This window comes from Roseateles sp. GW821-FHT09G03, assembly GCF_059416045.1.
Genome location: NZ_JBWKOK010000006.1, coordinates 397,781 through 451,262 on the forward strand (window position 1 = coordinate 397,781; position 53,482 = coordinate 451,262).

Here is a 53,482-nt window from a genome sequence, read left to right on the forward strand (position 1 = left end):
GCAGCTCATCGCCAACGCACTGCGCGCGCTGCCGCCATCGCAGCCGGGCCTGGTGAATGTCTACGCCGCGACCTACGCGCCGTACGCCTCCGAAGACGTCTTCATGCGTGAGAGCGCGGTCGTCGCCAAGACGATGGCCGAGCGCTTCGGGACCGCCGGACGCACGGTGCAGCTCGTGACGAACGCCAAGTCGCAGAACGCGATCCCGTGGGCCACGCGGCCGAACCTCCACAAGACCATCGCGCGCATCGGCGCCGTGATGGATCGCGAGAAGGACGTGCTGTTCCTGCACCTCACTTCGCACGGCGGCCGCGACGGTCTGCTCGCCACTGACTCGTATCCGCTGGAGACCGAGCCGATGACGCCCGCGCTGCTCAAGCAGTGGCTCGACGAGGCGGGCATCCGCTGGCGGGTGATCTCGATCTCGGCGTGTTTCTCCGGCAGCTGGGTCGAGCCACTGGCCGACGAAGGCACGCTGGTGATGACGGCGGCCGATGCGACGCACACGTCCTACGGTTGCGGCTCGCGCTCACCGCTGACCTTCTTCGGGCAGGCGATGTACGTCGACGCGCTGAAGGAGACCTGGTCCTTCCAGCAGGCGCATGCGCAGGCGCGCCAGCTGATCGATGTCCGTGAGAAGGAGGCGGGGAAGACCGATGGCTACTCGAACCCGCAGATCCGCGAAGGCGCGGCGATCGGAGCTGTGCTGAAGCGGTTGGAGGCGCAGCAGCGGGATCGTTGATGCGATTCACTTCCGCGCGAAGGGCTGAGCACAATCATCAGGATCGTCAGCATGCTGCAGCAAAAGACCATCGCAATCGCGACGTTGATTTCGAACTGAGCGCACAGCCAATGAAAATCGCTCTTGAAGAGTATGAGATCGGCCTTGCGGAGCATGCGCTCGGCCTCGATACCGTCTTCCATTCATCACCTCGCTTTCAACAAGTCATTGCGGAGACAGCAATCTACGCTTGCAGGCAACGCCTGGCACTGACTGGTTCAGAGGTTTCTCGCCGTGATTCGACGCGAATGAGTAGTCGGCATTCACAGCAATGAGTGATTGCGACTCGCGATGTCGAGCGACAGCAACACCTGACCCTGAATCGGGTGCGGTCGTCGCGACAGCCCATTGCGCGGCCGCACGGCTTCGATGAAAATCATGTCCATCATGAAGACCTCCCAAGTGATCAAGGCGACTTTCGCCACCTGACGCGCGCTCCGATCGCATTCGGAAGGCGTGCGCGCCTTCCGGTCTTCCACAGAACCCCGGCAGGCCCAGCGCCCTCCGGGGTTTTCTGTTTTCCGAGTCCACACATGCGCCACCGCACCTACGACAAGCTGATCGCGACGATTCCCGCCCGCCGGACCTGCGTCCGCGCGCGCCCGCGCTCCGGCTCTCGATCCGGCATCCAGCCGCATTGCCCTCGACGCTAGCCCGCATCAGGTGAATCCGCCTGAGGGCAGCGTCTTGCCCTCAGATCTCGAAAGAAGGATTCACCATGAACCCCGTCCATACGGTCCGCCATCCCCTGCGCAACCTCGGCGTCATCGCCCACGTCGACGCCGGCAAGACCACCACCACCGAACGCATCCTGTTCTACACGGGCGAAAGCCATCGCATCGGCGACGTCAACGACGGCACCACGCGCATGGACTTCGATCCGCAGGAGCGCCGCCGCGGCATCACGATCAACAGCGCCGCCGTGTCCGTCCAATGGAAGGGCACGCAGCTCAACCTGATCGACACGCCCGGGCACATCGACTTCAACATCGAGGTCAACCGCTCGCTGCGCGTGCTCGACGGCGCGGTCGTGGTGTTCGACGGTGTCGCCGGCGTGGAGCCGCAGACCGAGACCAACTGGCGCCTCGCCGACAAGTACGGCGTGCCGCGCATCGCCTTCATCAACAAGCTCGACCGCGTCGGCGCTGATTTCCTGCGCGTCGTGGCCATGATGGAGGAGCGCCTCGGCGCGACCGTGCTGCCGCTGCAGCTGCCGATCGGTGCGGAAGGTGACTTCCGCGGTGTCGTCGATCTGATCGCGATGAAGGCGCTGGTCTGGGAGCGCGACGATGCGGCAGCACCGTTCGTGGAATCGGACGTGCCCGCCGCGATGCTCGACGCCGCGCGCGCCCATCGCGCCCGTCTGGTCGAGACCGTGGTCGAGCTGGACGATGCCGCGCTCGCCGCGTATCTCGACGGTCATCCGATCGACGTCGACACGTTGCGCCGTTGCGTGCGACGCGGCGTGCTGTCGGGCGCGTTCGTGCCGGCGCTCGCTGGCTCGGCCTTCCGCAACCGCGGCGTGGAGCCGCTGCTGGACGCGGTCGTCGACTACCTGCCGGCACCGGAGGACATCCGTCGCGCCGACATCGACGTCGCGGAGAAGTCGCCGTCCGACCCGGACGGTCCCTTCGCCGCACTCGCGTTCAAGGTGGCGGCGGACGGTCACGGGACGATGGTCTTCGTGCGTGTCTATCGGGGACGTCTGCGTCGTGGCGATTCAGTGCTCGACGTCAACACCGGGCGGATGGAACGCGTCGGGCGGCTCTACGAGATCCACGCGGATGACCGCGTGGAACGCGAGGAGCTGCGCGCCGGCGACATCGCCGCCGTGATCGGCCTGAAGGAGACGCTGACCGGTCACACGCTGTGCGACCCGGCGAGTCCGCTGCATCTCGAGGAGATCAGCGTGCCCGAGCCGGTGATCGACGTCGCGATCGAGCCGAAGACGCGCGACGACGTGGCCCAGCTGTCGAAGGCGCTGCAATCGATGCTGCGCGAGGACCCAAGCCTGCGGATGCGGTATGACGCCGAGACCGGGCAGACGATCCTCTCCGGCATGGGCGAGCTGCAGCTGGAGGTCTCGATCGAGAAGCTGCGCGCGCGTCACGGCGTGGAAGTGCAGGTCGGCCGGCCGCAGGTGGCATATCGCGAGACGCTCGGTCGGGCGGTGGACGTGCATCACGTCCACAAGAAGCAGAGCGGCGGCCCCGGGCAGTTCGCCGAGGTCGTGCTGCGTTTCGAGCCGCTGCCGCGCGGCGAAGGCGTGCGCTTCGAGAGCCGCATCGTCGGCGGCGCGATTCCCCGCGAGTTCATTCCCGCGGTGGAGGCGGGCATCCGGCGCGCGGCGCTGAGCGGCGTGATCGCGGGCTTCCCGTGCGTGGACTTCCAGGCCACGCTGCTGGATGGCGGCTTCCACGAGCGCGACTCGTCGGCGATGGCGTTCGAACTCGCGGCGGCGAATGCGGCGCGCGAGGCTTTCGCGAAGGCGGATGCGCAGCTGCTGGAACCGGTGATGGCTGTTGAGGTCGTCACGCCGGCCGAGTCGCTGGGCGACTGCATCGGCGATCTGAATCGCCGGCGTGGTCTGGTGCGCGGTCAGGCGCTGCGCGGCACGGCCATCGTCGTCGACGCCCAGGTGCCGCTGAGCGAGATGTTCGGCTACATCGGCAATCTGCGCGCGCTCTCGTCGGGACGCGCATCGTTCTCGATGCAGTTCGAGCATCACGAACTGGCCCCGCGGAAGGTCCGCGAGGCCGTGGTCCAGTGACCGGCTGACGGCCTGATGGTCGACCCAGGGTCGAGCAGAGGCCGTCGGGCCGCTGTCCGATCGCTACCCGATGCCGCCCGACGTGGCGGCCCCCAGGGAGCCCGTGAATGCGGGCTCCCTTTTTTTTACGTCAGTGCGACGCCTTGCGACACCTTGCGACGGCGCGTCGTGAACCCGAGCGCGCCCAAGCCCAGCGCAGCCAGCAGCGCGGAGCTCGGCTCCGGCACGGCCGACACCGCCAGGTTCAGCGAGGCGTTGAGCGGCTGCACGTCGCTCCACAGGTAGCTGAGGCCGTGGTTCAGGTTGCCGGCATCGGTGATCAGGCCGATCTGCGCCAGGCCGCCCTGCAGCGCGTCGAAGTGCAGCGTGCCCAGGAGCAGCGAGCCCTGGCCATTGTTGGCGACGCCGGGGAAGCTCGATCCGCCGAAGGTGCCGGCGCCCAGCCACGGGCTGTCGTCGTCCCAGCCGGCGGCGGCGGTGAAGCTGCTGAACGAGAGCTTCGTCGTGTCGTAGCTCAGGCGGAAGCCGAAGGACAGCAGCTCTTCATCGGAGGGCAGACCGCCGAAGGGATCGACCAGGCTGATGAGCAGGTCCACGCCTTCGCCCACCTTGGCCGGACCGGCGGCGGTGAGCGAGACCGTCGCGGCATGGGCGGTCGTGGCGGCCAGCGAGGCGAGCGCCAGCGCAGTGGCGGCGAGCAGGGGCTTGAAGTTCATGAGGGTTCTCACAGGGTGCTGAAGAGCTGGTACCAGACGCGGTAGTCCGCTTGCGTGATGCACTTGTCGCCGTCCATGTCGGCCAGCGGCTCGAAGCGCGCGTCGCCGGCGCAGCTGCCGATGGCGTTGCGCAGCGTGTCGCGGTCCGCGGCGGTGACCGCGCCGTCGGCGTTCACGTCGCCGTTCTTGCGGATGCGGACCGACAGGCGCGGCGCGGCTTCGCCGTAGCCGTCGTTGAGGAACAGGCCGAGGAAGTAGTCGCCTTCCGGCTGACCCGCGAGCGCGAACACCTGCGATCCCGAGGGGCTCGCCACGTAGTTCCACTTCAGCGAGCCGGGGCCGCCGGGCGTCATGCCGACGCGGTACAGACCGATCCAGTTCGTCGTGCTCGACGGCAGGCCGGTCCAGGTCAGCGACACGTTGCCGCCGATGCGCACGCGGTCGACGTCGGCCTTGAACGTGGCCGTCGGCGTGCTGGGCGGCAGCACCGGCGGCGCGTTCCACGTCACCTGCGCCAGGCCGTTCAGGACCGGGTCGGTGAAGTCGAGGCCCGCGCCTTCGACGTGGCCGGCCAGGCGGCGCTGGAAGGCGTTGTCGCCGTCGACGGTGACGATCAGGTCGTACCAGCCGTAGCTCGAAGTGACCGCGCGGACGTGGTCGCGGCTAGAGCCCGCCGGCACGTCGATCGTCACGACGGTCTTGTCGCCGTAGGCGTTGTCGACGATGCGGAAGCGCATCGCCTGCGTGCTCGCGTTGCGCAGCGTCAGCGTGACGCTCGCGGTCGCGGGCTGCTCCTTCAGGCTGGTCGCGGCCAGGCGGCCGATGCCGTCGAAGCTCATGCGGAACTCGCGCAGGAAGCCGTTGTCGCCGTGAACGGCGAGCTGCATGGGCGCGCTGCTCCAGTTCCAGACTTCCTGGTCGATGCGCTTGCCCGGCTCGACGGTGTAGTGCCACGGGCCGTCCGTGCGCAGCGTCGAGTAGACGATGAACGCGGCCGTGACGCTGCCCTCGTTGGCGAAGCTCAGCGCGAACTGGCGCGCATTCGTCGCGGCGATGCCGTCGACGGTCGACCGGTACGGCAGCGGCGCGGCGCGGCGCGGGATGCCGCTGGCGGCCTTCTCCTGGCGCGGCAGGCTCTGGTTGGCCGGAGGCAGTGCGTCCTTCGTGCCCCAACCCTTGAAGTAGACGGCGTTGGCCGGCACCGACGACGGGAACTCGGCGCCGCCGGACTTGAAGTCGAAGGCGCTGGTCATGTCGCCGCAGACCGCGCGGCGCCACGGCGAGATGCCATTGCACTGCACGCTGTTGCGCGGGTAGCCGAGGGCGACGAGCCATTCCTCGGTGAAGCGGATCAGCGAGGTGTGGTCGAACAGCTGCGAGCACACGCGGCCGCCCTTGGTCCATGGCGAGATCACCAGGGTCGGCACGCGCGGACCGAGGCCGATCGGCTGGCTGCCGGCGATCTCGCCCTGCGTGGCGTTGGCCATCGTCGTGCGGCCGCGGTCGGTGTTCAGGGGCGCCATCACCGACGGCATGTGGTCGAAGAAGCCGTCGTTCTCGTCGTAGGTCAGGATCAGCGCGGTCTTGGACCAGACCTCGGGCGTCTGCACCAGCGCCTGCAGCAGGCGCGCGGTGAAGTTCTCACCGGCGTTGGGCGTGTCGTCGGGATGCTCGCAGTACTCGGTCGGCGCGCAGATGTAGGACACGCGCGGCAGATTGCCGCTGCGGACGTCGGCGGCGAACTGGTCGATCAGCCACTGGCCGGTCGTGCCGGGCGCGTTCGCCTGCGTCGAGCCCGCGGCCAGCGCGCGGCCCTTTCGGTACAGCGGCGACGCGCTGGTCAGTTTCTGCCCGTAGGCGTCGGTGCGGAAGTTCTTGAAGTACTGGAGGTAGTTGTCGCCGTAGTTGTCCCACTCCTGGTAGACCTTCCAGCTCACGCCGGCGGTCTCCAGGGTCTCGGCGTAGGTCAGCCACTCGTTGCCCTTGGCGGCGGCGTTGTCGTTGGCGATGTCGCCGTTGTAGGTGCCGTTGGTGACGTTGTAGAGGCGGGAATCGGAGATGCCGGTCACGACCGCGTTGCTGTGGCCGGTGAGGGCGTAGAAGCGGTTGGGGTCGGTCGGTCCGAAGATCGAGCAGTGGTACGCGTCACAGACGGTGAACGCGTCGGCGAGGGCGTAATAGAAGGGCAGGTCGCTGCGGTCGAAGTAGCCCATGGTGCGCGGCGACTTCTTCGATACCCAGACGTTCCAGTCCTTCCAGGTGGCCTCGGTGCCTTTCCAGCTGTGGTCCAGCCCGACGCGCAGCGCATTGGTGTTGCGGATGTCGAAGTGGTAGGGGAGGACCTGCGAGCCGAGGGCGGTGCCGGGCTGCATCCAGACTGGCTGGCCGGAGGGCAGCGCGATGGGGCGCGGGTCGCTGTAGCCGCGCACGCCGGCGAGCGTGCCGAAGTAGTGGTCGAACGAGCGGTTCTCCTGCATCAGGATGACCACGTGCTCGATGTCGGCAAGGGTGCCGGTGGCGTTGTTGGCGGGTGTGGCGAGCGCCTGTCGGATGGTCTGCGCGAACGAATGGCTGCTGGCCATGCCGGCGACCGCAGCGGTCAGGAAGGACCGGCGGGATGTCGTGCTCATGAAGCTTCACCTGGGAGGTCGTGAAGCGCGTGATTTTTTTCTCGGAGGAAGTCAGCAGCGTGAAGGGCGGACGTAGCGCGGGCGATGGCCGTCCGCGCTCCGATGCCAGGTCAGAAGCTGTGCCGCAGGCCCGCCTCGCACCCCTTCGAGTCGCCGCCCGCGGGAAGACCCGCGGGGCCGCCGGGAATCGCCGCGGCCGCCCGGCCCTTGTTGGTCATCCAGGACGCCGTCGTATAGAGGGCCGTCCGTTTGGAGAGGCTGTGCACATAACCCAGGCCGAGCTGGGTCGATGCATTGCCGTCGAGGCTCGTCGTGCCGACCCGTCCGTCGAACGTCGCCCGGTTGATCGAGAACTTGAGTTCGCCGGACACGCCCATCGGGACGACGGCGCCCAGCAGCACGATCGACTCCTTGGCGTCGGCGTACTTGAACACGCGCAGGGCGCCGGAGAACTTGGCCCCGGCGACACTGACGGTGCCACCGATGCCGGCGTCCGTCAGCTTGCCTGCCGTCGTCAGATCGTTGTCGATCCGCGCGTACGCCACGGAGATGTCGAAGGTCGGTGCCGTGTAGCCCAGGCGGCCACCGGTCAGTCGGTGCTGGGCATTGGCCGCCAGACCGCCTTCGCCCGCCGCCACCATGAGGCCTCCCTCCACGCCGCCCAGACCGCCGGGCAGCAGGTATTGCACCGAGTTGCTGGATCGCACGGTGGCCGCGAGTCCGGTGCCGAACGCCGATCGCAAGGGCCCCACCGGCGTGGCGCTGACGAAGTTGCCGGCGCTGGCCACGCCCACATAGCCGAACGGGTCGTACCGGGCCCAGTTGGCGAAGTTGGGCGTGTAGTCGCGGCCGAGGCGGACCTCACCGAGCTTCTGGTCGGCAAGGGCCACGATCGCACGGCGGTCCCAGAACTGCGAGGCGGAGGCCTGCGTCCCCGAATCGACGAGCACGCCGTGTTCCAGGTTGAACAGGGCCGTCATGCCCCCGCCGAGGTCTTCGACACCGCGCACACCCAGGCGGCTGGTCTGACTGCTGCCGCTCACGAGCGATCTGATCGAGCCGACGGCGTCGTTGTCGACGTAGCGCAAGGCGGAGTCCAGGATGCCATACACCGTGACGGTGCCCTGCGCGTGCGCCGGTCCGGCGATCAGGGGCAGCGCCGCGGCGAGGGCACCCAGGAAAGGGGTCAGGGAGGACTGGGTTTTATGCATGCTGCTCTTCTCCAATGCGCCGTGCGGCGCCGGGTCGTTGGCGGGTTGAGGACGGGGACAACTCCGACCAGGCATGGCTCCGCCTTGGGCGGGGTGATCCGCCCTGGGCCGAGTCAGTCGAGGAAGGCTTAGCGCAGCGTCATTCGGGCACGAGGCCCAGGCGCTTGCTGAAGAGGGTTGCCGTGGCCAGCGCTCTGCCGACCCAGCGTTCGACGTGGGGTTGCTGCATGTTTGTCTCCGGTGTTTTTTGTCGCCTTCGCGACTCTAGGAATCGGGTAGCTACTTGGGAATTCGAAAGATAAGATCGACCTATCCAAGATGCCGATCAATCACTTCCGCAGCCACGACGGGCCTTGCCGGGGGGATGTCGACCGATCACTCCGCTGATGCCATGTCCGCAGCCTCCGACCTGCTCGCCGCCTACGACGCTCAACTCCGCTCGGACGCCGAGACACCGAGCGCCATCGCGGTCACGCGGCTGGGGCCGCTGCGCCTGGTGACCTTCGCGCGCGGACGCGGCTTCGTGACCTACCGGGATCTCGGCGGCGCCGATGCGACGGAGATCCGTCGACTCGTCGGCAATGCGCTGCGGCACTACGAGGCTGATCCCGCCATCACCCATGTCGAATGGAAGACGCGGGGGCATGACCTGGCCCCAGGTCTGCATGAGGCGCTCATCGAACACCGCTTCCAGCCCGATCCGCCGGAGTCGATCATGGTCGGCGAGACGCGCCTGCTGCTCGCCGATGTTCCGTTGCCTGAAGGCGTGACGCTGCGCACCATCCGCGAGCCTCATGAGGTGACGCGCATGTGCGCGATGCAGGCCGAGGTCTTCGGCGATCACGACCCGGAACCCATGACCCTGGCGCTGCTGGAGCGGCTTGCGCGCGACGATGGCATGTCGTTGTGGATCGCGGAATGCGATGGCGAGGTGATCACCGCCGGCCGGCTGGAGCCTGTCGCGGGCACGGACTTCGCGGGCATCTGGGGTGGCGCCACGCGCACGGCGTGGCGTGGACGCGGCGTCTACCGCGCGCTGACGGCGGCGCGAGCGCGCGCCGCGCTGGAACTCGGGAAGACGCTGATCCACAGCGACTCCACCGATTTCTCGCGACCTATCCTCGAGGCCTCAGGGCTGGTGAAGGTGTCGACGACGACGCCGTACAACTGGACGCGGTAGTCGTTCGGCTTCTGAGGGGCTAACGGGTCGCTCCGTCATCGCCAGGTTCTTGAGATGCGTCCCCGGCGTGGCTGCCTGCCACGCCCAGTCCCAATCCGGCGCCAAGTCCTCCGGCGCCCGCACCACCACCACCACCACCACCGCGTGACCCGCCGTCGCGCCCTCCGCCTCCGCCTGCCTTGCCACCGCCGCTTGCGGGCCTCAGCGGTCCCTGCTTCGGAATCACGACGGAGGCCGGAATCGCGTCGAGCTCGAGCACCTCGCGGATGAAATCGCGCAGCGAGGTGACGAGCGCCGCGGTCTCCACCGGCTTGCCCGTGACCATGTCCTGCGCCGCCTGCGCGGCGAGCCGTACCTGCTCGTCGGTGCCGAGCAGGATGATGTCGGACAGCGCGGCCTCGACGGCATCGCGCATGCGGCGCGCGCGGTCGGACGCACCCATGACCGTCGTGCCGGGTTCGGCGAACTGGCGCAGTTCCCGCAGATGACGCGGGTCGACGGCGAGCGTGCCGGTGAACGATCCGCCCAGTGTCTTGTAGGCGGCGATCAGCGTCTTCAGCCGCTCATTGATCTGCCGGTTCGCCCGCTCGCGCCGCTGCTGCACCGACTGCATCACCAGCAGCCGTACGCCGACGGCGATCAGCGACACGATGACGAGCCCGATCAGCGTAGAGAGCATCGTCTGCCAGGAAGTGAAGTCGAGGGCACCGCGCATGGATGGATCTCCGGGATGCCGGGCAAGGGCAAGCCGAGGGCCTGAGGCGCGCAGTACGCCATCCGGCTTATTCCCTCGGAGTAACGGTCCCTTCACCATGCGGGTCACGGCGTCGCCTCGTCGCGCATGCGCCGTGCGTCGTTCTCACTCGCGGGAGTTCCCTTCATGCTCATCGGTCACCTGTCCGATCCCCACGTCCGTCCACGCGGCCAGCTGTACCAGGGCGTCGTCGATTCGAACCAGGCGCTGCGTGACGCGATCGACCACCTGCTGCGCATGGACAGACGGCCGGACCTGTGCCTGGTCACGGGAGATCTGGTCGACGAAGGCCGTCCCGACGAATACGAGGTCGCGCGTGAGCTGCTCGACACGCTCGGCCTGCCGTACCTGGTGATTCCCGGAAATCACGACCATCGCGAGCACTTCCGCGACGCGTTCGCCGACCTGGGCTATCTGCCCAAGGAGGGCGCGCTGCACTATGGCGTCGACGACTACGCCGTCCGCATCGTCGGTCTTGATTCCTGCGTGCCAGGCGCGCATCACGGCCAGATCGAGGAGGCGGGCCTGCTGTGGTTGTCGGAGACCCTGGCGAACGATCCGTCCAAGCCCACCATCGTCATGCTGCACCACCCGCCCTTCGTCTGCGGGATCCCTTACATGGACGAGTACCGCTATCTCGACCCGGCGCCGTTGGCGGCCGTGCTGGATCGATGCACGAATGTCGAGCTCGTGCTCTGCGGCCACGTCCACCGCCCGATGCTGCGGCGCTGGGCCGGCACGGTGGTGTGTGCCTGCCCTAGCACCGTCACGGAGATCGACCTGCAGCTGAATCCTGCGGCGGCGCCCAGCAGCCATGCGGGCCCTCGCGGCGTGATGCTCCATCTGTGGGAACCGGGCCTCGGGATGGTCAGCCACCTGTCCCAGATCGGGGACTTCGCCGGGCCTCATCCCTTCGCGTGAGGGGCCGCCACATCCGGTCAGACGCCCGGAATGCCCCGCCGTCGCAGGATGACGTGCGACAGCGCCAGGGCGGCGCCGATGGAGGCCAGGAAGCCGGGCATCGTCCAATCGACCGGGTCGCCGTCGCCGAGCCGGCAGGCGCTGAGGAGAGCACCGGCTCCGAAGAAGGAGGTCACGGAGAACAGCAGCAGCGGCCTGAGCCGCGCGACGAAGGCGACGGTGCCACCGGCTCCCAGGCGCTGGTCGAGGAGGCTGGCAAGCCACGGCGACATGAACGGGGACCGCTTCGTCCAGAAGGACCCGACGCCGATGACCAGCAGGGGCATCACCAGCATGAACAGCCGCATCTCCGGCGGTATCGGCACCGGCAGCGCACAGAACGCGCGATGCGGTCCGCTCGTGAGGCTCAGCACATTGAGCCCGATGAAGGCGACCCAGAGGCCGATGATCAGCGCGGTCGACTTCCACTCGCCGCCGGTGACGGCGCCGGGGGCGGTCGTCGATGCGCGCGGCGTCGTCGCCGCAGCGGGGGGCGGATCGCCCTGCAGCAGATCCCTGCGCCGGAGCGCGATGAACCGCCAGGTCATCAGGCCGCCGAAGGAGAGGATCGCCCACACGTGCGCGAAGAAGCCGAAGCTCTGTTGGGTCAGCCGGTCGAAATCCGCTTCGGTGATCGGGCGCGCAGGTCCGTGGTTGATGCGTTCGAAGTAGCGTCCGCCGTCCGAATGCCATTGATGACTGGTCACCGCGCTGCCGTCCGCTGCCAACCCCAGACCCCACCAGGGCGATGGCCCCCAGTTCGGGATGGCGACGGCAGCGGTCACGAGCGCCAAGACCAGCACCCAGGGCGCGAGGAGCTCCCCCAGACGTGGCGAGACGCGCCCCGCGGGCGCGGCTGCCAGGCGGCGCACTGTCCATCCGCCCGTGCCGCACACGACGATGACCGCGATGTGATTCCACATCAGGAACACGACCAGATGCGCCCACTCGGGCACTGCGCTGGCAATGATGGCGATGAGGCTGACGGCGAGTACGACTCCTGACGCGGCCATCATCCGACGGGCGCGGCGAAGCTGCTTTTCGGCGGTCCGCTTCTGTTCCTGAAGGTCGCTCATACGCTCACCTCAGCGCATGCAACGCGGCGCCGACGGCCAATGCCGCGATCGCCGCGCCAACCGCCGGAATGAGGAGCCGCTTCTTCGGATAGTGGCTGCCATACGCCTTGATCAGGGCGCGGCTCTGTTTCTGTCCTGCGATGACGTACCAGATGATGTTGACCGCGCAGAGCAGCAGGCTGGCCTGGAAGACCACGAACGGTCCGTCCGCGTTCTCATGCAGCGCGTAGATGCCGACCAGCGACATGGCGCTCAACATGACGAAGCTGAGCCAGGCGTCGGCGCTCTGGCCACGATCCCCGATGGCGCGGGCATTCGCGAGCTGGATGCCGGCGCCGAAGGCCGGCGTCAGCAGGAAGCCGAGCAGCGCGGCGCGATCCGGACTGAACAGCGGCACCGTCAACGCGGTCGTCGCGGGCGCGTCGCTCTCTTCGCCCTCGAGCTGGAACGCACCGGCGTCGAACTCGGCAATGGCTTCGCGCGCCGCGCCGGCCTGCGATCCAGGGACCAGCACCCGGACGCCGCCGATCGCGCTCGCGATCAGCGAATAGTTCTGGACCATCTGGTCGTCCGCCACATGCGGCGTGAGGCCGGCGGCCTCGAGGACGCCCCTCAGCAGGTGCGCTTCGGTCGGCGTGGTCCGCGTCGCGACGCAGACGAAATCATCGGAAGTCGAGTCGTTGTGTTCTGGCATGGGCCCTCCCAGCCGCGAAGCTTAATTGGCTTTGCGGGGGATCCGGCATCGGGGAGATCGACACGATGCGGGGTTACATTCCACGCCTTCTCACGGAGGAGAACCACCATGACTGTCCGTCAAGCGCTCGTGGCGCTGATGTCCCTGGCCAGCCTGTCCACCGCGTCGATCGCCGCAACGGTCGAGACAAGCAGGACGCTCACCGGCGTCGCCGTTGAAGAGCCCAATCAGGCCTACTTCCGCGTGGCAGAAGCACTGACCGGGTCCTGCGCCTACAACGTGGTCTACGTCGACCTGACGAAGACCACGGGCAAGCCACATCTCGCGCTGCTGCTGTCTGCCCGCGCGATGGGCAAGAAGCTGGCGGTCGTGGCGTACAACCAAGATACGACGGGACGTTGCTGGGTCAGCTCGCTTGAGATGGAGTGAGGACTTCCCACAACTCACGCTGCCACGGACGCTGGCCGCGCTCGATCGGCTGAAGCTCACCGACGACGAGAAGGCGAAGATCCGCTACGGCAACGCGCGCAGGCTGTTCGGCCTGCCATGAGCGATGCGAGGCCCGGCGCGCCAGCCGGGCGCGCGGCCGCCATCGTTCAGGCCGGCACCGGCGCCTTCACGACCGCCGCCGGCGCATACCGCGTCACGTACTGCTGATGCCCCGGCATCTGCGCCACGGTCTTGTCGATGCGCGCTGAGATGCCGCCGAGGAAGCCCGCGAGCTCCTTGTCCCCCATCAGGTCCGCCGACGGGTGATGCTGCTCCGGCATCAGCCCCTGGCCGAGCAGCACCTGCACCCACGAGTTCTCGGTGAACAGCTCATTGGGCACGCGGAACACGCGGCCCGTCTCGCGGAACAGGTCCAGCCGGTGCTGCAGCGACGCCGGCACCGGCATCTGGCGCATGTCGCGCCACATCGGCGAATCCGTCCTCTGCTGCAGGTGGTAGTGCAGCACGATGAAGTCGCGGATGTGCTCCAGCTCGTAGCGCATCTGCGCGTTGTACTCGTCGATGTCGGACTGCCGGATCCCGTCCTTCGGGAACATCTGCAGCAGCCGGATCGCCGTGCGCTGGATCAGGTGGATGCTGGTCGACTCCAGCGGTTCCAGGAAGCCGCTGGACAGCCCGGCGCCGACGCAGTTGCGCTTCCACACCACCTCGCGCTGGCCGGGCTTGAAGCGGATCACGCGATGCGGCGTCAGGACGTAGCCTTCGATGTTGCCGAGCAGCGCGGCCCGCGCGGTCTCGTCGTCGGTGTAGCGGCTGCTGAAGACCACGCCGTTGCCGATTCGCTGCTGCAGCGGAATCTGCCATTGCCAGCCCCACGGATGCGCGATCGAGCGCGTGTAAGGCACCGCGTCCCGCACCGATGCCGTCTGCAGCGCGATCGCGCTGTCGCACGGCAGCCAGTGCGACCAGTCCTCGTAGCCGACGCCCAGCGCCTGCCCCAGCAGCACCGAGCGCATGCCCGTGCAGTCGACGAAGAGGTCGCCTTCGATCTCCGTCCCGTCCTGCAGCTTCAGCGCACGGATGTCGCCGTCGGCGTGCATCAGCACCTCGGCGATCTTGCCTTCGAGGCGCTTCACGCCGTAGCCCTCGCTGAAGCGGCGCAGGAACTGCCCGTACAAGGTCGCGTCCAGGTGATACGCGTAGTTGATGCCGTCGTCGGGCAGGTGCGCGAACTTGTTCTCCTTCGCCGCGCGCAACTCCAGGCAGTAGTCGCCGTAGTCCGACGCCAGGCCGCGTTCGCGGCCCTTCATCCAGAAGTGCTGGAAGCCCGCCGTCCAGTGATCGATGCCGGTGGTGCCGAACGCGTGGATGTAGCTCGTGCCCAGGTCACGCCAGCCCTCGAACTGGATGCCCAGCTTGATCGTCGCCTGCGTCGCCGCCATGAACTCGCGCTCGTCGAGTCCCAACAGCTGGTGGAAGGTCAGCATCGTCGGGATCGTCGCCTCGCCGACACCGACGGTGCCGATCTCGTCGGACTCCACCAGCCGGATGTCCAGCTGCTTGCCGAGGTGCTTGGAGATGCAGGCCGCCATCATCCAGCCCGCCGTGCCGCCGCCGGCGATGACGACGCGCTTGACCGGACGGCGCGGGGTGGTCGGATCTTGCGAGGTGAAGGTCATGGCGTCTCCTCCATGGGGTCGGGGGCGTTCAGCGTTGCTTGAGCCGCTGAATCAGATGTCCGCGCAGGTGGCCTGCGCCTTCCGCCGTCAGCGGGGCGAGCGCATGCCGCGCATGCGCGGGGATGTGGGCCGCGGTGTCGGCGTCCGCGTTGAACACGTAGTGATCGAAAATCCCGCGCCACGCCGCGCGTTGCGGCGCCGGCAGGTCCCGCATCGAGAGCAACGCCTGCATCAGCGCGAACAGCGGCGGATCCATGTGCGCCGGCGACTGTCGCCACCAGTAGTTGATCAGCACGTTGAACGCGTCCAGCGCCTCGACCTGATGCCACCACATGCTCGGGATGTAGAGCGCGTCGCCCGGACCGAGATCGGCGACCTGCGCATGCTCCAGCGCCTGCGCGAAGCGTGGGAAACGCTCGAAGTCGGGATGCTTCAGGTCGACCAGGCTCACCGGCTGTCCCGCCGGCGTGAAGTCGATCGGACCGACGTAGAGGTTGGCGAGCTGTTCCGGCGGGAACAGCGTGAAGCGCCGGTGACCGGCCGCCACGCAGGCGATGTTGTCCGGCAGGTCGTAGTGCGGCGCGATGCGGCTGCGGTTGCCCAACCACACGCTGGCCAGCGCCTCCTGCGCCGTGCCTTCACCGGTGGCCAGCGGCGTCAGGTCCAGGTCGTTGGCGGCGCGGAAACCCGGCAGGCAGGTGTCGACCGTCGTCGAGCCGACGTAGAAGCAGGGCGGGCGCGCGACGTCGGCGAGCTTGAGCAGCTCTTCCATCAGCGCCGGCAGCGGCGCGTCGGCACGACCGAAGTTCATGCCGGTGAAGTCGTCGTTGTAGAAGATGCGGCCGTCGATCTCCGGCGGCCCCGTCATGATGGCCACCGGCGCGCCGCGCCAGCAAGCATGCAGGTAGTCGACCGCCGCGCGGTCGGAGCGCTGCGCCTCGCGCACCATCGGCCAATGCGACACGAGGCCGCGCAACACCACCGGTTGCGCGGCCTCGAGCAGGTCGGGAGGAAGCCGACCCGGGGCCAGGTCGTGGATGTCCAGGATCGGCTTCATGCGGGCAGGGGCCCTCGCGGGCTCAGAACTTGTAGCGGAGTCCCAGCATATAGCGGCGACCCGTCTGCGTGACCGAGTACACCTCCTCCGACGTCCGGCCGTGCTGGCGCAGGATCGAATCGCCGACGTTGATGACTTCGGCCTGCAGGCTCAGCTTCTCGCTGAAGTTGTAGCCCAGGCTGATGTCCACCTGCGAGTAGGGCTCCGTGAAGATCGGCGCCGAGCGACCCAGCTGGTTGCCGTCGTTGACCGCGGCCAGGAACTTGTCGCGCCAGTTGTAGGCCACGCGCACGCTGAACCGCGCGTCCTCGTAGAAGCCCACCAGGTTGGCGGAGTCGCTCAGGCCCACCAGCGCGTACTGCTGCGCGAAGCTCGCGTTGTCGTACTTCAGACCCGACTTCACCTTCGTGTAGTTCGCCGCGACGCCGAAGCCAGAGTTCCCGAACGCGTGCTGCACGTTCAGCTCGAAGCCCTTCAGGCTGTTGGACTGCGTGTTGGCCGGCACCGTGATCTGGAAGTTGGCCACCGGATCGCCCGGCTGTCCCACGATCGTCCCCAGCGCATGCCCGTTGCTGTCGCCGGTCTTGGTCACGCCCGGCTGGCCGTTGTAGCGGTTGAGGATGTAGTCGCGGATGCAGGTGATGTCGCTGCCGCAGCCGCCGGTCGTCGAGGCCTCGTTGTAGTACGCGCCGCCGATCGGCGTGTGCAGGTTGAACGGCGTCGCGTTCTCCAGCGTCGAGCCGATGTAGTTGCTGATGTTCTTGCGGAACACGCCCGCCGCCACGTAGCTCGACCGGGCGTAGTAGTACTCCAGCGAGAAGTCGATGTTCTTCGACTTCAGCGGCTTCAGTCCCGGATTGCCCTGCGAGCCGGTGCCGCCGCTCAGGCGGGCCAGGTCGTTCAGCGTCTGTCCGCCCTGGATCGCGTCCCAGCCCGGACGGCCGATGGTCGTGCCGTAGCTGGCGCGCAGCTTCAGCTTGTCGGTCAGATCGGCCTGGTAGTCGATGTTGGGCAGCCAGTAGCTGTACTTGCCGTCCAGCGTCGTGAAGCCCGGATCGCCCTTCAGCACCGTCAGCTCGTTGTTGGAACCCCAGGTGATCCCCGTGGCGATCGGCACCAGCGCGCTGGAGGTGACCTTGGTCTTCTCGTAGCGCATGCCGACCGTGGCGCTCATCGGCACGCCCAGTTCCCACTCGCGGGTGTACTCGGCGTAGGCGCTGGTGGACTTCTCCGTCGTGCGGCGGTCCGTCGAGAAGACGTCGGATGCCAGGTACTTGGACGGATCGCTCCAGGACTTGGCTGCGAGGTCGCGGATGGTGCCGAAGTCGAAGGTGTAGAACTGCGTGAACAGGCGCGGGTCGCCGACGCCGCCGATCTTGCCGAAGAAGTCGCGCAGGTCCTGCGGGATCCAGACGTTGTCCGGGTAGTTGGCCGGACCGTTGGCCACGCCGCCCCAGTTGTCCAGCTGGACGTTGGAGTAGGCCGAGCGGTTCTTCGCCTTCGTCAGGCCGACGCCGAAGTCCAGCTTCGATTCGTCGGAGATGTCCCAGCTGCCGCGGATCTGCTGCTGGTCCACCTCGGCTTTCATGTAGCTGTTGCGGAAGGACGAGCCCGTCACCTGCTGCAGCGCCGCGTTGCGCGTCGTCGTCGGCATGATCAGGATCGGCAGGTCCTGGCTGAAGTCGACGCCGGTCTGGCCGCGGTTGAAGCTGGCCGTGCCGATCACGTTGTTGCTGCCCCAGGGGCTGTCCGCACCCGACTTGGCGGTGGACTTGTGCGCGTCGAACTCGAAGCGCAGCTTGTCGGTCGCCTTCCAGTCGATGTTCAAGCCCAGCGACTTGTTGTCGTTTTTGGTGGCGAAGTCCGCGCCGCCCATGGACAGGTCGGCGTCGCCGTTGGCGATCAGCTCGGTGTAGTTCAGCGGCGCGGAGATCGGGCCGCCGGTCCAAGAGCTCGACGACGGGCCGAAACTGAACCACGCCGACAGATCGTTGCGGCGCGTGTGCACCTTGTTCTGCGAGGCCGTGTAGTCCAGCGTCGTCGTCAGCGACTTGGACGGCGCGAACTGGAAGGTCACCTGCCCGTTCGTGCGCTCACGGCGGATGCCGTTCATGTTGTAGTTGACGTTCTGCGGCAGCGAGTAGACGTCGTTGGGACCGGGACGGTTGGTGATCCGCTCCGACCCCGGCTGGCCCGGCAGCGGGATCGCGCCGTTGCCCGTCTCGTCGCCCTTGAACGGCAGCCAGCCGTTGGGCACGCCGGCGCTGTTGTAGCCCGCGTCGCGCTTCTGGTAGCTGCCCGACACGGACACGCCGAACATGCCTTCGCCGAAGGTCGTGCTGTAGATGCCCGACACCTCGGGCGTCACGCTGTCGCCCTTGATGTTGTCCGGCAGGCGCGAGTTGCCGCCGTCATGCACGGCCTTGACGCCGATGCTGGCGATGGTCTTCTTCGTGTCCAGCGGGCGCGCGGTCTTGATGTTGATCGTCGCGCCGATGCCGCCGGTCGGGGCGCTCGCGCGGCTGGTCTTGTAGACCTCCAGCGCCGCGATGGATTCCGTGGCGAGGTTGGCGAAGTCGAAGGCGCGGGAGTTCGACGGACCCGTGTCGGCGAGCGTGGACGCCGGCATCTGGCGGCCGTTCAGCAGCACCAGGTTGAAGTCGGGGCCGACGCCGCGCACGGTGACCTTGGAGCCTTCGCCCATCGAGCGGTCGATCGACACGCCCGAGATGCGCTGCATCGACTCGGCCAGGTTGGTGTCGGGGAACTTGCCGATGTCCTCGGCCACGATGCCGTCGACCACGCCGCGCTGCTGGCGCTTGAGGTTCAGCGAGGTGTCCAGCGACTGCCGGATGCCGGTGACCACGACGGTGTCGATCGTCGCGTCGGCCTTGCGCTGTGCTTCGGAGGCGGCTGCTTCGGGCGCGGCGGGGGCCTGCTGCGCATGGGCCGCGGCGGCGAGGAACAACAGGGCGCAGGCGGCCGCCACGGGCTGGCGCTGCGGTCCGCGGCCCTGCCGCAGTCGGGTGGGGTGGACGTGCTTCATCTTGTCTCCTTGTTATCTCTCAGTCTTGACCATGACCCCCATGCGATGGCGGGCCCGATTGTCTGCAGGGCAAGCTGGATCCGTGTATTCGGCGGTAACTTTGAAAGCGCTTTCAGAATTTATCTGCTTCAGTCACGGGACCTCTACTGACTTTCCCTAGCGAGGGGTTTCGCGCCACAGGGGCGCGGGGGTACTGCGGGGAAACCGGTCGTGGCGGTCCCGCACAGGGACCGCCGGAGACGTCGCGACTCAGGCCGCGACGGGGACGGCGGCGCGCGGCTCGAGTGCGCGCGCTTCGGCGTCGAAAGCCAGTGCGTGGTCGGCGGTGGCGATCAGGCGGACGGTGTCGCCGTCATGCAGCGACGCCGCGCCCGCGGGGAGCTTGGCGGTGAGCAGGTCGGCGATGCCGTCGACGCGCAGATGCAGGATGGAGGTGTCGCCCAGGTGCTCGGCGAGCACGACGGTCGCGGGCACCGCGCCCTCGTCGTGGCTTGTCCCCAGAAGCAGGTGCTCGGGCCGCAGGCCGAGGCGCTTCGCCGCGGGGCGCGCCGCGCCGCCGAGCGAGTCCCACAGGCGGCGGGCCGCGCCGGGCGCGTTGGCCGTCGGGCGCTCGACGAAGTTGATCTTCGGCGCGCCGAGGAAACCGGCGACGAACTCGTTGGCCGGACGGCGGTAGAGGTCCATGGGCGCGCCCAGCTGCTCGATGCGGCCCTTGTTGAACACCGCGATGCGGTCGCCCATCGTCATCGCCTCGACCTGGTCGTGGGTGACGTAGATCATGGTCGTGCCCAGTTGCTGGTGCAGCCGCGTGAGCTCGATGCGCATGTCCACGCGCAACGCCGCGTCGAGGTTGGACAGCGGCTCGTCGAACAGGAAGACCTTGGGCTTGCGCACGATCGCGCGGCCGATGGCCACGCGCTGGCGCTGGCCGCCGGACAGCTGCTTGGGCGTGCGCTGCAGCAGGTCGGTGATGCGCAGGATCTCGGCGGTGCGGCGCACCTGCTCGTCGCGTTCGGACCGGCCGACGCCGGCCATCTTCAGCGCGAAGCCCATGTTCTCCGCAACCGTCATGTGCGGGTAGAGCGCGTAGCTCTGGAACACCATCGCCGCGCCGCGATCGGCCGGGCGCAGGTCGTTGGCGCGGTGCCCGTCGATCAGCAGGTCGCCGTCGGAGATTTCCTCCAGGCCCGCGATCATGCGCAGCGTCGTGCTCTTGCCGCAGCCCGACGGGCCGACGAAGACCATGAACTCGCCGTCCCGGACATCGAGGTCGATGCCCTGGATCACCTCGTGATCGCCGTAGCGCTTGCGGATGCCGCGCAGCGTGACTTGTCCCATGACGGTCTCCCGATCAGCCCTGGCGCGCCGTGCGCCGTTGCGATACCTGTTGCAACACGAAATCGCGGTACGCGAGCGCGCTGTCCTTCGGCGTGCGCCGCTGCGTCGCGTAGTCGACGTGCACGATGCCGAAGCGCTTCGCGTAACCCGACGCCCATTCGAAGTTGTCCATCAGGCTCCACACCATGTAGCCGCCCATCGGCACGCCCTGAGCGATCGCGTCGCCGACGGCGGCGATGTGCGTATCGAGGTAGCGGGTGCGGTCGGCGTCGTGCACCTGGCCGTCGGCGCCGGCCGCATCGGGGAAGGCGCCGCCGTTCTCCGTGACGTACAGGCGCTTCGCGCCGGGGTAGTCGCGCTTGATCGACACCAGCAGGTCGGTCAGGCCTTGCGGGTAGATCTCCCAGCCCATGTCGGTCAGCGCCAGCCCGCTGGTCTTGTTGTCGACCGGACCGGCCGCGCTGATCATGCCGCGCGAGTAGTAGTTGATGCCCACGAAGTCGACGGGCACCTGGATCTTCGCCATGTCGCCGGCCTCGATGTAGGGCGCGTCGTGACCGAGGTAGTCCAGCACGTCCTGCGGATAACGGCCTTCGAAGAGCGGGTCCATGTACCAGCGGCGCAGCTTGCCGTCCTCGAGGCGCGCGGCGTCGCGGTCGGCGTCGGAGTCCGTCGCGGGGTACATCGGTGCCATGTTCAGCACGATGCCCAGCGAGGCCTTCACCTTCAGCGCGCGCATCGCGCTCACCGCCAGGCCGTGGCTGAGCAGCAGGTGATGCGACACCTGCGCGGCGATCTTGCGGTCCTTCACGCCGGGCGCGAAGACGCCGGACTCATGGCCGAGCTGCGCGACGACCCAGGGCTCGTTGTGCGTGGCGATCGAGACGACCTTGTCGCCCAGCCGCTTCGCGATGCCGACGGCGTACTCGACGAAACGCTCGACGGTGACGCGATTGCCCCAGCCGCCGATGTCCTGCAGCGCCTGCGGCAGGTCCCAGTGGTAGAGCGTCAGGTAGGGCTTCATGCCGCGGGCGATCAGGCCGTCGACGAGCTGCTCGTAGAACGCGAGGCCGGCCTCGTTCCAGTCACCCTGGCCCGTGGGCATCACGCGCGGCCACGACACCGAGAAGCGGTAGGCGTCGACGCCCAGGCTCTGGATCAGGTCGAGGTCTTCTTCCCAGCGCCGGTAGTGCTCGCAGGCGACGTCGCCGTTGCTGCCGTCGGCGATCACGCCGGGCTGGCGGCAGAAGGTGTCCCAGATCGACGGTCCCTTGCCGTCGGCGTCGTGCGCGCCCTCGATCTGGAAGGCGCTCGTGGCGACGCCCCAGACGAAGTCGGCGGGGAAGTCCCTGGCGGCGGCCGTCGCGAGTGCGGTGGAGGCGCTGGACGTGTCGGACGAGGCAAGCGTGGAAGATGACATCGAGGTGTTGTTCTGGGTGTTGGAGGAGAGGCGCAGGCGGTCGGGCGTCACTTCACCGCGCCGACGGTCAGGCCCGAGATGAGCTGCCGCGAGCACAGGACGAAGAGCACGATCAGCGGCAGCGTCGCGATGGCGGATCCGGCCATCAGCGCGCCCCATTCGGTGTCCACCGGGCTCTGCAGCGATCGCAGCGCCAGCGGCAGCGTGTACATGTCGGGCGAGCGCATGACGACCAGCGGCCCGATGAAGTTGTTCCAGGAGGAGATGAAGGTGATCAGCCCCAGCGTGCCCAGCGCCGGCTTGAGCAGCGGCAGCACGATGCGGGCGTAGATGCCCAGCTCTCCGCAGCCGTCCATGCGGGCGGCCTCGACCAGCTCGCGCGGCACGGCGGAGCCGATGAACTGGCGCATCAGGAAGATGCCGAAGGCGCTGGCCGCGCCGGGGATGTAGAGCGCGCGCGGCTGATCGATCCAGCCGAGCAGGTCCATGATCATGAAGCTCGGGATCATGTTCATGAAGCTGGGCAGCAGCATCGTGCCCATGACCAGGCCGAACAGCGCCTTCTTGAAGCGGAACTCGTACATCGCGAAGGCGTAGCCGCCCATCGAGCAGAACAGCAGCGTCAGGCCGGTATTGCAGATGCCGACGTACAGGCTCAGGCCCAGGTTGCGCCAGAAGGGCAGGCGCCGGGTCAGGATCTCGACGTTGTTCAGGAAGTCGTCGCCGAACCACATCGGCGGCGGTAGGCTGAAGATCTCGGTGCGCGAGTGCGTCGCGAAGACGAACATGAAATAGAACGGCGCCAGCATGATCAGCGCGCCGGCGCCGACCAGCAGGTAGGCGGCCCAGGCGGTCATGCGCGGCGGCTGCGCCGCGTGGGGAGGCGCGGCGGCGTCGAGGGGGGCGTGCATCGTGGTGCTCATGGCGTTTTCCGGTCGGCCCCTCAGTCGTCCTTGCGCCGGAACGCACGGTTGGTGAGCCACGTCAGCGCGGCCACGATGAAGAACAGCAGCCACGACATCGCGCTGGCGGCGCCGAAGTCGTTGAAGTCGAACGCGTTGCGGTACAGGTAGACGGCGGCGCTCATGCCGGCCTGGTCGGAACCGCCCTTGCCGCCGGTGAGGATGAAGGGCTCCTCGAACAGCTGCAGCCCGCCGATGACGCTCAGCGTCACGCCGAAGAAGATCATCGGCCGCAGGCTGGGCAGCGTGATGTGGAAGAACTGCTGCAGGCGGCTGGCGCCGTCCATCGTCGCGGCCTCGTAGAGGTCAGGCGGGATGGTCTGCAGCGCGGCCAGGTAGAGCACGACGTTGAAGCCGACGTAGCGCCAGAACACGATCATCGAGATGGCGGGCTTGAGCGCGTCGGGGTCGTTGAGCCAGTCGACGGCAGCCTGCGGGACGAGGTGGCCGAGCACCGGGATCTCGCGCAGCGTGGCGATGGCGAGGTTGATCAGGCCGTAGTCGGTCGAGAACAGCGAGCTGAACAGGATCGCGATCGCGACCGAGGACGTGATGTAGGGCAGGAAGTACGCGCCGACCATCGGGTTGCGCCAGCGCTTGAAGGCGAGGTGCAGGAAGGTGGCGAGCGGGATGGCGACGAGATGCTGCGGCACGCCCGAGACGACCGCGAGCCAGCCGGTGTTGCGCAGCGATTTCCAGAACCACTCGTCCTGCAGCGCAAAGGCGAAGTTGTCCAGCCCGACCCAGTGCATCGCGCCCAGGCCGCTGGTCGGCTCCCAGCTGTGGAAGGCCAGGTAGAGCGAGAACAGCAGCGGGAACAGCCCGAAGACCACGAACAGCAGCAGGAACGGGGCCAGCAGCGCGTACGGCGCGTACCGTGGCGACAGGCGCAGGGCTTGAGGAAGGCGGAAGCTCATCGTCGTGGTTCCGGGTCAGCGGTGCGCGCGCAGTTGCAGCAGGCGCTGCGCGTCGGCCAGGGCGGTCGGGATGTCCTTGCCGCGGTCGAGCACCTTGTCGAGTTCGGTGTCGATCACTTCCTTGGCGAAGTTGTCCTGCTTGTGCACGGGGAAGGCGCGGATGTGGTCGGCGGCCTCGCGCCAGTCGCGGCGGGCCTGCTGGCCGCCGAGGAAGGGCAGCGGCAGGTCGTAGAAGGGATCGGTCTGCGCGGCGATCAGCGCGGGGAAGGCGTCCTGCGCCTTGAAGGCGGCGAGCTGCTGCGTGCGGTTCATCGTCATGAAGCGGATGAACTCGTAGGCCATCGGCTTGCGGGCCGCGTCGCCGTGGCGGGCGATGGCGAAGAAGGTGCCGCCGTAGGCCGCGAACGCGCCTTCGGGCAACTGTGCCGAGCGCCACTTGCCGCGGGTGCTGGGCGCGAGCCACGTGTTCAGGTGGCCGGCCAGCCAGGCGCCCGACATCTGCGTGGCGATGCCGCCGCGCTTGAAGCCTTCGGACCAGTCGGAGGACCAGGCGATGACCTTGGCGTCGAGCTGCTGGCGGCGCACGGCGCGGGCGAGCTCGAAGGCGCGGACGAAACGCGGCGTGTTCACCAGCGGGCGCGAGTCCTTGTCGAAGAACAGGCCTTCGCCCGGCTCCAGGCCGGTGCGGATGAGGATGTCCTTCATGTCGCGGGCATGCGCCATCAAATAGGCGCCGGTCGCGGCCTTGATCTTCACGCCGGCGGCGACGTAGCCCTCCCAACTGGAGGTCAGGTCGGACTCCTTGAGTCCGGCCTTGGCGAGGAGGTCGGTGCGGTAGAGCAGGGCGCCCGGGCCGATGTCCGTGGGGACCGCGAGCACCGCGCCCTTGGGCGTGGTCGCCTGGTCGAAGGCATAGGCGACGAAGCGGGCCTTGTCGCGGCTCAGCTCGTAGGGCGCGCCGGAGAGGTCCTCGAGCCCGGTGCCTTGCGCGAAGCGTCCGAGATAACCGATCTCCAGCGCCATCACGTCGGGCAAGCCCTTGGCGGTCGAGAGCGCCGTCGTCATCGCGGTGTGGTGGTCGTTGAGCTCCCGGCTCACGATCTTCACGTCGACGTCCGGGTGGAGTTCCTTCCAGGCCGGCAGGGCGCTGCGGACGATCTCGTCGATGGCGGGGAAGGCGGCGACGGTCAGCGTGGTGGCGGCCGTCGTGGAAGCTGTCGCGGCGGGAGCGGCGGGCGCAGCAGTCTGCGCGGCAACGCCTGACCCCGTCTGGGCCACGCCCAAGGTCAAAGCCAATGCCGATAGCCACCGGGCCCACTGCCGCATGCTGTCCGTCTCCGTCGTCGTTCTGTTTATGAAAGCGCTTTCATGATAGCGAACGGGATGGCGTGACCGTACCAGGGTTATCGCTAGGGAGGTGGCGTGCGTGCCTCGACCGGGCGTTGGCCGCCTGCGCGTGGGGCCCGGACGGCAAGCGTCCAAACCCCACGCACAGCCGTCCTCCACCACTACCGTCCTTCCACGGTTTTGCTACCGAGGACTTCGGAGAAAGCGTTCTGGCGTCAGAGCGATCGGGTGGACGACCGGATGATCAGCCGGGGCTCGGGGAGCTGGGCGGTGGGGTTCTTTTTGCCGAGCAGGTCGAGCAGCGCCTGGGCAGCGCAGCGGCCAAGCTCGAGGCCGGCCTGGTGGATCGTCGTGAGCGGCGGGATGCTGTGCGCGGCACCCGCCAAGTCGTCGAAGCCGACGATGGAGACGTCCTCGGGCACGCGCAGGCCGCGGCGGTACAGCGCGAGCGACGCGCCGAACGCCATCTGGTCGTTGGCCGCGAAGATCGCGGTGAAGGGCTCGCGGCTGTCGATCAGGCGCTCGACGGCCATCACGCCGCTGTCTTCCTGGAACAGGCCCGGCAGCACCAGCGCGGGCTTGTACTTCACGCCCGCCGCTTCCAGCGCGGCGCGGTAGCCCTTTAGGCGCTCCTGCGCATCGGGGTGGACCGGGTCGCCGGTGATGAACGCGATCTTGCGATGGCCCTGGGTCAGCAGGTGATGCGTCGCGAGACGGGCGCCCTCGAAGTCGTTGAAGTTCAGCGCATAGAGGCTGGGCGCCTTCAGCGTCCGGCCCGTGACGACGACCGGCAGTTCCTTGGCAAGCTTGCGCAACGACTCGTCGCTGAGCCGGCCGGTGAGCACGATGATTCCGTCGACGCGGCGCGCGCGCAGCGTGTCGATGCAGCGCTGTTCTTCCTTGGCGTTCCAGTGGCCGCTGGCGAAGAGGGGGACGTAGCCGGCGGCGTCGAGGACCTCCTCGATGCCGCGCAGGGCGACGCCGTAATACGGGCTGTCGATCGCCTGCGTCACCACGCCGACGCTCAGGGAGCGTCCGCCGGCCAGCACGCGGGCGATCGGATTCGGGACGAAGCCGAGGTCCGCGATCGCGCGGTCGACGGCGTCCTTCTTCTCCTGGCTGACGACGGCGGTGCCGTTGAGGATGCGCGAGACGGTGCTCGGCGAGACCCCGCTGACTTCGGCGACCATGCCCAGCGTCACCTTCGAGGGCGTGCGGGCGGACTTGGTGCTCTTCATGAAGGGGATAGCGTTGTCGTTGCGCGGCGAGTGTAAGGGACGGTTGCAGGGCGGCGACAAGCGCCTCGATGACCGGGTGATGTCAGGGGCGAACGCCGGCGTCCCGGTGCGGGTACGCATTGATAAGACGGCGTGAAGGCGGTAACGTCGCGCCCCGACGCATGGCGGGAGCCCTGCGGACACGACTCCGAGGCCGGGGCGATGTCGAAAAACATAAAAGATTGATCCAGGGAGTGGAACCATGAAGAAGCTGGCAAGGCTGATGGCCTTCGTCATGGCAGCGGTGCTGCCGGTGCAGGCGTTCGCGTTCGAATGCAACGTGAAGATCAATTACCTGCTCGTCTATACCGACGGGACGGTGAATGTGAATCACACCGGGCGTAACGACTTCACCGTCATCTGCAATGTCAACAACACCTACCAGGGTGTCTCGCCGACCACCTGCGCGATGTGGACCGCGCTGCTGCTGGGCGTGAAGAAGCGCAATGCGATGGCGACGTTCTACTGGGGCCGCGAAGGCAGCTGCGCGACTTTGCCGACCTATGGCGAAGCACCGGTGCCGAGCTATATCGGCGAAATGCCGGGGCAGTGAGCCGCAAGCCGGCGCGATGAACGGATTCGGGCGTCCTCGATGACGCCTGCCCAGAGGGGAGGGCAAATGAAGAAGCTTGCTTCGATGGCCGTCGCGGCGTGCCTAGCGATGCTGGTGCAGCCGGCATTGGCCGCAGAGAAGATCACCTCGATCCCGGCAGGTGCGAGCTTGCAGCTTCGTGCGCACTCGAGCACGCACGTGACCGTCGGCGCACGCAAGATGCAGATGCTTTATGCGTCGGGCCTGGAGAGCGGCTGCACCAGCGTCTACCTGTTCTCGGACGCCGACGTGGTGATGTACGCGACGTTGATGAAGGCTGTGATGGCCAAGGTCCCGATGACCCTCATCTACGACGTCGACCTCGACAAGCGCGGGCCGTGGGGCGATCCGCTGTCGTGCCCGTTGACGTCGGTGACGGTGTTGCCGTGAACCGCTGCCTTGACGACTCGGGAGTGAGTTCATGAAGTCGATCTGGAAATTCGGCCGCCCGATCGCGACGCCCTTTCTGGTCGGGCTGCTGTCCGCATCCGGCGCGGCGGTGGCTGCGGAAGGCGACACCGGGGCGGTCTTCCTCGACAACGTCGGCGTGCTGGAAGTCGCGGGCGGCGGGCATCTGGCCGGGAACATGGAGATCAAGATCCGCGGCGGGTTCACCCTGCCGACGGGGATGACCTGCAGCAACGAGTACATCACCACGCTCAAGTCCACGGACGCGAATCAACGGATGTTCATGTTGCTGACCGTCGCGCTGGTGAAGGGCAAGGCGGTACGCCTGCGGATCACGGACGACCCGGCGTTGCGGGCATTCAATGGGCGGTGCAGTTTGATGTGGGTGCAGCTGGAACCGTGAAGAGGAGGGCTCAATGTTCGCCGGATTGATGAGAGCCGCGTCGGCGGCTACTTTGCTCGCTCTTGGTGGCCTGGGCACCCCAGCGCATGCCGCAATGATCCAGATCACCACCGACCCCGCCACCTGGCGCGTCGAGAACTACGAGAACGATCTGGTGGTGATCTGGTACGCGACGTCCGAGGCCGAGTGCCCCGGCCGTCAGATGGTCTTCGCCCCCAACTTCACGAAGTCCGACATGAATCGCTTCTGGGCGACGTATGCGATGGCGCGGAGCGGAGCGGCAAAGATGCTGCTCTATTACGACATCGTTGGCCAACCGGCCCGATGCGAAGTCAAGAGCTTCGGTTTCGAAGCCGGTCGATGAAATCTCGAGGGAGCCAACACCATGAAATTCAAGCTCATCGCAGGCGCCTTGCTCGCCACCCTGCTGCCTCTGACCAGCCACGCCTACACCGAATGCTGGGGCGTCAAACTCACCCGAGTCTGGACTGACGTCAACGGCGACTTCTACATTTCGCTGCGCAGTGACTACCAATTGGGCGGCGCTATCCGTGCCGCTCAATATCCGGCCGGAAGCAAAGCGGCGATTGGCATCGCAGTGGCCGCCTATACCGCCAATCGACTCGTCACGATCCGCTATACACGAGACAACATCAATTGCTCCGCTGCGCCGTGGAACGAAGAGGTCTCGTCCATCGGCATGGCCGGCGATTGACTTCCCATGAACATGAACGCCCACCTCCGACTTCTCGCCTCTGGCCTTCTGGCCGTATCCACCCCCTGCGCCTTTGCCGCCGGCGGCAACCTGCCGCAGGCCGTCGTCAGCGTCGGCATGCACGACACCGGCCACGCACTCGTCGAGTACGCGGCGATCGGTCATTCCGACGGCTGCGCGACGGTCGGTCACGAGAAGCTCGTGCTGATCGAGAAGACCAACCCCAGCTTCAAGTACATGTATGCCACGGCGCTGGCCGCGGCCGCGTCGGGCAAGAAGCTCAATGGCTGGGTCGACGGCTGCGTCGATCTGTGGGGCGACGGGCGTGTGCGTATTCCAAGGGCGGTGACGCTCGGGATCATGGTGCAGTGAGGACGTATGAAGCTTGAACCCATCAAGGCCGCTGCGCTGACAGCGGCGCTGACGCTCGCAGGTCTCGCGACCTCCGCCAACGCCAACAGCAACAACGGTCTGTACGACGTGCAGTCCGTCATCCTGCATGAGACCGGCCATGCGATCGTGATCCTGAACGGCTCCGACAACACCGAGGGATGCGCGACTCCCAACAACCGGAATCAGATCCTGCTCGACAAGAACGACGCCCGCTTCAAGATCATGTACACGACGGCGCTCTTCGCCTTGGGCAGCGGCAAGAAGCTTGCGGCGTGGGTGTCCAACTGCCAGGACGTGTGGGGCGATGGCTCGATGAAGATCGCCTACGTCCGGTCGTTGAGCGTCGAGCGCTGAGTCGCTCCGGCAGACGTCGTCTTTTCGTTCTGTTCCGAAGGCATCCCATGACCTCGATCCGTTCTGCGTTCTCGACGATCCTTGCCGCATTCGGCCTGTTCATCGGCGCCTCCGCCCACGCGGACGAGTGGCTCACGCTGAGGCCCCAGGACCTGGCGCAATACGAGCTCGCGCAGGCCAACACGTTCAACAACGCGGCCGAGGGGCTCTACATCAAGCACGTCGGCCTGTTCCAGACGAACTTGACCTGCGCCCGCAAGGACTTCGTGATGATCGGCGGCGATGCCCGCGTCGTGAACCGGGCGCTGGCCACCTTGATGTTCGCGATGGCCAACAACAAGACCATCCAGTTCTGGGCGACCGGCTGCAACACCGACTACATCGAGGCGAAGAACCTCATGTTGATCAACCAGTGAGCCGGTGAGGCGCCGGCGACGGCACCCCGAGCCGGCGTGCCCGACCTAGGGCAAGCTCTAGCCTCCATCGCGCCCGCCCGAAATCCATCCGCCATGCCGGCACGGTAAAGTCGCGCCCTGGCCGCAAAGAGTCAGGCCGCGCGGCGCGCCCAGCGCCGCGGATCAGGGAGGATCACATGAAGTTTTCTGTCGTGCGCGTATCGGACGCGCAGCGGCGCGCTGCGCGTGCCGCGAAGCCGTTCGCTTAGGTCGGAACCCGTCATGCATTCGGCAGCAGTCCAGGCCGGATTCCTCCGTCCCGCCCCGTCATCGATCTCGTCATGCGCCTGACCTCCATCGACTGGCGGGCGCTGACGGATCCCGCCACGCTCAAGCAACGCCTCTCCCGCGCGCCGACCGCCGTGTGGGTGGGTGTCGCGCTCGTGCCGCCGCTCGTCGCCGGCGCGCTGCTGGTGGTCGCGCGTCAGGCCGAGCACCTCTCGCTCGCGCATGAACAGGCCACGCGCACCGAACTGGCCGCGCTGCGCGCCAAGGCCGCAGCAGCGCCGGTCACCGATGCCACGCCGTTCGCCACGCGCCTGCCGCTGACCCAGTCGTCCGCACGCGCCGTCACGCACCTGCGCGAGGCCGCCGAGTCTCAGTCCGTGCTCGTCACCGCGATCTCCACGGCCCATCAGGCACCGACCGCCAGCACGCTCGGACGCATGAGCCTGGACGTCAACCTGCGGGGCAGCTACGCCGCGATCAAGACCGTGCTCGCCGAGCTGCTCACGCGCGATGCGCAGCAGGCCGTGCTGCAGCAGATCTCGCTGCGCCGCGTGCCCGGCACCGCGCCGAATCCCGCTGGCGGCTTTGCCCCGATGAACACGATGAACGCCGCGCGTCCGACGGGCGCGCCCGCCGGCGGCGATCTGGAAGCCCGCGTCGTCGCCACCTGGTTGAGCCGACCGCTGGCCGACCAGCCGCCGCCAGCCGCGGTCGTCATCCCACCCACGGCGATCGCCGCCTCGTCGCCGACCGCGCCCGCTTCGGCTGCGAGCGCCGCCCCGGCCGCCGCTTCCGCGACGACCCGGTCGCCCGCTCCTTCCGCGTCCTCGGCCTCCGCGCCGACGCCGCGTCGTTGAAAGCGCGCCGATGTTCAAGCGCACGTCGACCTCCGCAGCCGCAGCCGCAGCCGCCACCGGCGCTCCGGCCAAGGGCCTGCGTCCCGGCCTGCGCTGGGCGCTGGGCCTGAGCGCCGTGGCCAGCGCGTGGGCCATGCTCGCCCCCGCCGATCCGCCGGTCGTCGCGGCCACCGCGCCGGCACCAGCGGGGCAGGGCGGACCGAGCGCACCGGCGCCGCGCCCGCCGATGCCGACGACCGCGCGCGCCGCCGCGCCGGGGCAGGCGCTCGCGTTGGCGCCGGTCCCGGGCCGTCTGCCCGAACAGCCGCTCGAGCCGGCCGACCGCGACCCGTTCTCGATCCCGCAGCCGCCGGCCCCTCCGCCACCACCACCCCCTCCCCCCCCGCCGCCGCCGCCACCACCGCAGGCGCCGGCGTTGAACTACCGCTACCTCGGCCAGTTCATCGACCCTCAAGGCCAGCGCAAGGTCTACCTCGCGCGGCCCGACAAGGACCTGCTCGTCGAGACCGGCACGCGCCTCGACGAGGGCTACCGCGTCGAAGCCATCACCGAGGACGAGATCCGTCTCTTCCACGAGCCCCTCCAGCAGCGCGCCGTGATCCGCATTCCGGCGGCCGCGCCGTCACCCTGATCCGCCCGCCCCGATGCTTCAACGATCCGTCCGTTCCTGCTTTCCCCGGCGCCCGGGCCCGGCCTCGACGTCCGCCTGCACCGCCGGCGCGCTCACGGTGCTGCTGCTCCTGGCCGGCTGCGCGGAGAACCGCATCCGCGACGAGTCCCGCAAGGCCATGGCCGGCGGCCAGTACCGCGAGGCGATGAGCACGCTCGAGAACGGCCTGCGCGACTATCCCGAGAGCACCGCGCTGCGCACCACGCTGCTGCAGGCGCGCTCCGAGGCGCAGATGCGGCTGATCTCGCAGGCGCTGACGCAACGGGCGGCGAGCCAGTTCGACGAAGCCACGGCCACACTGCGCCAGGCGCTCGAGCTCGATCCGACCAACGCCCGCGTGCAGGCGCTGCTCGCCGACATGGAGCTCGAACGCAAGGGCGCGGCCGACCTCGCCGTCGCGCAGAAGTGGGTCGAGGCCAAGCAGCCGGACCGCGCGCTGCGCGTGCTGGAACAGGCGCTCAAGGACAACCCCCGCCATGGTGGCCTGCAGGACCTGCAGCGCCGGCTGCTCAGCGACCAGCGCACTGCGCAGGTCCAGGCGCTCAACGGCGTGCTGACCGAGTCGCGCCCGATCTCGCTCGACTTCCGCGACGCCAGCCTGCGCACGGTGCTCGACGTGGTGACCCGCAACAGCGGCATCAACTTCGTGCTCGACCGCGACGTGCGCGCCGACGTGCGGGTCACCGTGCTGCTGCGCCAGGCCAAGGTCGAGGACGCGCTGGACCTGATCACCTCCAGCAATCAGCTGGCGAAGAAGGTCATCGATTCGCGCACCATCGTCATCTATCCCAACACCGCCGAGAAACACCGCGAGTACCAGGAACAGCTGGTGCGCGTGTTCAACCTCGCCAACAGCGATCCCAAGGGCGCGGCCGCCTTCCTCAAGGCGATGCTCAAGATCCGCGAGCCCTTCGTCGACGAACGCTCCAACCTGCTGGCGCTGCGCGATTCGCCCGAGAACATCCAGCTCGCCGAGCGCCTGCTCGCCGTCTTCGACAGCGCCGAGCCCGAGGTGCTGCTCGAGGTCGAGGTGCTGGAGGTCAACGCCACGCGTCTGACCGAACTCGGCGTCAAGCTGCCCACGTCGTTCTCGCTGACGCCGCTGCCGACGGGGAACTCCACGCAACTCACGCTCGCGGACTTCGAGAACATCGGCCGCAACCGGATCGGCGTCGGCCTCAACCCGAACAACATCCTGGTCAACCTGCGCCGCGAAGTCGGCGACAGCTCCACGCTGGCCAATCCGAAACTGCGCGTGCGCAACAAGGAGAAGGCCAAGATCATGATCGGCGACAAGATCCCGGTCGTGTCCACCACCACGGGCACCGGCGGTTTCGTCTCCGAGAGCATCAGCTACCTCGACGTCGGCCTGAAGCTCGACGTCGAGCCGACCATCTTTGCCGACGACGAAGTCGCCATCAAGGTCGCGCTGGAAGTGAGTTCGCTGGGCACGTCGATCAAGACCTCGGCCGGATCGATCGCGTACCAGATCGGAACCCGCAACGCGACGACGCTGCTGCGTCTGCGCGATGGCGAGACCCAGTTGCTGGCCGGCCTGATCAGCCGCGACGAGCGCGCGACGTCCAGCCGCGTGCCGGGCCTGGGTGACCTGCCGGTGCTGGGCCGTCTGTTCTCCAGCCAGCTCGACGACGGCAAGCGATCGGAACTGCTGCTCGCCATCACGCCGCGCGTGCTGCGCAACGTCAAGCGCCTGAACGCGAGCGAGTCCGAGATGTGGGTGGGCACCGAGGCCTCGCCCAAGCTACGCCAGGTCGGCGGACTGCAGTTCAACACGCCGCAGGCCGATGCGAAGCCGGCCGTGCCGGGATCGCCCGGGGCGCCGGGATCGCCTTCGACATCGGGTGCTCCGGGCGCTGCCATGCCAGGAACGCCCGGCGCCCCCGGCGCCCCCGGTGCATCCGGCACGTCCGGTGTGCTGCCGGTGCCGACACAGCCCGGCACGCCCGGCGTCGCCGACCTGCCTTCGCGCAAGATGCCCGCGCTGTCGCTGGCCGCGCCCGCGCAAGCCAAGGTCGGCGACACGGTCGAGGTCCGCCTGGATCTGCGCGACGCCAACCTGCGCGGCCTCATGACCGAGCTGCAGTACAGCGCCGACAAGCTGACGCTGGTCGACGCCGACGAGGACGACTACTTCCGCAAGGGCGGTGCCGTCACCAGCTTCAGCAAGCGCGTCGAACCGGGCCGCGTCAACCTCAGCGTGCTGCGCAACCAGGCGACGGCGGCGGAGGGCGCGGGCGGTGTCTTCAAGCTGCGCTTCAAGGCCACCGCGGCGGGCCGCGCCGAGGTGCGCGTGGGCACGGCGCAGCCGGTCTCGCTCGAGCCCAACGGCGAACGGCCCACGCTGCCGGCGCCCGCCGTGATCGAGGTGAAGTGACGATGACGCCGCAGCGCGCGCCCGCCACCGCTTCCGCCGTCCGCCGCTTGCGTGGTGGCGGCGTCGGTGCGGGCGACGTCGGCTCGCGTTCGCGGATCCGCGGCTTCACGCTGATCGAACTGCTCGTGTGCCTGGGCATCCTCGGCTTCCTCGCGACGCTGGCCCTGCCGATGGCGGAGATGACGGCACAGCGCGAGAAGGAACGCGAGCTCAAGCGCGCGCTCTGGGAGATCCGCGACGCGCTCGACGCCTATCGCGCCGCGCGGGAGTCCGGCGCGGTGCTCGGCCCCAGCGACCGGCCGCCGTATCCCGAGACGCTGCAGAGCCTGACGGTCGAGGTCGCCGACGCGCGCACCGAACATCAGGGCCAGACGATCCGTTTCCTGCGGCGCGTGCCGCGCGATCCGTTCGCGGAGCCGGGCGTGACGGCCGAACTGAGCTGGGGCCTGCGCGGCTACCAGTCGGACGCCGACAACCCCCAGCCGGGCGCCGAGGTCTACGACGTGTACTCGAAGTCCACGGCCACCGGTCTCAACGGCGTGCCGTTGAAGCAATGGTGAGGGCATGGTGAAGCGCTCGCACATCATGACGAGGAAGACGGCGTCGCGCCGCGATTCCTGCGGATCCCGCCGTGGAGGCCCCGGCGCGGTGCGAGGCTTCACCGTCATCGAACTGCTGGTGGTGCTGGCCGCGCTGGCGCTGCTGCTCAGCGTCGCCGCGCCACGCTACGTGCAGCACGTCGACCGCGCGCGCGACACCGCGCTGCGCCACAACCTGCACGCGATGCGCGACGCGATCGACAAGTTCTACAGCGACCAGGGCCGGTATCCGAAAGAACTGCCCGAACTGGTCGAGCGGCGCTATCTGCGCGCGATCCCGGTCGACCCGGTGACGAGCCGCGCCGACACTTGGGTCGCCGTGCCGCCGCGCGCGGGCAATGCCGACGGCGAGGGCGTCTTCGACGTGCGCAGCGGCGCGCGCGAGATCGCATCCGACGGGAGCAGCTATGCCTCGTGGTGACCGCCGGTCTGCGTGCCTGCCGATGCACCCGTCGATGCGCTCTCCGAGGCGCGCCGGCGCGCGCGGCTACGGCCTGGTCGCGGTCCTGGTGCTGGTCGCCTTGACGTCGGCGGCGCTGTCGGTCGCCGCGCAGTCCTGGGCCGACGCGGCCCGGCGCGAGAAGGAACAGCAGCTGCTGCGCATCGGCGCGCTCTACGTGCAGGCGCTGGAGCGCTACCGGCGCAGTTCCCCAGGCACCGACAAGCGACTGCCGCAGGAACTGGAAGAGCTGCTGATGGACCAGCGCTTCGTCGGCACCGTGCGCCACATGCGCCGCCTCTATCCGGACCCGGTGGGCACCACCGGCCGCTGGGGCGTCGTGCGCGGCGAGGATGGACGTGTCCGCGGCGTGCAGAGCCTCAGCGAGGAGGCGCCGATGATCACGGGCGCCGTGCGCCGCCCCGGACTGCTGCTGCAGCCGGCGCAACGTTATTCGGATTGGAAGTTCGTCGTGGACTCCGAGAAATGAGAGACCAGAGCAACATGAAGCACATCGCCCGCCGTTCGTCATCGTCCGTGCCTGCCCATCGTTCCCGCGGCTTCACGCTGCTGGAGCTGCTGGTGGTGATCCTGATCATCGGCCTGCTGACCGGCATCGTCGGTCCGCGTTTCCTGGCCCAGATCTCGCGCTCCGAGGTCACGACGGCCAAGGCGCAACTCGACGCGATCGACAAGGCGCTGCAGGCCTACCGCATCGACATGGGCCGCTTCCCCGACACCGGCGAAGGCCTGGCCGCGCTGGTGCGCAGCGACGCCAACGATCCGCGCTGGCGCGGTCCGTACCTGAAGGGCGAACTCCCGAACGACCCGTGGGGCATGGCCTACCAGTACCGCATCCCGTCGCAGCAGCCCGGCAAGGACTACGAGCTGTTCAGCTTCGGCCGCGACCGGGCGGCCGGCGGCACTGGCGACGACGCCGACGTGCAGCTCTGACGCCGGTCGCCCAAGAACCGCTCCAGCAGACTTTTCGTCCTTTCATCCTTTCTGAGCCCTCAGACCTTCCGCAACCCCGGCATGAAGCTCCGCGTCCGCCTGCTCGATCCCGTGCACCTGTCCGTCAGCGAGGAGCTGATGGAGGTGGCGTCGCGCGAGTCGCTCGGCACGCAACTGCCCGACGGCCGCAAGGTGCTGGCCGCCGAGCCCGTGCGCGAGCCCGCCACGGTGCGTACCTCCACAGGCGCCGGGACCGCCGGCGCGAGGGCGAGCGCGCTGGACATCGCCTGGTGGTGCCAGGAGTTGCGCACGCTGCTGGTCGCCGGGATGACCGTGGTGGAGGCGATCGAGACGCTGCAGGCGCAGTCCGGCGCCGACGGCGCGCGCGCCGAGCTGCAGGCCGCGCTGCTGGCGCAGCTGCATCAGGGCAAGGCCTTGTCGGTGGCGATGGAGGCGCTGGGACGTTTCCCGATGGTGCTCGTGGCCAGTGTGCGCGCGAGCGAGCGCAGCAGCTCGCTGGCCGAAGCGCTGTCCGAGTTCCTGCGTTATCACGAGATGGTGGAGACCCTGCGCAAGAAGGTCGTCAGCGCCGCGATCTATCCGAGCCTGGTGCTCGGCCTGGGCCTGCTGGTGAGCGGCTTCCTGATCGTCGTCGTGCTGCCGCGTTTCGCGACCATGTATGCGGACCTGCGCGGCGAGATGAGCTGGTCCACTCACCTGCTGACGGTGGCCAGCACCTTCGTGCGGGAGCACCGCCTCGGCATCCTGGCGGCGGCGGCGGCACTGGCGGCGCTCGGCGTCGTGGCCTGGCGCCAGGGCGCGATCCAGCGCGCGGCGATGCGCGCGGCCGCCGTGATCCCGCCGGTGCGGCGCGCGCTGCGCGAGTTCCGGCTGGCCAAGCTGTACCACTCGATGACGGTGATGTTCCGGGGCGGCTACACCCTCGACGAGACGCTGTTGCGCTGCGAAGGCCTGGCGCTCGGCCCCGACATGGACCACGCGATGCGCGACGCGCGGCTCGCTCTGACGCGCGGCGTGCGCGTGTCCAGCGCCTTCTCCGAGCACGGCCTGACCGACACCGTCACGCAGCGCCTGCTGGCCGTGGGCGAACGCTCCGGCAACTTCGAGCGCGTGCTGCAGACGATCGCGGAGCGGCACGCCGGCAACTTCGCCGCCTTCATGGATCGCGCGACGCGCATCGTCGAGCCGGTGATGCTGCTGCTGGTGTCGCTGCTGGTGGGCAGCATCGTCGTGCTGATGTACCTGCCGATCTTCGACATCGCGAGCAGCATCCGCTGAGCATCCCATGCCAACCTTGCCGCCATTGCCGCTGTTGCCACATTCGCCGACCACGACGCCTCCGCCGATCCCGACGGCCTTCTTTCCGATGAGAGCTTCCTGCCCATGAACGCCGACGCCCGCCCCGACTTCCGCGCCGCGCTGCAGGCTGCGCGTCGTCAGGCCGCCCAGGCCGGCGCGGACACGGTTCTCGACCAGTTGCTGCGCGGCGGCTGGGGCGGGGACCTGCCCGCGCTGCTGCGCGAGACCGGCGGCATGGAGATGCTGGAAGGCGCCGGCGCGGACCGGGCCATCGCGGACCTGACATTGCTGGGCGCGGGCGGCGTCGCCTTGGCCCGGCAGCTGCGCGCGGTGCCGGTGCGGTTGGATGGCGATCCGGACCGGTTGCGTCTGGCCATGGCGGATCCCTGGGACGACACGGTGTTGCGTCGCGCGGCGCAAGTGGCCGGAAGGCGCATGCCGGCGATCGCGGCGACGCGCGCACAGCTGGGTGCGTGGAGCGGCACGCCCGCCGCGGCACAGAACCGGGACGCGGGCACGGCGGACGCGGCGAGCTCGGCGGACGGCCCGGTGGTGGCCTTCGTCGACCAGGCGCTGCGACGCGCGTACGAGGTCGGCGCCAGCGACATTCACTTCGAATGCGACCGCCAGGGCGTGACGGTGCGCCTGCGCCGCGACGGCGTGCTGATGCCGCATGGCCGCCTGGAGGGCACGCGGGGCGCGGAAGAGGCGATCTCGCGCATCAAGGTGCTGGCGCAGCTCGACATCACCGAGCGGCGGCTGCCGCAGGACGGCCGCTTCCGCATCGCCTTGGGCGGCGGCGAGCTGGATCTGCGCGTGTCCATCATCCCGAGCGTGTTCGGCGAGGACGCGGTGCTGCGGCTGCTGGACAAGGCGCAGCTGCGCGATCCGGCGGACCAGGTGTCGCTGGACCTGCTCGGCTTCGACGCCGCGGGCGCCGCGATGATCCGCGAGCTCGCGGGCCTGCCGCACGGCATGCTGCTGGTGACCGGGCCGACTGGCAGCGGCAAGACGACGACGGTGTACGCGGCGCTGTCCGAGGTCAACAACGGCATCGAGAAGATCATCACGATCGAGGATCCCGTCGAGTACGAGCTGGCCGGCGTGCTGCAGGTGCCGGTGAACGAGCGCAAGGGACTGACCTTCGCCAAGGGCCTGCGGTCCATCCTGCGCCACGACCCGGACCGCATCCTGGTGGGCGAGATCCGCGACGCGGAGACGGCGGAGATCGCGGTGCAGTCGGCGCTGACCGGCCACCAGGTGCTGACGACGGTGCACGCGAACAGCGTGTTCGACGTGACCGGGCGCTTCAAGCATTTCGACCTGGACATGTTCGGCTTCATGGCGGCGCTCAACGGCGTGATCGTGCAGCGGCTGGTGCGTTGCATCTGCCCGCATTGCGTGAGCGACCGGCCGGCGTTGCCGCGGGAGCAGCAGTGGTTCGTCGACATGGGACTGGATCGGCCGGAGACGATGCCGCTGGCGGTCGGATGCGAGCGCTGCGGCGGCACCGGCTACAAGGGCCGGCGCGTGATCGCGGAGGTGCACACGATCGACGACGGTTTCCGCGACCTGGTCACGACCGGCGCGCCGGTCTCGGCCTTGCGGGAACACGTCTATCGCAAGGGGGTGAGGACCTTGTCGCAACTGGGCGCGGACATGGTGAGCCGGCGTGAATCGAGCGCGGAGGAGATCAAGCGTGTGGTGGGCTGGTAAGCGCGCGTCGGCGCGGACGGCGGTCGCCTATGCGGGCGAGCGCGCGGTGCGGCTGTCGCTGGGCGGCGTGCTGCTGGTGGCGGCGGACGTCGACGGGCGGGACGCCGCGTTGGCGGCATTGGCCGCCGGGATCCGCGACCTGCCGCGCGGCACGCCGTTGCGGGTGACGGTGAGCGGCGCGGTCTGCCGCCCGTACCTGCTGCCCGAGGTGGCCGGCGTCGCGGGCGAGGCCGATTGGATCGCGATCGCGACCTCGATGGTCGAGGACCGTGCGGGGTTGCCTGCCGGCAGCCCAGTGTGGCTGGACGGCGGTCAGTCGTCGCCCCGGATGGCCGTGGCCATCGATGCAACCTGGCAACGTGAGCTGCTGGCGCTCGGCGGCCGCGCACTGGAGAGCGTGAGGCCCTGGTGGGCCGTCGCCATCGAGGCGGCGCGCGCATCGAGCGCGTCGGGTTCGTCTCCTCCGTCGGCGGATGTGCAGGGTTTGGCTGTCGCGGACAGCGACGAACTCGTGCTGCTGATCGCCGAGGGCGACACCTATCGCGTGGCGCAGACCTATCCGCTGGACGGCGAGTCCGCGTCGGCGGTGCTCAACCGCGCGCTGGTGACGCACGACGTTCCGGCGGGCGGGATGGCGCTGATCGAATTCGACATCGGCGCGCTGCCGGGACAGCAGGCCGGCGAGGCGCTGCCCTTCCGCAAGGAGGTCGCGGCATGAGAGCGCTGAAGGTGGACTTCGCGCCCGCGCGGCGTCCGATCGCGGCGTTGGCGATCTGGGGCGCGCTCTGCGCCGTCGCGACGGTGGGCCTGGGCTTCGGCGCCTGGCAGGCTTGGGAGGAGCGGGCCACGCGCGTGGCGCGGACCGATGCCGATGCCGCCGAGATCGCACGTCTGCGGGACACCCTGCGCCTGCGCGCCGACAAGGCGGCGTCCGACGCAGCGCCGCCGTCCTACGCGCGCGATGCGCTGACGGTCGCGCGCACGGCGGCGTTCCCGATGCAGGGCGTCCTGCGATCGCTCGAGACCGTGGCGGTCGACGGTGTGCGCGTCAGCGGCATCGAGCTCAATGCCACGCGCGGCGGTGCCGACGTGACGCTGGAGTTCGACGACTACAAGGCGCTGCTCGCCTACCTCGAGCTGCTCAACGAAGGCGAGACCGTGCAGCGCTGGACGCTGGTGCGCGCCGAAGCGGCGGGCGTGCGGCGGCAGGCGGTGATCCGGTCGACGTGGCCGTGAGCGTTTCATCAACGATTTTCAGGAGGACTTCGACATGAAAAAGACCGTGCTTTCCCTCGCGCTGCTCGCGCATGCCTTCACCGCCCACGCCACCATCGCGTGCACTGGCCAGATCGGCTTCCTCGGCTACGACCAGAATGGTGCCGTCGTGGTCGCCAACGGGACCAACATTCACACCATCTGCAGTTCCACCACCCAGGGGAACTTCCAGATCAGCACCCAGTCCTGCAAGGGCTTCTACGCGACCTTGCTCACGCACCGGATCGCCGGCAAGCCGGTCACGATCTTCTACAACGATCCCGCGCTGACGGCGTGCACGCAGATCGGTGCCTGGACGAACCAGACGAGCGCGTACTTCATTCAGATGGCGGATTGATGGGCGGAGCGCCCTTGTCATGGCGCGAAAAGTTTTCAGGCTTTGGAGATTGGAGCGTGAATGCCCAACATGACCGCGACATTGCCCTTGCAGAACGAAAGTTCTGGTCCAGTCAAGGTGCTCTTGGAACCGATGTCGGAGTACTTTTTCATCCAGTCTGGTCAGAGCATTGAGATCCACGCCATCTTTGATGACGTCACGGACAACACGACCTTCACCATCGCGCCGAACGATTCATTTTTGACGGTCTATGCGCCAGGGGAGATTTCTGGCTTCGTCGATTGCTACGTGACCCGAGATGGGGTGCGATTGGAGCCCGACGGGAACTGACTATTTGCAGCGCGCCAGGGACTACTGCAAGATCGGCCACGTGTCGATGCAGCCTTGAACCGCGGCTATCCAAAGTGCGTCATGTGGATCTTGCTGGTGCCCTTGTCGATCGTCATCTACTTCCGGCTGGGACAGACTCGGCTCGGCCATGTTGGAACTTGGCTTCTGGCCGGCGTGCTCGATGCGGTCCTGTCTCTCGGGGTGTTCTTCCTGCTGAGCAACTCGATGGAACTGACGTCAGAGGCGCTCGTCGTAGGTGCCATCGGCTTCTCGATGGCATTCGCGGGACCCGTTGCCCACTGGCTCCACAGGCGGTGGCAAACACACAGGAAGAGTCGAGTGATGTAGCGCAGTCGCTTCCGACTGCAAGATCGGCTACGTGTCGATGCAGCCCTGAACTGCGGCTGTCCAAACAAGAGGAGGGAACCTCATGATCCGATTCATCGCCGCCACCTTGCTGGCATTCGCTGCTGTCACGCCTGCCCATGCAGGCAGCCAGATCGGCAAGATCAAGACGCTGACGATCCGCGCGTCCGACGGGCTCGTCTACTTCGTGCTCGAAGGCCAGCGCAATGAACGCCCGGCATGTGCCAGCGGCGACTACTGGATGATCCGCGCCGAGGATTCCACGACCGGCAAGCGGCAGTTGGCTGTTCTGCTGACTGCCAGGGCGTCGGGCCAACCGGTGACCGTCATCGGCTTCAACACCTGCACGCGCTGGCCCGACGGCGAGGACGTGAACGAGCTCTATCTCTGAGGTGTCCCGCGCCGTCGCTGGCGCCTCACGGCAGCATCATGTATCCCGGCGACGCGTACACGACGTTCTTCTCGCTGCAGGCGTTGATGCCAGTCCAATAGAACGTGATCGGACGCTCGGCGAGCTTGGCCGACAGCAGCATCGCGAGCGCATTCTTGTTCTTCTCCGGCGTGCCCCACTTGATCTGGCACCAACCGCCGTTGCAGGTGTTGTCGGTCTGGAAGTAGATGTCGCCGTTCTCGTGAAGGATCGCCTGCGAGATCTTCTCGGTGCAATGCACGCCGGCGCTCGCCAACGGTGCATGGAGCGATGCCGTCGCGACGATGGCGGCGGTCGCAGTACGGGTCAATGCGCGTTTCATGGATTCCCTCTCCTGGATGTGCGCCCGTTGATCGGGCTGTATGGATGAATCGGGGTGGATTCTGGCAAATCCTGACCCCATGTGGTGAATGCCTTTCCTGGTTCGAAAGACGATGACGACACCGGCCATGCGCTTGATCCCCTTGGCAACGCTCCTGGCGCTGTCCGGCACCGGCGTGGAAGCCGAGGCCGTCTGTCAGCGGATCGCCTTCGAGCAGGGGCGTCCCGTCGCGCTCCCGGCGGACTCCATCGCGGCGATCAACGCCGTGATGGAGGCGCCGCGTCCGAGAGTGTTCAGCGTGAGCCTGCGCTTGCCGGCAGACCCGGCGTTCTCAGAGGCGTTTTCGCTCATCCTTGAACCTCGGCATGTCGCTGCACCTCGCGCGCAAATGTGTGTCGACCGTCAGACCGATCGTCCGTGCGTCACCGTCGAGCTGAATGACGACATGGCCGTGACAATCGCCATGAAAGGACTGACGCCCGTGCCGGATGGCCTGCCACGCAAGCTCCAGGAATACGTGCGGGAGATGACGATGATGTGTCCGATGGCCGCGGGCAAGGCGGACTGACATGGACTTCTTCGGGACTGCTTTCTATCTGGTGATGGCGTCGATCGCCTACCTTGTATTCCACCGCAGGTCGCTCCTCTTGACGGTTCCTCTGGCGGTGGCCTTTGGCTGCCTGGCCATTGGCCTGCTGGCCCTGATATCAGGTCATGAGTTCGATTTCTTCTCTCGTCAGAACGTGAGCGAACTGATGGCGGGAAACGTCCTGGCGCTGGTCCTTCGTGCGGTGTTCCGACTGCCCTCGTGGGTAGCCTCAAGGAAGAGACAGGGGATTCATGGGGACTAGATGGTCGACGGGCGGCCCTCGCCCGATCCCGCCGGATGAGCGTTAAAAACCCCCGCTTCCCGGCTTCCTGCCAATCGGACCTCCGGGTTGTCCCGGACCTGTAACGATTCATTGCAAGACTCGCGGCGCCTCCCCAGCACCGGCCTCCCAAGGTCCCGCCCGATGTCTCTCAAACACCGTCTTGCCGTCGTCGCACTCCTGTGTGGCGCCGTGTGCCTGCTGCCGACCGCGCAGCTGGGCTTCAACCTCCTCGACGCCTTGCGCACCGTCAAGGCGCAACGCGCCGCGCTGCCCGCCAACCAGGCGTGGCAGCGCGTGATCGCGGATCTCTCCGAGCACCGTCTGGCCTCGGCCACCGCGTCCAGCCATCCCGAACAGGCCGCCGCGCGCGAGGCCGTCGCCAAGAAGATCGACAAGGACTTCGAGGCCGTGCTCGCCGAGCTCGACGACGTGCGGCACGGCGACGCCCTGTCCGATGAGGCGACGAAGATCCGCGAGCAGTTCAAGGCGCTCCACGCCAAGGGCGTGAGCCAGATGCTCCAGGTCCAGGCGCCGCAGTACCGGGCGCTGTTCGACGAGATCTTCGACGCGGTCTCGCAGTTGAACGCGCGGTCCGGGCTGCTGATGCAGCAGGACGGCGCGACCTACTTCAACGTCGTGGCCGGCCTGCAGGTCGCGCCGCAGCTGACGGACACGCTGGCCGAGCTCGGCGCCATCGGTGCCGCGGCCGCGGTCGACGACGTCGCCGCCGTGGGCAATGCGGCGGGCCGCTATCGCGCGGATCTGCGCCAGCTCAACGCGGCGCTGCGCCAGGCCGCCGTCGCCGACGAGGCGCATGCGGCCGACTATGCCGAGACACTGCAGCGCGTCGCCCAGCAGCGCCAGGTGGTGCTGGAGGCGCTCGATGCGTCGGCGAAGGATGTGAACTACCCGCTCGATCAACTCGTCGCCACCTTGAAGAAGGGCGCGGTACTGCAGTCGGAGCTCTCCGCGCGCGTGATGGACACGCTCGCGCAGCGGCTCGACGACAGCGAATCCGCCGTCGCGCATCGGTTCCTGCTGACGACGATCGTCGTGATCGGCGGCCTGATCGCGATGGGTCTGGTGCTGTGGCGCACGCTGCTCGGCGTCTGGCGTCCTATCCATGAGGCGGAGACGCTCACCGAGCGCATTGCGCAAGGCGACCTGACCGCCGAATCGTCGTGGCACACGAACGACGACCTGGGCCGGATGCTCGATGCCATCCGGTCGATGCGCGATCGGCTGCGCGGTCTCGTGACGCAGATGCAGGTCGCATCGGGCGAGATCCACGGCGCCGCCGACGAGATCGCCTCCGGCAACCAGGACCTCAGCGTGCGCAGCGAGCACGCGGCGGCGCGCGTGCAGGAAGCGTCGAGCAACGTGCAGCGGCTGTCCGAGACGCTGGACGGCACGGCGCAGGCCTCGGTCCGCACCCGCGGGCTTGCCGATGAAGCCAGCGCGAGCGCGGCCGCCGGCGGCCGGATGGTGCAGGGCTTCGTGGAGACGATGAGCTCGATCGGCGCGAGCTCCAAGCGCATGTCGGAGATCGTCTCGGTGATCGACATGATCGCGTTCCAGACCAACATCCTGGCGTTGAACGCGGCCGTCGAGGCGGCGCGGGCGGGCGAGCAGGGCCGCGGCTTCGCGGTCGTCGCGGCCGAGGTGCGCAACCTCGCCAAGCGCAGCGCCGGCGCGGCCGGCGAGGTCAAGGTGCTGATCGGCGAATCGGTCGCGCGGGTCGAGCGCGGTCAGTCGGAGGTGCAGGCGGCCGGCGCGGCCATCGCCGGCATCGAACGCGGCATCGGCGTGGTCAGCGCCGAGATCGAGCGGATCGCCCACGAGGTGGCCGAGGAGGCGGTCAGCCTGCAGCAACTGCGCGGGACCTTCACCGACGTCGAGCAGATGGTGCAGCAGAACGCGGCGCTGGTCGAAGAGGCCGCCGCGTCGGCCGCCTCGCTCAACGATCAGGCGGAGCGGATGAACGAGCTGGCGTCGGCGTTCCGGCTGGGCTGATCGCCGGCGGGAGCGAGGGCGCGATCGCGGCGCGCGCCCCGGCGACCAGCCGGGCGCGGGCCTCGTCGAGCACGTCCACGAGTTCGGACGACGCGACGTGCACCGCGAAGGCCGCCGGCGAGGCGCCGGGCTCCTCCTGGGCGTCGAGGCGACTGGACGCGGCGTCTTCACCGGCCTTGCCGCCACCGGGGCGATCCGCCAGATCCACCCGATCCACGCGCTCCGCGTCGTGCAGCCACAACGCGAGTCGATAGGCGCGTTCCAGCAGCGCGGCGAGCTCGCAGCGCTCGTCGCGAAGCGGGCGGTGCGGGTCCGCGCTCATAGCCCTCGCCACAGGTTCGCGATGCCGAGCACGATGAACACGACGAACAGCGCGCGCTGGAAGGTGGTCGCGCTGATCTTCGCCCGCACGGCCGCGCCGACGCCCAGCCCGGCGAAGGCGGCGGCGAGCGCGAGGAACGAGGACACCGTCAGCACCGAGCCGCTCTCGAACGAATGTAGCCGTGCGGCCAGCGACAGCGTCGCGACGGTGAAGGACAGGCCGAGCGCCTGGATCATCGTGTCCTTGTCCAGGCGCAGGGCCTGGAGGTAGGGCACCAGCGGCAGCGCGAAGACGGCGGTGGACGCGGTGACGAAGCCGGTCGCCAGTCCGGCGGCGAGGCCGATCCACCACGCGTGCGGCGAGACCTGCGGGACGACGGGTTTCCACAGCCCCCACAGGCCGTAGACGACGAGGATGACTCCCAAGGCGAGCCGCGCGTCGATGGGCGCGATGTCACTGAGGTCCGGTCCCCACACGGTGGAGACGGCCAGGCCGAGCCACACCGGCCACAGCACCGCGACGATGCGGCGCCAGGCCGGGCCCTGGCACTGCGCGATGTTCGTGACGAGGGACGGCATCACCAGCAGGGCGGCCGCCTGCGCGGGGGCCATCCACAGGCCGAGCAGGCTCATGGCCACCGTGGGCAGGCCCATGCCGGTGACGCCCTTGACGCCGCCGGCCAGGATGAAGACGAGCCCGATGCCGAGCCAGGGCGCGAGCGCCGCGAGGGAGGTGGAATCCATGCGACGGATCTTCGAGGCGAGCGGGTTCAGTGTCGATCTCGATGTACGGCGGATATCCTTCGCGTTCGCAAGAGGATGACCCGGATGGCCTCGATGACCGCAACGCGCTCTACCGCCCGCCCGATCGACTACCGCGTCGATCCCTTCGATCTGCAGCTGTTCGAGGCCGTCGTCGCGAACGGCTCGATCACCGCCGGCGCGGCGGCGATGAGCCTGTCGCTGGCAGCGGCGAGCGCGCGCCTGAAGGGGCTCGAGCACCGGGTCGGTGTGCGGCTGCTGGACCGCTCCAAGGCCGGCGTCGTGGCGACCGACGCGGGGCGGGCGCTGTCGCGCCAGGCTCGGCGGGTGCTGTCCGAGCTGGATTCGCTGCACATCGAGATGTCGGCCTTCGGCCGCGGGCTGCGCGGCACGGTGCGCCTGCTCGGCAACACCGCGGCACTGGTCGAGGCGCTGCCGCCGCGGCTCGGCCGCTTCCTTGCGGAGCATCCGGACATCGACGTCGAGCTGCAGGAGGCGCCGAGCGACGCCGCGCTGCAGGCCCTGCGCGAAGGCGTTGCCGATGTCGTGATCGTCACCAACCACGTCGACACGACGGGGCTGACGGCGCGGCCCTGGGTGGAGGACGAACTGGTCGCGCTGCTGCCCGCGGTCAAGCGGGGAAGGGCGCCCAAGAGCGTGCGTTTCATCGAGCTGCTGGATCGTCCCTTCGTCGGCCTCGGCGCCGACGCCGGACTGAGCCGCTACCTGCTGGCGCAGGCCGCGCGCAGCGGTCGCGTGCCACACCACCGCGTGCGCGTGTCCGGCTTCGAGGCGATCGTCCGGCTGGTCGAGGCCGGCGCGGGCGTGGCGGTGATGTCGCGCAGCGCGGCGGAACGCGAGCGGACGGCGGGCGTCCAGGTCGTCCGCCTCGATGAGCCGTGGGCGCGCCGGACGCTGATGCTCTGTCACTCGGCGCAGGCGTTGCAGCAGCCCGGGGTGATTGCGTTGGTGACGGCGTTGATGAAGGGCGGCCGCTAGCCCTTTCGAGCAATAGACGGGCGGGTATGCGATCCGCAAATATCCGGAGTTCACCGATTCAATTTCATGAATCGCGGTTCAGCCCCTAAATTGGGATCAAGCCACTCTTCCCGAAAGGACTTCCCATGGCTCTGAAAGACCTGCTCCCCGGCAAGCTGGGATTCGGCACCGCCCCGCTGGGCAACATGTTCCGCGACATCCCCGAGGCCGAAGCCCGTGCCACCGTCGACGCCGCCTGGAACGACGGCATCCGCTACTTCGACAACGCGCCGTTCTACGGCGCCGGCCTCGCCGAGATCCGCATGGGCGACGCGCTCGCCGACCGCAAGCGCGACGACTACGTCATCAGCACCAAGGTCGGCCGCCTGATCCTCGACGAGGTCGAGGACGTCAGCGCCCGCGACAACGGCGAGAAGGGCGACGTCTTCAAGTACGGGCGCCCCAACAAGATCGTCAACGACTACTCCGAGGACGCGACGCTGCGCTCGATCGAGGACAGCCTCAAGCGTCTGAAGACTGATCGCATCGAGATCGTCTGGGTGCACGACGTCGCGCAGGACTTCTACGGCGACGAGTGGCTGGGCGTGTTCGAAGGCGCGCGCAAGGGCGCGTTCAAGGCGCTGGACCGGCTGCGCGACGAGGGCGTGATCAAGGCCTGGGGGCTGGGCGTCAACCGCGTTGAACCGATCGAGCTGGTGATGGCACTGGACAGCGCGCGGCCCGACGGCTTCCTGCTCGCCGGCCGCTACACGCTGCTCGACCATGAGCGTGCGCTGCAGCGCGTGATGCCGGAGGTCACCGCGCAGGGACTCGGCATCGTCGTCGGCGGACCGTACAGCTCGGGCGCATTGGTCGGTGGGCCGAACTTCGAGTACGCGCCCGCCACGCCGGCGATCCTCGACAAGGTCGCCCGCATCAAGGCGATCGCCGATCGTCATGGCATCAGCATGAAGGCGGCGGGGCTGCAGTTCTCGCTCGCCAATCCTGCAGTCGCCGCTGTGATTCCCGGCGCGAGCCAGCCGAGCCGTCTCGCCGAGGATCGCGCCGCGTTGAACGAGAAGGTGCCGGTGGACTTCTGGCGTGAACTGCGTCAGGCCAAGCTGGTGCATCCGGAAGCGCCGCTGCCCGGCGGCGTCTGAACGGCGCGGGACCGGTCCCGGCCTCGCCGCCCAACGGGGCGGGCAGGGGGGCCGGGCGTTGCGGCCGCAGTCGCAGCCGCCCTTGCGCGGTCGAGGATCTGCGGGCGTCCGGCTTGCCAGGACGGTTATCGTTCCCGCTTTCCGCCTCGCCGCGCGCCTCATCGCCCATGTCCCAGCCGACAGCGTCCCGTCTTCCGCCGCTCTTCGTCGTCTTCAACCGCGCCTCGGGCCGTGGCAATCGCGATGAGGTCGGCCCCGCCGTCGAGGCGGCCTGCCGCGCGGCCGGGCGCGAGGTTCACCTGCTGCCCATCGAGGCACCCGGCAAGCTGGCCGAGACGGCCCGCGAGGCCGTGCGCCGCGCCCGCGAAGTCGACGGTGTCGTGGTCGCCGCGGGCGGGGACGGCACGATCAACGGCGTCGTCCAGGAAGTGCTCGGCAGCGGTTGCACCTTCGGCGTGCTGCCGCGCGGCACCTTCAACTACTTTGCCCGGACGCACGGGATTCCGTCCGATCTCGACGGCGCGCTGCGCGTGCTGCTCGAAGAGAGTCCGTCGCCCGTCCAGGTGGGCCTGCTCAACGATCGGGTCTTCAACGTCAACGCGAGTCTCGGGCTCTACTCGCAATCGCTCGAGGACCGCGAGGTCTGGAAGCAGCAGTTCGGCCGCAGCCGCCTGATTGCCGTCGGCGCCGTGCTGGCGACCATCCTGCGAGGCCATCGCAGCCTCGGTCTCACCATCGAGATGCACGGACAACCGAGGCAGGTCCGCACGCCGACCGTGTTCGTCGGCAACAACGCGCTCCAAATGGAGCAGGTCGGCCTGCCGGAGGCGCAGGCCATCGATCGCGGCGAGCTGGCCGGCGTGATGCTCAAGCCGGTCGGCCGCTGGGGCTTGTTGAAGGTGCTGGCCCGCGGAGCGATGGGCAAGCTCGCCGAGGCGGACCAGATCGTCAACTTCCCCTTCACGCGCCTGACCGTGCGCAGCCGGCGATTCGGCGCGCGACGCGTGAAGGTCGCCACCGACGGCGAAGTGCTGTGGATGCGCCTGCCGGTGCGCTTCGAGGTGGCCCCGCAGCCGCTGATGCTGATCCGCCCGGACGGACTGTCGGAAGAACGCCGGCAGGCGCAGGCCGCCATGGGCGGCATCGCCCCGGCGGCCTCGGCCGAAGCAGAGACCACGGAGCCCGGTCGATGACGGTCGTGCTGCAGATGTCCGACCCGCATTTCGGCACCGAGCGGCCGATGGCGGTGGGGGCGCTGGAGCGGCTCTGCGGCGAGTTGACACCCGACCTGCTGCTGATCACCGGCGACATCACGCAGCGCGCGCGACCGATCGAGTTCTCGCGGGCGAGGGCCTTCGTCGACAAGCTCGGCGTGCCGGCGCGGCTGGTCATCCCGGGGAACCACGACATCCCGCTGTACGCGGTGGCCACGCGGCTGCTGCATCCGTATCGACGCTATGAACGGGCGTTCGGGCCTGCCGAGGACGGCGAGTTCGAGTCCGACGACCTGCTCGTCGTCGCGCTCAACACGACGCGCCGCTATCGGCACAAGAACGGCGAGGTGTCCGATCCGCAGATCGAGCGCACCGCGCAGCGGCTGGCGCGCGCGCGGCCCGGGCAGGTGCGCCTCGTGGCGGTGCATCAGCCGGTCGCGGTGACCCAGACGGTGGACGTTTCAAACCTGCTGCGCGGTCACGCGAAGGCGGTGCGGCGCTGGTCGGAAGCGGGCGCGGACGCCGTGGTCGGCGGGCATATCCATCTGCCCTATGTGCTGCCGCTGCACGAGCGCCGGAAAGACCTGCCGCATCCGGTCTGGGCGGTGCAGGCGGGCACGTCGCTGAGCATCCGGGTACGCGGCGGGATTCCGAATTCCGTGAACGTGATCCGGACCGGCCCGGGTCGCACGGCCGTCGTCGAACGCTGGGATGTGGACGAGACCGCCGGCCTCTTTCAGCGCGTGAATTCGACGCCGCTCGCCTGACGCCCGGCGCGTCTGCGGCGGCGCGCCCAGCGCGCGAATTCGATGCTCACGATCGACACGGTGAGCCACGCGGCGCCGGAGGCGAAACCGGCCAGCACGTCGCTCGGGAAATGCACGCGCAGGAAGATGCGGCTGGCGCCGACCGAGAACGCCAGCCCGGCTGCCGCGATCCACGCTGGCACATGCCAGCGCCGCGGCAGCAGCCGCACGGCGAGGTAGGCGAGCATCCCCATCGCGATCACCGTGCCGGAGCTGTGGCCGCTGGGGAAGCTGAATCCTTCCTCGGTCAGCCAATGGGTCGGATGCACGGGGCGGGCGCGCTCGAAGATCTGCTTCAGCGTCGGATTCAGCGCGGCGTTGCCCAGCATCGCGAGCGCCCAGCCGAGCGCCAGCCCGCGGCGGCGCAGGAGCAGCAGCACCACGGCCATCGTGATGCCCAGCGTGATCAGCGTCTCCCGGTTGCCGACGAAGGTGATCAGGTAGAACGCGTGCAGCGCGAGGTCCGGGACGCGGTCGATCATCGCGACGATGAAGGCCTCGTCGAGCTGGCCGAGCGTCTGCTCGGTGTGGAGCTCCTCCGCGATCTCCGCGAACAGCATCGCGCCGCCGACGATGAAGGCGAAGCCCGCCGTGAAGCGCAGCAGCAGCGAGGCCGGAGAGAGCGGCTCGGGTGCGGCGGCCTGTCCTCCGCGGTCCGGCAGCAGGGCACGCGCGGCCAGCCAGGTCGTGCCGGTCACCAGGACCAGCAGCGCGCCGTAGATCGCCAGCGCATGCGCGCCGGCGAAGGTGGCAGCGTCGAGAAGGGAGACGTCGGACATGCGGCGATTGTTAACCCAACATCCACGGATATTTCTGCATCGAGCGGCGGTAGAGCCATTCGAAGAGATCGACCGCCACGGACACGTCATTGCGTTCATAGACGCCGAGCATCGCCACCACGTAGTCGCTCGCCTCGACGCCGCCGAAGCTCAGCGGCGCGCAATGCCCGGCCAGCAGCGGCATGTTCGCAGACAGCCGACCGGTGCGCTTGTTGCCGTCGGCGAAGGCTTGCAGGTAGGCGACGTGGATCCAGAGGAAGAAGGCGGCTTCGACCGGATTGCGGATCGCTGCTGCCTTGACGGCGATCTGCGCGAGCATTTCCTCGAGCAGCGCGCGAACCTGACCCGGCTTGTAGGCTGTCCCGGTCACGCGAACCGCGATGTCGCGCACCCGGCCACATTGCTCCGGCGGCAGCAGCCCATCCATCAGTCGACCCTGAAGGTCCTGGAGCAGACTGACGCTCACGCGGTCCGGGTGGGTGTCGAAGACCATCAGCTCTAGCGCCCGCTTGTGATTCACGACGATCCGCGCTTCTTCGCTCCGTTCCGCAGCCTCCGTCTGCAGCCGATCTTCCAGCTTCAGCAGCGAGGCGGTCTCCGCCAAGGTGAATCGGCAGCCTTCCAGCTTCGACGACGACCAGCAGAACTCCGTCAGGAATTCGGTCATGAGGGTCAAGGCACCGTCGAAGTGATGGGGACCGTTCTCCCAACGCGCGGTGCGATGCAGCGTGTCGGCCAAGCTGCGAGGCAGCAGCGAATCGACATTCGCGTTGTAGGCGTCCAGGAACCCACACCGGTCTATCAACTCGTTCATGTCCTGCATCGCTTACCTCGTTCTTCCAACAACAAGGCATCGATGCTGCTCGGAGAAGTTCTTGACCCCGATCAAATCGCCGGGGACGGGCGTCTCCTCGTTCCCGGATTTGACGGATCACGACTCGCGCACTCCCTCAAACCTGCAGGTCCGGCTGTCGCGCGACACCCGGTGTGCAGCGTCCCCGCGACAAAGAAAAAAGCCGGACCTCGCGGCCCGGCTCTTCCTTGCAGGAGCGGACGCTGGTCAGGCGTCCTGAAGAAACACGGTTCAGTACATCATCCAGCCGTTGCGGGCGACGCGGCGCAGCGAGAAGGCCAGGTCCGGACGCTCGGCCGACTGCTCGGCGGCGGCTTGCAGGACGGCTTCGCGGGGGCGCAGCTCGACGGCGGCGTGGACGAATTCGACAACGGCGTGGCCGGCGCGCAGGGCCAGGCTCACCAGACGCTCGCCGGCGGCGCTCGCGGTGCGCGCACGGGCTGCGTCGGCAGCCATCACTTGGACATTCAGCGTGGTGGTGGTCATGGCGGTTCCCTTCTGAGGTGATGTTCGGTGGCGCTCGGCGGGTGGCCGTGGCGCCATGGACGTCATATTGCGGTTTTCACGTACGGCACGCCAATTGCACTTGGGAATCGCGTCATCACGGCCGGAAATGACCCGTGACGGAATTAGCATCCGCCCCATGAGCACCCCTCGCCCCGTCAACTTCCGGACGCTGGACCTGAACCTGCTGCGCGTCTTCGACGTGGTGATGGAGGAACGCCACGTCACCCGCGCCGCGCACCGGCTGGCCATCACCCAGCCGGCCGTCAGCAACGCGCTGAGACGCCTGCGCGAGGCCACCCACGAGGAGCTTTTCATCCCGAGCTCCACCGGCGTCGAGCCGACGCCCCACGCCCAGTCGCTCTGGCCGGTGGTCCGCCGCGCGCTGTCCGCGCTGCAGCAGGCGCTGGAGCCGCAGGTCTTCGACCCGCGCGCCGCCGGCAACACGGTCAGCTTCACGCTGGCGATGGCGGACGCGACCGCGGCGCTGGTCGTGCCGCAGCTGAGCCGGCGCTTCCTGGAAGAAGGCATCCATGTCGGCCTGCGCGTCGTGCCGCTGACGACCCGCGACCCGCGCGAACTGCTGGAGCAGGGCTGGGCCGACCTGGCGATCGGCTTCTTCCCCGATCTGACCGAGCAGCTGCTGATCGAGGACGACAGCACCGCCTTCCGCCGCGAGGCGCTTTATGCGAGCCGCTACGTCTGCGTCATGCGCGCCGACCACCCGCTGGCCGAGCCCGGCGCGCTGACGCTGGACGCGTACTGCGCCGCGCAGCACCTGCGGGTGAGCTTCGCGGGCCGCGCGCACGGCTTCGTCGACGACGCGCTGGCGACGATCGGCCGCAAGCGCCGCGTGGCGATGACGGTCAACAGCTTCTTCACCGGCACGATGGCGGTGCAGCAGTCCGACCTGATCACGGTGCTGCCGGACAGCTTCGTGCCGGCGACCGGCTTTGCCGGCCAGCTCGCCTGCCGGAACCTGCCTTTCGCGCTGCGCGGCATCGACATCAGCCAGGTCTGGCACATCCGCGCCGAGCCCGACCCGGCGCAGCGCTGGCTTCGGCAGGTGATCGGGGAGATCTCCGACGTCATCGCCGCCGGCGCGCGGGCGCTGCCGCAGGCAACTGCAGCGGCCTGAAGACAGCCTGAAGCCGTGCGCTGGCGTCACGGCCGTCCGGGACCCGGTAATCCCTGCGGACCCTCGCAGCTTTTGTCTCCTTCCTTCTCGCGAACAGGGCGCCTACATTGCGCGTCTTCCAGATGAGAGTCGTTCTCATCGACGGAGCCCGAGGTTCCGGCTCGCCCCGTCCCCGTTTTCGTCGGGACGCCTGAGAAAGAGACAAGACGATGCGCCGTTCCGCCCCTTCCTTCCGTTCCTCCCTCCGCCCGGTCGGGGC

The 53,482-nt window shown here is 68.4% G+C and carries 61 protein-coding genes (2 of these 61 cut by a window edge); 39 read left to right on the forward strand and 22 right to left on the reverse strand.

From position 1 onward, the window contains the following. Nucleotides 1-742: the 3' portion of a C13 family peptidase gene (locus tag AC07OZ_RS22575; protein WP_495469298.1), read on the forward strand. 632 nt of this gene lie to the left of the window's left edge; 742 of the gene's 1,374 nt are visible here — the last part of the coding sequence; its start codon lies off the left edge, out of view; it ends in the stop codon at nucleotides 740-742. Beyond that, nucleotides 742-1,056, forward strand: coding sequence for a hypothetical protein (locus tag AC07OZ_RS22580; protein ID WP_495469299.1), 315 nt, complete (start codon nucleotides 742-744; stop codon nucleotides 1,054-1,056). The genes AC07OZ_RS22575 and AC07OZ_RS22580 overlap by 1 nt, the downstream gene beginning before the upstream one ends. Here AC07OZ_RS22580 and AC07OZ_RS22585 read toward each other — a convergent pair. Continuing rightward, complete coding sequence (locus tag AC07OZ_RS22585; protein ID WP_495469300.1) at nucleotides 1,045-1,170, reverse strand: hypothetical protein; 126 nt, start codon at nucleotides 1,168-1,170, stop codon at nucleotides 1,045-1,047. The two genes, AC07OZ_RS22580 and AC07OZ_RS22585, sit on opposite strands and share 12 nt — an antisense overlap. Before the next feature lie 329 nt (nucleotides 1,171-1,499). On the opposite strand from AC07OZ_RS22585, the gene fusA reads away from it, so the two are divergent. Then, nucleotides 1,500-3,551 carry an elongation factor G gene (fusA, locus tag AC07OZ_RS22590; protein ID WP_495469301.1) on the forward strand — a complete coding sequence of 684 codons (2,052 nt, stop codon included), beginning with the start codon at nucleotides 1,500-1,502 and terminating at the stop codon, nucleotides 3,549-3,551. A gap of 125 nt (nucleotides 3,552-3,676) precedes the next feature. Here the strand turns inward: fusA and AC07OZ_RS22595 are convergent, their stop codons facing one another. The 3 genes from AC07OZ_RS22595 to AC07OZ_RS22605 all read right to left on the reverse strand — a co-directional run bounded on the left by AC07OZ_RS22595 (nucleotide 3,677) and on the right by AC07OZ_RS22605 (nucleotide 8,108). Further along, a complete protein-coding gene (locus AC07OZ_RS22595) occupies nucleotides 3,677-4,267 on the reverse strand; it encodes a cohesin domain-containing protein (protein ID WP_495469302.1) in 591 nt (196 codons plus the stop codon). Nucleotides 4,268-4,275: 8 nt separating this feature from the next. After that, complete coding sequence (locus AC07OZ_RS22600) at nucleotides 4,276-6,897, reverse strand: phosphocholine-specific phospholipase C (protein ID WP_495469303.1); 2,622 nt, start codon at nucleotides 6,895-6,897, stop codon at nucleotides 4,276-4,278. 110 nt (nucleotides 6,898-7,007) lie between these two features. Continuing rightward, nucleotides 7,008-8,108: a porin gene (locus AC07OZ_RS22605; RefSeq protein ID WP_495469304.1), complete on the reverse strand. Its 1,101-nt coding sequence runs from the start codon at nucleotides 8,106-8,108 to the stop codon at nucleotides 7,008-7,010. Nucleotides 8,109-8,499: 391 nt separating this feature from the next. Here AC07OZ_RS22605 and AC07OZ_RS22610 point away from each other — a divergent pair, with 391 nt between their 5' ends. Further along, nucleotides 8,500-9,288, forward strand: coding sequence for a GNAT family N-acetyltransferase (locus tag AC07OZ_RS22610; RefSeq protein ID WP_495469305.1), 789 nt, complete (start codon nucleotides 8,500-8,502; stop codon nucleotides 9,286-9,288). Between the two features lie 19 nt (nucleotides 9,289-9,307). Here AC07OZ_RS22610 and AC07OZ_RS22615 read toward each other — a convergent pair whose 3' ends face one another. Continuing rightward, nucleotides 9,308-10,003, reverse strand: a complete 696-nt coding sequence (locus AC07OZ_RS22615; protein WP_495469306.1) for a hypothetical protein — start codon at nucleotides 10,001-10,003, stop codon at nucleotides 9,308-9,310. A gap of 165 nt (nucleotides 10,004-10,168) precedes the next feature. Between AC07OZ_RS22615 and AC07OZ_RS22620 the strand changes: the two genes are divergently transcribed. Continuing rightward, nucleotides 10,169-10,963, forward strand: coding sequence for a phosphodiesterase (locus AC07OZ_RS22620; protein ID WP_495469307.1), 795 nt, complete (start codon nucleotides 10,169-10,171; stop codon nucleotides 10,961-10,963). A gap of 17 nt (nucleotides 10,964-10,980) precedes the next feature. Here the strand turns inward: AC07OZ_RS22620 and AC07OZ_RS22625 are convergent, their stop codons facing one another. Both AC07OZ_RS22625 and AC07OZ_RS22630 read right to left on the reverse strand, forming a co-directional pair. Next, nucleotides 10,981-12,078, reverse strand: a complete 1,098-nt coding sequence (locus AC07OZ_RS22625; protein ID WP_495469308.1) for a hypothetical protein — start codon at nucleotides 12,076-12,078, stop codon at nucleotides 10,981-10,983. Nucleotides 12,079-12,082: 4 nt separating this feature from the next. Next, entirely contained in the window at nucleotides 12,083-12,772 is a 690-nt protein-coding gene (locus AC07OZ_RS22630) for a putative signal transducing protein (protein ID WP_495469309.1), read from the reverse strand. Between the two features lie 108 nt (nucleotides 12,773-12,880). On the opposite strand from AC07OZ_RS22630, the gene AC07OZ_RS22635 reads away from it, so the two are divergent. After that, a complete protein-coding gene (locus AC07OZ_RS22635) occupies nucleotides 12,881-13,201 on the forward strand; it encodes a hypothetical protein (protein ID WP_495469310.1) in 321 nt (106 codons plus the stop codon). Further along, a complete protein-coding gene (locus AC07OZ_RS22640) occupies nucleotides 13,188-13,322 on the forward strand; it encodes an amidohydrolase family protein (RefSeq protein WP_495469311.1) in 135 nt (44 codons plus the stop codon). Before AC07OZ_RS22635 ends, AC07OZ_RS22640 begins: the two co-directional genes overlap by 14 nt. A 46-nt stretch (nucleotides 13,323-13,368) precedes the next feature. Here AC07OZ_RS22640 and AC07OZ_RS22645 read toward each other — a convergent pair whose 3' ends face one another. From AC07OZ_RS22645 to AC07OZ_RS22685, 9 genes are all read right to left on the reverse strand, one after another. After that, nucleotides 13,369-14,901 carry a tryptophan halogenase family protein gene (locus AC07OZ_RS22645; protein ID WP_495469312.1) on the reverse strand — a complete coding sequence of 511 codons (1,533 nt, stop codon included), beginning with the start codon at nucleotides 14,899-14,901 and terminating at the stop codon, nucleotides 13,369-13,371. A gap of 28 nt (nucleotides 14,902-14,929) precedes the next feature. After that, a complete protein-coding gene (locus AC07OZ_RS22650; RefSeq protein WP_495469313.1) occupies nucleotides 14,930-15,958 on the reverse strand; it encodes a cupin-like domain-containing protein in 1,029 nt (342 codons plus the stop codon). A 22-nt stretch (nucleotides 15,959-15,980) separates the two neighbouring features. Next, nucleotides 15,981-19,004, reverse strand: coding sequence for a TonB-dependent receptor (locus AC07OZ_RS22655; RefSeq protein ID WP_495469314.1), 3,024 nt, complete (start codon nucleotides 19,002-19,004; stop codon nucleotides 15,981-15,983). A gap of 249 nt (nucleotides 19,005-19,253) precedes the next feature. Next, the gene (locus AC07OZ_RS22660) at nucleotides 19,254-20,342 is read right to left on the reverse strand and encodes an ABC transporter ATP-binding protein (protein WP_495469315.1); all 1,089 of its coding nucleotides are present in this window, start codon (nucleotides 20,340-20,342) and stop codon (nucleotides 19,254-19,256) included. A 13-nt stretch (nucleotides 20,343-20,355) separates the two neighbouring features. Beyond that, nucleotides 20,356-21,762 (reverse strand): GH1 family beta-glucosidase, encoded by a 1,407-nt coding sequence (locus tag AC07OZ_RS22665; RefSeq protein ID WP_495469316.1) that lies wholly within the window; start codon nucleotides 21,760-21,762, stop codon nucleotides 20,356-20,358. 47 nt (nucleotides 21,763-21,809) lie between these two features. After that, nucleotides 21,810-22,685, reverse strand: a complete 876-nt coding sequence (locus tag AC07OZ_RS22670; RefSeq protein ID WP_495469317.1) for a carbohydrate ABC transporter permease — start codon at nucleotides 22,683-22,685, stop codon at nucleotides 21,810-21,812. A 20-nt stretch (nucleotides 22,686-22,705) separates the two neighbouring features. Beyond that, nucleotides 22,706-23,641, reverse strand: a complete 936-nt coding sequence (locus AC07OZ_RS22675; protein WP_495469318.1) for a carbohydrate ABC transporter permease — start codon at nucleotides 23,639-23,641, stop codon at nucleotides 22,706-22,708. Nucleotides 23,642-23,656: 15 nt separating this feature from the next. Continuing rightward, a complete protein-coding gene (locus tag AC07OZ_RS22680; RefSeq protein ID WP_495469319.1) occupies nucleotides 23,657-24,937 on the reverse strand; it encodes an ABC transporter substrate-binding protein in 1,281 nt (426 codons plus the stop codon). Nucleotides 24,938-25,203: 266 nt separating this feature from the next. Beyond that, a complete protein-coding gene (locus AC07OZ_RS22685; protein WP_495469320.1) occupies nucleotides 25,204-26,226 on the reverse strand; it encodes a LacI family DNA-binding transcriptional regulator in 1,023 nt (340 codons plus the stop codon). A 241-nt stretch (nucleotides 26,227-26,467) separates the two neighbouring features. Between AC07OZ_RS22685 and AC07OZ_RS22690 the strand changes: the two genes are divergently transcribed. From AC07OZ_RS22690 to AC07OZ_RS22800, 23 genes are all read left to right on the forward strand, one after another. Further along, nucleotides 26,468-26,818 carry a hypothetical protein gene (locus tag AC07OZ_RS22690; protein WP_495469321.1) on the forward strand — a complete coding sequence of 117 codons (351 nt, stop codon included), beginning with the start codon at nucleotides 26,468-26,470 and terminating at the stop codon, nucleotides 26,816-26,818. Nucleotides 26,819-26,884: 66 nt separating this feature from the next. Continuing rightward, nucleotides 26,885-27,247, forward strand: coding sequence for a hypothetical protein (locus AC07OZ_RS22695; RefSeq protein ID WP_495469322.1), 363 nt, complete (start codon nucleotides 26,885-26,887; stop codon nucleotides 27,245-27,247). A gap of 31 nt (nucleotides 27,248-27,278) precedes the next feature. Next, nucleotides 27,279-27,668: a hypothetical protein gene (locus AC07OZ_RS22700; RefSeq protein WP_495469323.1), complete on the forward strand. Its 390-nt coding sequence runs from the start codon at nucleotides 27,279-27,281 to the stop codon at nucleotides 27,666-27,668. A 13-nt stretch (nucleotides 27,669-27,681) separates the two neighbouring features. After that, complete coding sequence (locus tag AC07OZ_RS22705) at nucleotides 27,682-28,032, forward strand: hypothetical protein (RefSeq protein WP_495469324.1); 351 nt, start codon at nucleotides 27,682-27,684, stop codon at nucleotides 28,030-28,032. A gap of 21 nt (nucleotides 28,033-28,053) precedes the next feature. After that, nucleotides 28,054-28,383, forward strand: a complete 330-nt coding sequence (locus AC07OZ_RS22710) for a hypothetical protein (protein WP_495469325.1) — start codon at nucleotides 28,054-28,056, stop codon at nucleotides 28,381-28,383. A gap of 6 nt (nucleotides 28,384-28,389) precedes the next feature. Next, nucleotides 28,390-28,755, forward strand: a complete 366-nt coding sequence (locus AC07OZ_RS22715; RefSeq protein WP_495469326.1) for a hypothetical protein — start codon at nucleotides 28,390-28,392, stop codon at nucleotides 28,753-28,755. A 6-nt stretch (nucleotides 28,756-28,761) separates the two neighbouring features. Continuing rightward, complete coding sequence (locus tag AC07OZ_RS22720; protein ID WP_495469327.1) at nucleotides 28,762-29,130, forward strand: hypothetical protein; 369 nt, start codon at nucleotides 28,762-28,764, stop codon at nucleotides 29,128-29,130. A 47-nt stretch (nucleotides 29,131-29,177) separates the two neighbouring features. Next, nucleotides 29,178-29,546, forward strand: a complete 369-nt coding sequence (locus AC07OZ_RS22725; protein ID WP_495469328.1) for a hypothetical protein — start codon at nucleotides 29,178-29,180, stop codon at nucleotides 29,544-29,546. A gap of 320 nt (nucleotides 29,547-29,866) precedes the next feature. After that, a complete protein-coding gene (locus tag AC07OZ_RS22730) occupies nucleotides 29,867-30,670 on the forward strand; it encodes a hypothetical protein (RefSeq protein ID WP_495469329.1) in 804 nt (267 codons plus the stop codon). 10 nt (nucleotides 30,671-30,680) lie between these two features. Next, complete coding sequence (locus AC07OZ_RS22735) at nucleotides 30,681-31,301, forward strand: hypothetical protein (RefSeq protein WP_495469330.1); 621 nt, start codon at nucleotides 30,681-30,683, stop codon at nucleotides 31,299-31,301. A 13-nt stretch (nucleotides 31,302-31,314) separates the two neighbouring features. Beyond that, on the forward strand, nucleotides 31,315-33,735 hold the full coding sequence (locus tag AC07OZ_RS22740; protein ID WP_495469331.1) for a secretin GspD/PilQ domain-containing protein: 2,421 nt from the start codon (nucleotides 31,315-31,317) through the stop codon (nucleotides 33,733-33,735). A gap of 2 nt (nucleotides 33,736-33,737) precedes the next feature. Then, nucleotides 33,738-34,295 carry a type II secretion system protein gene (locus tag AC07OZ_RS22745; RefSeq protein ID WP_495469332.1) on the forward strand — a complete coding sequence of 186 codons (558 nt, stop codon included), beginning with the start codon at nucleotides 33,738-33,740 and terminating at the stop codon, nucleotides 34,293-34,295. 25 nt (nucleotides 34,296-34,320) lie between these two features. Beyond that, a complete protein-coding gene (locus tag AC07OZ_RS22750) occupies nucleotides 34,321-34,755 on the forward strand; it encodes a type II secretion system protein (protein WP_495469333.1) in 435 nt (144 codons plus the stop codon). 34 nt (nucleotides 34,756-34,789) lie between these two features. Next, nucleotides 34,790-35,263 carry a type II secretion system protein gene (locus AC07OZ_RS22755; protein ID WP_495469334.1) on the forward strand — a complete coding sequence of 158 codons (474 nt, stop codon included), beginning with the start codon at nucleotides 34,790-34,792 and terminating at the stop codon, nucleotides 35,261-35,263. Nucleotides 35,264-35,277: 14 nt separating this feature from the next. Then, nucleotides 35,278-35,727: a type II secretion system major pseudopilin GspG gene (gene gspG / locus AC07OZ_RS22760; RefSeq protein WP_495469335.1), complete on the forward strand. Its 450-nt coding sequence runs from the start codon at nucleotides 35,278-35,280 to the stop codon at nucleotides 35,725-35,727. Nucleotides 35,728-35,808: 81 nt separating this feature from the next. Further along, complete coding sequence (locus AC07OZ_RS22765) at nucleotides 35,809-37,026, forward strand: type II secretion system F family protein (protein ID WP_495469336.1); 1,218 nt, start codon at nucleotides 35,809-35,811, stop codon at nucleotides 37,024-37,026. Between the two features lie 105 nt (nucleotides 37,027-37,131). Further along, the gene (locus tag AC07OZ_RS22770) at nucleotides 37,132-38,763 is read left to right on the forward strand and encodes a GspE/PulE family protein (protein ID WP_495469337.1); all 1,632 of its coding nucleotides are present in this window, start codon (nucleotides 37,132-37,134) and stop codon (nucleotides 38,761-38,763) included. Next, on the forward strand, nucleotides 38,747-39,481 hold the full coding sequence (locus AC07OZ_RS22775) for a hypothetical protein (RefSeq protein ID WP_495469338.1): 735 nt from the start codon (nucleotides 38,747-38,749) through the stop codon (nucleotides 39,479-39,481). Before AC07OZ_RS22770 ends, AC07OZ_RS22775 begins: the two co-directional genes overlap by 17 nt. Next, nucleotides 39,478-39,999, forward strand: coding sequence for a hypothetical protein (locus AC07OZ_RS22780; protein ID WP_495469339.1), 522 nt, complete (start codon nucleotides 39,478-39,480; stop codon nucleotides 39,997-39,999). Before AC07OZ_RS22775 ends, AC07OZ_RS22780 begins: the two co-directional genes overlap by 4 nt. A gap of 34 nt (nucleotides 40,000-40,033) precedes the next feature. Beyond that, a complete protein-coding gene (locus tag AC07OZ_RS22785) occupies nucleotides 40,034-40,375 on the forward strand; it encodes a hypothetical protein (protein ID WP_495469340.1) in 342 nt (113 codons plus the stop codon). A gap of 60 nt (nucleotides 40,376-40,435) precedes the next feature. After that, a complete protein-coding gene (locus AC07OZ_RS22790; protein WP_495469341.1) occupies nucleotides 40,436-40,705 on the forward strand; it encodes a hypothetical protein in 270 nt (89 codons plus the stop codon). Nucleotides 40,706-40,786: 81 nt separating this feature from the next. Then, nucleotides 40,787-41,053 carry a hypothetical protein gene (locus AC07OZ_RS22795; RefSeq protein WP_495469342.1) on the forward strand — a complete coding sequence of 89 codons (267 nt, stop codon included), beginning with the start codon at nucleotides 40,787-40,789 and terminating at the stop codon, nucleotides 41,051-41,053. Between the two features lie 82 nt (nucleotides 41,054-41,135). Continuing rightward, complete coding sequence (locus AC07OZ_RS22800) at nucleotides 41,136-41,462, forward strand: hypothetical protein (protein WP_495469343.1); 327 nt, start codon at nucleotides 41,136-41,138, stop codon at nucleotides 41,460-41,462. Nucleotides 41,463-41,487: 25 nt separating this feature from the next. Here AC07OZ_RS22800 and AC07OZ_RS22805 read toward each other — a convergent pair whose 3' ends face one another. Beyond that, nucleotides 41,488-41,823 carry a hypothetical protein gene (locus AC07OZ_RS22805; protein WP_495469344.1) on the reverse strand — a complete coding sequence of 112 codons (336 nt, stop codon included), beginning with the start codon at nucleotides 41,821-41,823 and terminating at the stop codon, nucleotides 41,488-41,490. 127 nt (nucleotides 41,824-41,950) lie between these two features. Between AC07OZ_RS22805 and AC07OZ_RS22810 the strand changes: the two genes are divergently transcribed. From AC07OZ_RS22810 to AC07OZ_RS22820, 3 genes are all read left to right on the forward strand, one after another. Further along, nucleotides 41,951-42,391: a hypothetical protein gene (locus tag AC07OZ_RS22810; protein ID WP_495469345.1), complete on the forward strand. Its 441-nt coding sequence runs from the start codon at nucleotides 41,951-41,953 to the stop codon at nucleotides 42,389-42,391. A gap of 1 nt (nucleotide 42,392) precedes the next feature. After that, entirely contained in the window at nucleotides 42,393-42,674 is a 282-nt protein-coding gene (locus AC07OZ_RS22815; RefSeq protein WP_495469346.1) for a hypothetical protein, read from the forward strand. 162 nt (nucleotides 42,675-42,836) lie between these two features. After that, nucleotides 42,837-44,708, forward strand: a complete 1,872-nt coding sequence (locus AC07OZ_RS22820) for a methyl-accepting chemotaxis protein (protein WP_495469347.1) — start codon at nucleotides 42,837-42,839, stop codon at nucleotides 44,706-44,708. On the opposite strand, the gene AC07OZ_RS22825 is transcribed toward AC07OZ_RS22820, so the two are convergent. Both AC07OZ_RS22825 and AC07OZ_RS22830 read right to left on the reverse strand, forming a co-directional pair. Next, complete coding sequence (locus AC07OZ_RS22825; protein WP_495469348.1) at nucleotides 44,653-45,030, reverse strand: hypothetical protein; 378 nt, start codon at nucleotides 45,028-45,030, stop codon at nucleotides 44,653-44,655. The genes AC07OZ_RS22820 and AC07OZ_RS22825 overlap by 56 nt on opposite strands. Further along, nucleotides 45,027-45,773: a sulfite exporter TauE/SafE family protein gene (locus tag AC07OZ_RS22830; RefSeq protein ID WP_495469349.1), complete on the reverse strand. Its 747-nt coding sequence runs from the start codon at nucleotides 45,771-45,773 to the stop codon at nucleotides 45,027-45,029. Before AC07OZ_RS22830 ends, AC07OZ_RS22825 begins: the two co-directional genes overlap by 4 nt. A 93-nt stretch (nucleotides 45,774-45,866) precedes the next feature. Here AC07OZ_RS22830 and AC07OZ_RS22835 point away from each other — a divergent pair, with 93 nt between their 5' ends. From AC07OZ_RS22835 to AC07OZ_RS22850, 4 genes are all read left to right on the forward strand, one after another. Then, a complete protein-coding gene (locus AC07OZ_RS22835; RefSeq protein WP_495469350.1) occupies nucleotides 45,867-46,790 on the forward strand; it encodes a LysR substrate-binding domain-containing protein in 924 nt (307 codons plus the stop codon). Between the two features lie 125 nt (nucleotides 46,791-46,915). Then, complete coding sequence (locus AC07OZ_RS22840; protein ID WP_495469351.1) at nucleotides 46,916-47,929, forward strand: aldo/keto reductase; 1,014 nt, start codon at nucleotides 46,916-46,918, stop codon at nucleotides 47,927-47,929. A 167-nt stretch (nucleotides 47,930-48,096) separates the two neighbouring features. Then, nucleotides 48,097-49,122 (forward strand): diacylglycerol/lipid kinase family protein, encoded by a 1,026-nt coding sequence (locus tag AC07OZ_RS22845; protein ID WP_495469352.1) that lies wholly within the window; start codon nucleotides 48,097-48,099, stop codon nucleotides 49,120-49,122. Beyond that, nucleotides 49,119-49,910: a metallophosphoesterase family protein gene (locus tag AC07OZ_RS22850; protein WP_495469353.1), complete on the forward strand. Its 792-nt coding sequence runs from the start codon at nucleotides 49,119-49,121 to the stop codon at nucleotides 49,908-49,910. Before AC07OZ_RS22845 ends, AC07OZ_RS22850 begins: the two co-directional genes overlap by 4 nt. On the opposite strand, the gene AC07OZ_RS22855 is transcribed toward AC07OZ_RS22850, so the two are convergent. The 3 genes from AC07OZ_RS22855 to AC07OZ_RS22865 all read right to left on the reverse strand — a co-directional run bounded on the left by AC07OZ_RS22855 (nucleotide 49,880) and on the right by AC07OZ_RS22865 (nucleotide 52,067). Then, nucleotides 49,880-50,728, reverse strand: a complete 849-nt coding sequence (locus AC07OZ_RS22855; protein WP_495469354.1) for a phosphatase PAP2 family protein — start codon at nucleotides 50,726-50,728, stop codon at nucleotides 49,880-49,882. The genes AC07OZ_RS22850 and AC07OZ_RS22855 overlap by 31 nt on opposite strands. 10 nt (nucleotides 50,729-50,738) lie before the next feature. After that, entirely contained in the window at nucleotides 50,739-51,542 is an 804-nt protein-coding gene (locus tag AC07OZ_RS22860) for a Fic family protein (protein WP_495469355.1), read from the reverse strand. 270 nt (nucleotides 51,543-51,812) lie between these two features. Next, nucleotides 51,813-52,067, reverse strand: coding sequence for a hypothetical protein (locus AC07OZ_RS22865; RefSeq protein WP_495469356.1), 255 nt, complete (start codon nucleotides 52,065-52,067; stop codon nucleotides 51,813-51,815). A gap of 157 nt (nucleotides 52,068-52,224) precedes the next feature. Here AC07OZ_RS22865 and AC07OZ_RS22870 point away from each other — a divergent pair, with 157 nt between their 5' ends. Continuing rightward, entirely contained in the window at nucleotides 52,225-53,223 is a 999-nt protein-coding gene (locus AC07OZ_RS22870) for a LysR family transcriptional regulator (protein ID WP_495469357.1), read from the forward strand. A gap of 209 nt (nucleotides 53,224-53,432) precedes the next feature. Further along, nucleotides 53,433-53,482: the beginning of an extracellular solute-binding protein gene (locus AC07OZ_RS22875; RefSeq protein ID WP_495469358.1), read on the forward strand. Its footprint extends 1,024 nt past the window's final position; the window shows 50 of its 1,074 coding nt (coding positions 1-50); its start codon is at nucleotides 53,433-53,435; the stop codon falls past the right edge of the window.

Bases quoted from the DNA above. Each gene is read 5' to 3' on its own strand.
- AC07OZ_RS22580 (WP_495469299.1), top strand. From the start codon at position 742: ATGCGATTCACTTCCGCGCGAAGGGCTGAGCACAATCATCAGGATCGT.
- AC07OZ_RS22585 (WP_495469300.1), bottom strand. From the start codon at position 1,170: ATGATGGACATGATTTTCATCGAAGCCGTGCGGCCGCGCAATGGGCTG.
- fusA (WP_495469301.1), top strand. From the start codon at position 1,500: ATGAACCCCGTCCATACGGTCCGCCATCCCCTGCGCAACCTCGGCGTC.
- AC07OZ_RS22595 (WP_495469302.1), bottom strand. From the start codon at position 4,267: ATGAACTTCAAGCCCCTGCTCGCCGCCACTGCGCTGGCGCTCGCCTCG.
- AC07OZ_RS22600 (WP_495469303.1), bottom strand. From the start codon at position 6,897: ATGAGCACGACATCCCGCCGGTCCTTCCTGACCGCTGCGGTCGCCGGC.
- AC07OZ_RS22605 (WP_495469304.1), bottom strand. From the start codon at position 8,108: ATGCATAAAACCCAGTCCTCCCTGACCCCTTTCCTGGGTGCCCTCGCC.
- AC07OZ_RS22610 (WP_495469305.1), top strand. From the start codon at position 8,500: ATGTCCGCAGCCTCCGACCTGCTCGCCGCCTACGACGCTCAACTCCGC.
- AC07OZ_RS22615 (WP_495469306.1), bottom strand. From the start codon at position 10,003: ATGCGCGGTGCCCTCGACTTCACTTCCTGGCAGACGATGCTCTCTACG.
- AC07OZ_RS22620 (WP_495469307.1), top strand. From the start codon at position 10,169: ATGCTCATCGGTCACCTGTCCGATCCCCACGTCCGTCCACGCGGCCAG.
- AC07OZ_RS22625 (WP_495469308.1), bottom strand. From the start codon at position 12,078: ATGAGCGACCTTCAGGAACAGAAGCGGACCGCCGAAAAGCAGCTTCGC.
- AC07OZ_RS22630 (WP_495469309.1), bottom strand. From the start codon at position 12,772: ATGCCAGAACACAACGACTCGACTTCCGATGATTTCGTCTGCGTCGCG.
- AC07OZ_RS22635 (WP_495469310.1), top strand. From the start codon at position 12,881: ATGACTGTCCGTCAAGCGCTCGTGGCGCTGATGTCCCTGGCCAGCCTG.
- AC07OZ_RS22645 (WP_495469312.1), bottom strand. From the start codon at position 14,901: ATGACCTTCACCTCGCAAGATCCGACCACCCCGCGCCGTCCGGTCAAG.
- AC07OZ_RS22650 (WP_495469313.1), bottom strand. From the start codon at position 15,958: ATGAAGCCGATCCTGGACATCCACGACCTGGCCCCGGGTCGGCTTCCT.
- AC07OZ_RS22655 (WP_495469314.1), bottom strand. From the start codon at position 19,004: ATGAAGCACGTCCACCCCACCCGACTGCGGCAGGGCCGCGGACCGCAG.
- AC07OZ_RS22660 (WP_495469315.1), bottom strand. From the start codon at position 20,342: ATGGGACAAGTCACGCTGCGCGGCATCCGCAAGCGCTACGGCGATCAC.
- AC07OZ_RS22665 (WP_495469316.1), bottom strand. From the start codon at position 21,762: ATGTCATCTTCCACGCTTGCCTCGTCCGACACGTCCAGCGCCTCCACC.
- AC07OZ_RS22670 (WP_495469317.1), bottom strand. From the start codon at position 22,685: ATGAGCACCACGATGCACGCCCCCCTCGACGCCGCCGCGCCTCCCCAC.
- AC07OZ_RS22675 (WP_495469318.1), bottom strand. From the start codon at position 23,641: ATGAGCTTCCGCCTTCCTCAAGCCCTGCGCCTGTCGCCACGGTACGCG.
- AC07OZ_RS22685 (WP_495469320.1), bottom strand. From the start codon at position 26,226: ATGAAGAGCACCAAGTCCGCCCGCACGCCCTCGAAGGTGACGCTGGGC.
- AC07OZ_RS22690 (WP_495469321.1), top strand. From the start codon at position 26,468: ATGAAGAAGCTGGCAAGGCTGATGGCCTTCGTCATGGCAGCGGTGCTG.
- AC07OZ_RS22695 (WP_495469322.1), top strand. From the start codon at position 26,885: ATGAAGAAGCTTGCTTCGATGGCCGTCGCGGCGTGCCTAGCGATGCTG.
- AC07OZ_RS22700 (WP_495469323.1), top strand. From the start codon at position 27,279: ATGAAGTCGATCTGGAAATTCGGCCGCCCGATCGCGACGCCCTTTCTG.
- AC07OZ_RS22705 (WP_495469324.1), top strand. From the start codon at position 27,682: ATGTTCGCCGGATTGATGAGAGCCGCGTCGGCGGCTACTTTGCTCGCT.
- AC07OZ_RS22710 (WP_495469325.1), top strand. From the start codon at position 28,054: ATGAAATTCAAGCTCATCGCAGGCGCCTTGCTCGCCACCCTGCTGCCT.
- AC07OZ_RS22715 (WP_495469326.1), top strand. From the start codon at position 28,390: ATGAACATGAACGCCCACCTCCGACTTCTCGCCTCTGGCCTTCTGGCC.
- AC07OZ_RS22720 (WP_495469327.1), top strand. From the start codon at position 28,762: ATGAAGCTTGAACCCATCAAGGCCGCTGCGCTGACAGCGGCGCTGACG.
- AC07OZ_RS22725 (WP_495469328.1), top strand. From the start codon at position 29,178: ATGACCTCGATCCGTTCTGCGTTCTCGACGATCCTTGCCGCATTCGGC.
- AC07OZ_RS22730 (WP_495469329.1), top strand. From the start codon at position 29,867: ATGCGCCTGACCTCCATCGACTGGCGGGCGCTGACGGATCCCGCCACG.
- AC07OZ_RS22735 (WP_495469330.1), top strand. From the start codon at position 30,681: ATGTTCAAGCGCACGTCGACCTCCGCAGCCGCAGCCGCAGCCGCCACC.
- AC07OZ_RS22740 (WP_495469331.1), top strand. From the start codon at position 31,315: ATGCTTCAACGATCCGTCCGTTCCTGCTTTCCCCGGCGCCCGGGCCCG.
- AC07OZ_RS22745 (WP_495469332.1), top strand. From the start codon at position 33,738: ATGACGCCGCAGCGCGCGCCCGCCACCGCTTCCGCCGTCCGCCGCTTG.
- AC07OZ_RS22750 (WP_495469333.1), top strand. From the start codon at position 34,321: ATGACGAGGAAGACGGCGTCGCGCCGCGATTCCTGCGGATCCCGCCGT.
- AC07OZ_RS22755 (WP_495469334.1), top strand. From the start codon at position 34,790: ATGCGCTCTCCGAGGCGCGCCGGCGCGCGCGGCTACGGCCTGGTCGCG.
- gspG (WP_495469335.1), top strand. From the start codon at position 35,278: ATGAAGCACATCGCCCGCCGTTCGTCATCGTCCGTGCCTGCCCATCGT.
- AC07OZ_RS22765 (WP_495469336.1), top strand. From the start codon at position 35,809: ATGAAGCTCCGCGTCCGCCTGCTCGATCCCGTGCACCTGTCCGTCAGC.
- AC07OZ_RS22770 (WP_495469337.1), top strand. From the start codon at position 37,132: ATGAACGCCGACGCCCGCCCCGACTTCCGCGCCGCGCTGCAGGCTGCG.
- AC07OZ_RS22780 (WP_495469339.1), top strand. From the start codon at position 39,478: ATGAGAGCGCTGAAGGTGGACTTCGCGCCCGCGCGGCGTCCGATCGCG.
- AC07OZ_RS22785 (WP_495469340.1), top strand. From the start codon at position 40,034: ATGAAAAAGACCGTGCTTTCCCTCGCGCTGCTCGCGCATGCCTTCACC.
- AC07OZ_RS22790 (WP_495469341.1), top strand. From the start codon at position 40,436: ATGCCCAACATGACCGCGACATTGCCCTTGCAGAACGAAAGTTCTGGT.
- AC07OZ_RS22795 (WP_495469342.1), top strand. From the start codon at position 40,787: ATGTGGATCTTGCTGGTGCCCTTGTCGATCGTCATCTACTTCCGGCTG.
- AC07OZ_RS22800 (WP_495469343.1), top strand. From the start codon at position 41,136: ATGATCCGATTCATCGCCGCCACCTTGCTGGCATTCGCTGCTGTCACG.
- AC07OZ_RS22805 (WP_495469344.1), bottom strand. From the start codon at position 41,823: ATGAAACGCGCATTGACCCGTACTGCGACCGCCGCCATCGTCGCGACG.
- AC07OZ_RS22810 (WP_495469345.1), top strand. From the start codon at position 41,951: ATGCGCTTGATCCCCTTGGCAACGCTCCTGGCGCTGTCCGGCACCGGC.
- AC07OZ_RS22815 (WP_495469346.1), top strand. From the start codon at position 42,393: ATGGACTTCTTCGGGACTGCTTTCTATCTGGTGATGGCGTCGATCGCC.
- AC07OZ_RS22820 (WP_495469347.1), top strand. From the start codon at position 42,837: ATGTCTCTCAAACACCGTCTTGCCGTCGTCGCACTCCTGTGTGGCGCC.
- AC07OZ_RS22825 (WP_495469348.1), bottom strand. From the start codon at position 45,030: ATGAGCGCGGACCCGCACCGCCCGCTTCGCGACGAGCGCTGCGAGCTC.
- AC07OZ_RS22830 (WP_495469349.1), bottom strand. From the start codon at position 45,773: ATGGATTCCACCTCCCTCGCGGCGCTCGCGCCCTGGCTCGGCATCGGG.
- AC07OZ_RS22835 (WP_495469350.1), top strand. From the start codon at position 45,867: ATGACCGCAACGCGCTCTACCGCCCGCCCGATCGACTACCGCGTCGAT.
- AC07OZ_RS22840 (WP_495469351.1), top strand. From the start codon at position 46,916: ATGGCTCTGAAAGACCTGCTCCCCGGCAAGCTGGGATTCGGCACCGCC.
- AC07OZ_RS22845 (WP_495469352.1), top strand. From the start codon at position 48,097: ATGTCCCAGCCGACAGCGTCCCGTCTTCCGCCGCTCTTCGTCGTCTTC.
- AC07OZ_RS22850 (WP_495469353.1), top strand. From the start codon at position 49,119: ATGACGGTCGTGCTGCAGATGTCCGACCCGCATTTCGGCACCGAGCGG.
- AC07OZ_RS22855 (WP_495469354.1), bottom strand. From the start codon at position 50,728: ATGTCCGACGTCTCCCTTCTCGACGCTGCCACCTTCGCCGGCGCGCAT.
- AC07OZ_RS22860 (WP_495469355.1), bottom strand. From the start codon at position 51,542: ATGAACGAGTTGATAGACCGGTGTGGGTTCCTGGACGCCTACAACGCG.
- AC07OZ_RS22865 (WP_495469356.1), bottom strand. From the start codon at position 52,067: ATGACCACCACCACGCTGAATGTCCAAGTGATGGCTGCCGACGCAGCC.
- AC07OZ_RS22870 (WP_495469357.1), top strand. From the start codon at position 52,225: ATGAGCACCCCTCGCCCCGTCAACTTCCGGACGCTGGACCTGAACCTG.